The organism is Lysinibacillus mangiferihumi (genome assembly GCF_003049665.1).
Taxonomy (GTDB): domain Bacteria; phylum Bacillota; class Bacilli; order Bacillales_A; family Planococcaceae; genus Lysinibacillus; species Lysinibacillus mangiferihumi.
This window is the reverse complement of record NZ_PYWM01000011.1, coordinates 1-57,671: the sequence shown is the minus strand read 5'-3', so window position 1 is coordinate 57,671 and position 57,671 is coordinate 1. Positions and strand designations below refer to the sequence as shown.

At 35.1% G+C, this 57,671-nt stretch carries 58 protein-coding genes and 1 pseudogene; 11 read left to right on the top strand and 48 right to left on the bottom strand.

Going from position 1 to position 57,671, the window contains the following annotated elements:
- Window positions 1–38 precede the first annotated feature (38 nt).
- Window positions 39–695, top strand: coding sequence for a Type 1 glutamine amidotransferase-like domain-containing protein (locus tag C9J37_RS12080; RefSeq protein ID WP_201262164.1), 657 nt, complete (start codon window positions 39–41; stop codon window positions 693–695).
- A 196-nt stretch (window positions 696–891) separates the two neighbouring features.
- On the opposite strand, the gene C9J37_RS12075 is transcribed toward C9J37_RS12080, so the two are convergent.
- Window positions 892–1,716: a sulfite exporter TauE/SafE family protein gene (locus C9J37_RS12075; RefSeq protein ID WP_235617098.1), complete on the bottom strand. Its 825-nt coding sequence runs from the start codon at window positions 1,714–1,716 to the stop codon at window positions 892–894.
- 106 nt (window positions 1,717–1,822) lie between these two features.
- On the opposite strand from C9J37_RS12075, the gene C9J37_RS12070 reads away from it, so the two are divergent.
- The gene (locus C9J37_RS12070) at window positions 1,823–2,704 is read left to right on the top strand and encodes a LysR family transcriptional regulator (protein WP_107895548.1); all 882 of its coding nucleotides are present in this window, start codon (window positions 1,823–1,825) and stop codon (window positions 2,702–2,704) included.
- A gap of 455 nt (window positions 2,705–3,159) precedes the next feature.
- On the opposite strand, the gene C9J37_RS12065 is transcribed toward C9J37_RS12070, so the two are convergent.
- The 3 genes and pseudogenes from C9J37_RS12065 to C9J37_RS12055 form a co-directional block, all read right to left on the bottom strand.
- Window positions 3,160–3,474: a hypothetical protein gene (locus C9J37_RS12065; RefSeq protein ID WP_107895547.1), complete on the bottom strand. Its 315-nt coding sequence runs from the start codon at window positions 3,472–3,474 to the stop codon at window positions 3,160–3,162.
- Window positions 3,475–3,886: 412 nt separating this feature from the next.
- A pseudogene (locus C9J37_RS29665) lies at window positions 3,887–4,023 on the bottom strand (tyrosine-type recombinase/integrase); the annotation flags it as partial.
- A gap of 289 nt (window positions 4,024–4,312) precedes the next feature.
- Window positions 4,313–4,867 (bottom strand): GNAT family N-acetyltransferase, encoded by a 555-nt coding sequence (locus tag C9J37_RS12055; RefSeq protein ID WP_107895613.1) that lies wholly within the window; start codon window positions 4,865–4,867, stop codon window positions 4,313–4,315.
- 317 nt (window positions 4,868–5,184) lie between these two features.
- Here C9J37_RS12055 and C9J37_RS12050 point away from each other — a divergent pair, with 317 nt between their 5' ends.
- Window positions 5,185–6,090, top strand: coding sequence for a DUF4261 domain-containing protein (locus tag C9J37_RS12050; RefSeq protein WP_107895546.1), 906 nt, complete (start codon window positions 5,185–5,187; stop codon window positions 6,088–6,090).
- Window positions 6,091–6,427: 337 nt separating this feature from the next.
- Here C9J37_RS12050 and C9J37_RS12045 read toward each other — a convergent pair whose 3' ends face one another.
- The 3 genes from C9J37_RS12045 to C9J37_RS12035 form a co-directional block, all read right to left on the bottom strand.
- Window positions 6,428–6,991: a netrin-like domain-containing protein gene (locus C9J37_RS12045; RefSeq protein WP_153063489.1), complete on the bottom strand. Its 564-nt coding sequence runs from the start codon at window positions 6,989–6,991 to the stop codon at window positions 6,428–6,430.
- Between the two features lie 178 nt (window positions 6,992–7,169).
- Window positions 7,170–7,631 (bottom strand): NUDIX hydrolase, encoded by a 462-nt coding sequence (locus C9J37_RS12040; protein ID WP_107895544.1) that lies wholly within the window; start codon window positions 7,629–7,631, stop codon window positions 7,170–7,172.
- A gap of 483 nt (window positions 7,632–8,114) precedes the next feature.
- Entirely contained in the window at window positions 8,115–9,125 is a 1,011-nt protein-coding gene (locus C9J37_RS12035; protein ID WP_107895543.1) for a DUF2332 domain-containing protein, read from the bottom strand.
- A 111-nt stretch (window positions 9,126–9,236) separates the two neighbouring features.
- Here C9J37_RS12035 and C9J37_RS12030 point away from each other — a divergent pair, with 111 nt between their 5' ends.
- On the top strand, window positions 9,237–10,115 hold the full coding sequence (locus tag C9J37_RS12030) for a LysR family transcriptional regulator (protein ID WP_107895542.1): 879 nt from the start codon (window positions 9,237–9,239) through the stop codon (window positions 10,113–10,115).
- A gap of 329 nt (window positions 10,116–10,444) precedes the next feature.
- On the opposite strand, the gene C9J37_RS12025 is transcribed toward C9J37_RS12030, so the two are convergent.
- The 4 genes from C9J37_RS12025 to C9J37_RS12010 form a co-directional block, all read right to left on the bottom strand.
- On the bottom strand, window positions 10,445–10,972 hold the full coding sequence (locus tag C9J37_RS12025) for a GrpB family protein (RefSeq protein ID WP_107895541.1): 528 nt from the start codon (window positions 10,970–10,972) through the stop codon (window positions 10,445–10,447).
- Window positions 10,973–11,185: 213 nt separating this feature from the next.
- Window positions 11,186–11,845 carry a zf-HC2 domain-containing protein gene (locus tag C9J37_RS12020; RefSeq protein WP_107895540.1) on the bottom strand — a complete coding sequence of 220 codons (660 nt, stop codon included), beginning with the start codon at window positions 11,843–11,845 and terminating at the stop codon, window positions 11,186–11,188.
- Complete coding sequence (locus C9J37_RS12015; RefSeq protein WP_107895539.1) at window positions 11,832–12,326, bottom strand: RNA polymerase sigma factor; 495 nt, start codon at window positions 12,324–12,326, stop codon at window positions 11,832–11,834. The genes C9J37_RS12020 and C9J37_RS12015 overlap by 14 nt, the downstream gene beginning before the upstream one ends.
- Before the next feature lie 781 nt (window positions 12,327–13,107).
- Complete coding sequence (locus tag C9J37_RS12010; RefSeq protein WP_024362495.1) at window positions 13,108–13,350, bottom strand: IDEAL domain-containing protein; 243 nt, start codon at window positions 13,348–13,350, stop codon at window positions 13,108–13,110.
- 231 nt (window positions 13,351–13,581) lie between these two features.
- On the opposite strand from C9J37_RS12010, the gene C9J37_RS12005 reads away from it, so the two are divergent.
- Window positions 13,582–14,091 (top strand): competence protein ComK, encoded by a 510-nt coding sequence (locus tag C9J37_RS12005; protein WP_107895538.1) that lies wholly within the window; start codon window positions 13,582–13,584, stop codon window positions 14,089–14,091.
- A 92-nt stretch (window positions 14,092–14,183) separates the two neighbouring features.
- Here C9J37_RS12005 and prfB read toward each other — a convergent pair.
- The 31 genes from prfB to C9J37_RS11850 form a co-directional block, all read right to left on the bottom strand.
- A protein-coding gene (gene prfB, locus C9J37_RS12000) for a peptide chain release factor 2 (RefSeq protein WP_407656245.1) occupies window positions 14,184–15,288 on the bottom strand; the annotation gives its coding sequence in 2 pieces (ribosomal slippage) (window positions 14,184–15,212 and window positions 15,214–15,288; 1,104 coding nt in all).
- A gap of 576 nt (window positions 15,289–15,864) precedes the next feature.
- A complete protein-coding gene (locus tag C9J37_RS11995) occupies window positions 15,865–16,422 on the bottom strand; it encodes a competence protein ComK (RefSeq protein ID WP_235617097.1) in 558 nt (185 codons plus the stop codon).
- Window positions 16,423–16,773: 351 nt separating this feature from the next.
- Window positions 16,774–19,287, bottom strand: coding sequence for a preprotein translocase subunit SecA (secA, locus tag C9J37_RS11990; RefSeq protein ID WP_107895537.1), 2,514 nt, complete (start codon window positions 19,285–19,287; stop codon window positions 16,774–16,776).
- A 234-nt stretch (window positions 19,288–19,521) separates the two neighbouring features.
- Window positions 19,522–20,073 (bottom strand): ribosome hibernation-promoting factor, HPF/YfiA family, encoded by a 552-nt coding sequence (gene hpf / locus C9J37_RS11985; protein ID WP_025218652.1) that lies wholly within the window; start codon window positions 20,071–20,073, stop codon window positions 19,522–19,524.
- 90 nt (window positions 20,074–20,163) lie between these two features.
- Complete coding sequence (locus C9J37_RS11980) at window positions 20,164–20,547, bottom strand: PilZ domain-containing protein (RefSeq protein WP_107895536.1); 384 nt, start codon at window positions 20,545–20,547, stop codon at window positions 20,164–20,166.
- Window positions 20,548–20,774: 227 nt separating this feature from the next.
- A complete protein-coding gene (gene fliS, locus C9J37_RS11975; RefSeq protein WP_107895535.1) occupies window positions 20,775–21,185 on the bottom strand; it encodes a flagellar export chaperone FliS in 411 nt (136 codons plus the stop codon).
- A 76-nt stretch (window positions 21,186–21,261) separates the two neighbouring features.
- Complete coding sequence (locus tag C9J37_RS11970) at window positions 21,262–21,621, bottom strand: flagellar protein FliT (protein WP_107895534.1); 360 nt, start codon at window positions 21,619–21,621, stop codon at window positions 21,262–21,264.
- A gap of 34 nt (window positions 21,622–21,655) precedes the next feature.
- Window positions 21,656–23,941 carry a flagellar filament capping protein FliD gene (fliD, locus tag C9J37_RS11965; protein WP_107895533.1) on the bottom strand — a complete coding sequence of 762 codons (2,286 nt, stop codon included), beginning with the start codon at window positions 23,939–23,941 and terminating at the stop codon, window positions 21,656–21,658.
- A 27-nt stretch (window positions 23,942–23,968) separates the two neighbouring features.
- Window positions 23,969–24,355: a flagellar protein FlaG gene (locus tag C9J37_RS11960; protein ID WP_107895532.1), complete on the bottom strand. Its 387-nt coding sequence runs from the start codon at window positions 24,353–24,355 to the stop codon at window positions 23,969–23,971.
- A gap of 401 nt (window positions 24,356–24,756) precedes the next feature.
- Complete coding sequence (locus C9J37_RS11955; RefSeq protein WP_107895531.1) at window positions 24,757–25,422, bottom strand: class I SAM-dependent methyltransferase; 666 nt, start codon at window positions 25,420–25,422, stop codon at window positions 24,757–24,759.
- A 23-nt stretch (window positions 25,423–25,445) separates the two neighbouring features.
- A complete protein-coding gene (locus C9J37_RS11950) occupies window positions 25,446–27,419 on the bottom strand; it encodes a sulfatase-like hydrolase/transferase (protein WP_107895530.1) in 1,974 nt (657 codons plus the stop codon).
- 21 nt (window positions 27,420–27,440) lie between these two features.
- On the bottom strand, window positions 27,441–28,121 hold the full coding sequence (locus C9J37_RS11945) for an acylneuraminate cytidylyltransferase family protein (RefSeq protein ID WP_107895529.1): 681 nt from the start codon (window positions 28,119–28,121) through the stop codon (window positions 27,441–27,443).
- Window position 28,122: 1 nt separating this feature from the next.
- The gene (locus C9J37_RS11940) at window positions 28,123–29,163 is read right to left on the bottom strand and encodes a nucleotidyltransferase family protein (RefSeq protein WP_107895528.1); all 1,041 of its coding nucleotides are present in this window, start codon (window positions 29,161–29,163) and stop codon (window positions 28,123–28,125) included.
- A gap of 4 nt (window positions 29,164–29,167) precedes the next feature.
- Complete coding sequence (locus tag C9J37_RS11935; protein WP_107895527.1) at window positions 29,168–29,791, bottom strand: acetyltransferase; 624 nt, start codon at window positions 29,789–29,791, stop codon at window positions 29,168–29,170.
- On the bottom strand, window positions 29,784–30,863 hold the full coding sequence (gene neuB, locus C9J37_RS11930) for an N-acetylneuraminate synthase (protein ID WP_107895526.1): 1,080 nt from the start codon (window positions 30,861–30,863) through the stop codon (window positions 29,784–29,786). The genes C9J37_RS11935 and neuB overlap by 8 nt, the downstream gene beginning before the upstream one ends.
- Window positions 30,860–31,987: a UDP-N-acetylglucosamine 2-epimerase gene (gene neuC, locus C9J37_RS11925; protein WP_107895525.1), complete on the bottom strand. Its 1,128-nt coding sequence runs from the start codon at window positions 31,985–31,987 to the stop codon at window positions 30,860–30,862. Before neuC ends, neuB begins: the two co-directional genes overlap by 4 nt.
- A gap of 2 nt (window positions 31,988–31,989) precedes the next feature.
- On the bottom strand, window positions 31,990–33,144 hold the full coding sequence (locus C9J37_RS11920; RefSeq protein ID WP_107895524.1) for a LegC family aminotransferase: 1,155 nt from the start codon (window positions 33,142–33,144) through the stop codon (window positions 31,990–31,992).
- Window positions 33,141–34,142: an NAD-dependent 4,6-dehydratase LegB gene (locus C9J37_RS11915; protein ID WP_107895523.1), complete on the bottom strand. Its 1,002-nt coding sequence runs from the start codon at window positions 34,140–34,142 to the stop codon at window positions 33,141–33,143. The genes C9J37_RS11920 and C9J37_RS11915 overlap by 4 nt, the downstream gene beginning before the upstream one ends.
- Window positions 34,139–35,968 carry a motility associated factor glycosyltransferase family protein gene (locus tag C9J37_RS11910; protein WP_107895522.1) on the bottom strand — a complete coding sequence of 610 codons (1,830 nt, stop codon included), beginning with the start codon at window positions 35,966–35,968 and terminating at the stop codon, window positions 34,139–34,141. Before C9J37_RS11910 ends, C9J37_RS11915 begins: the two co-directional genes overlap by 4 nt.
- A gap of 17 nt (window positions 35,969–35,985) precedes the next feature.
- Window positions 35,986–36,327: a DUF8042 domain-containing protein gene (locus C9J37_RS11905; protein ID WP_107895521.1), complete on the bottom strand. Its 342-nt coding sequence runs from the start codon at window positions 36,325–36,327 to the stop codon at window positions 35,986–35,988.
- 187 nt (window positions 36,328–36,514) lie between these two features.
- On the bottom strand, window positions 36,515–37,792 hold the full coding sequence (locus C9J37_RS11900) for a flagellin N-terminal helical domain-containing protein (protein WP_107895520.1): 1,278 nt from the start codon (window positions 37,790–37,792) through the stop codon (window positions 36,515–36,517).
- 279 nt (window positions 37,793–38,071) lie between these two features.
- On the bottom strand, window positions 38,072–38,290 hold the full coding sequence (gene csrA, locus C9J37_RS11895) for a carbon storage regulator CsrA (RefSeq protein ID WP_107895519.1): 219 nt from the start codon (window positions 38,288–38,290) through the stop codon (window positions 38,072–38,074).
- Entirely contained in the window at window positions 38,290–38,733 is a 444-nt protein-coding gene (gene fliW / locus C9J37_RS11890; RefSeq protein ID WP_107895518.1) for a flagellar assembly protein FliW, read from the bottom strand. Before fliW ends, csrA begins: the two co-directional genes overlap by 1 nt.
- 16 nt (window positions 38,734–38,749) lie before the next feature.
- Window positions 38,750–39,316, bottom strand: coding sequence for a DUF6470 family protein (locus tag C9J37_RS11885; protein ID WP_107895517.1), 567 nt, complete (start codon window positions 39,314–39,316; stop codon window positions 38,750–38,752).
- Between the two features lie 125 nt (window positions 39,317–39,441).
- Window positions 39,442–40,437, bottom strand: coding sequence for a flagellar hook-associated protein FlgL (gene flgL, locus C9J37_RS11880; protein ID WP_107895516.1), 996 nt, complete (start codon window positions 40,435–40,437; stop codon window positions 39,442–39,444).
- Between the two features lie 41 nt (window positions 40,438–40,478).
- A complete protein-coding gene (gene flgK, locus C9J37_RS11875; RefSeq protein ID WP_107895515.1) occupies window positions 40,479–42,026 on the bottom strand; it encodes a flagellar hook-associated protein FlgK in 1,548 nt (515 codons plus the stop codon).
- 34 nt (window positions 42,027–42,060) lie between these two features.
- Window positions 42,061–42,561 (bottom strand): flagellar protein FlgN, encoded by a 501-nt coding sequence (locus C9J37_RS11870; protein ID WP_107895514.1) that lies wholly within the window; start codon window positions 42,559–42,561, stop codon window positions 42,061–42,063.
- 27 nt (window positions 42,562–42,588) lie between these two features.
- A complete protein-coding gene (gene flgM, locus C9J37_RS11865; RefSeq protein WP_024362470.1) occupies window positions 42,589–42,849 on the bottom strand; it encodes a flagellar biosynthesis anti-sigma factor FlgM in 261 nt (86 codons plus the stop codon).
- Window positions 42,850–43,038: 189 nt separating this feature from the next.
- Entirely contained in the window at window positions 43,039–43,452 is a 414-nt protein-coding gene (locus tag C9J37_RS11860; protein ID WP_107895513.1) for a TIGR03826 family flagellar region protein, read from the bottom strand.
- An 85-nt stretch (window positions 43,453–43,537) separates the two neighbouring features.
- Window positions 43,538–44,128, bottom strand: coding sequence for a ComF family protein (locus C9J37_RS11855; RefSeq protein ID WP_107895512.1), 591 nt, complete (start codon window positions 44,126–44,128; stop codon window positions 43,538–43,540).
- Entirely contained in the window at window positions 44,121–45,488 is a 1,368-nt protein-coding gene (locus C9J37_RS11850) for an ATP-dependent helicase ComFA (protein WP_107895511.1), read from the bottom strand. The genes C9J37_RS11855 and C9J37_RS11850 overlap by 8 nt, the downstream gene beginning before the upstream one ends.
- 49 nt (window positions 45,489–45,537) lie before the next feature.
- On the opposite strand from C9J37_RS11850, the gene C9J37_RS28005 reads away from it, so the two are divergent.
- Window positions 45,538–45,741 (top strand): hypothetical protein, encoded by a 204-nt coding sequence (locus C9J37_RS28005; protein ID WP_137067843.1) that lies wholly within the window; start codon window positions 45,538–45,540, stop codon window positions 45,739–45,741.
- Between the two features lie 13 nt (window positions 45,742–45,754).
- Here C9J37_RS28005 and C9J37_RS11845 read toward each other — a convergent pair whose 3' ends face one another.
- From C9J37_RS11845 to C9J37_RS11830, 4 genes are all read right to left on the bottom strand, one after another.
- The gene (locus C9J37_RS11845) at window positions 45,755–46,597 is read right to left on the bottom strand and encodes a fatty acid kinase binding subunit FakB (RefSeq protein ID WP_024362466.1); all 843 of its coding nucleotides are present in this window, start codon (window positions 46,595–46,597) and stop codon (window positions 45,755–45,757) included.
- A 213-nt stretch (window positions 46,598–46,810) separates the two neighbouring features.
- A complete protein-coding gene (locus C9J37_RS11840; RefSeq protein ID WP_107895510.1) occupies window positions 46,811–47,359 on the bottom strand; it encodes a nuclear transport factor 2 family protein in 549 nt (182 codons plus the stop codon).
- A gap of 195 nt (window positions 47,360–47,554) precedes the next feature.
- Window positions 47,555–48,229: a response regulator gene (locus C9J37_RS11835; protein WP_024362464.1), complete on the bottom strand. Its 675-nt coding sequence runs from the start codon at window positions 48,227–48,229 to the stop codon at window positions 47,555–47,557.
- 35 nt (window positions 48,230–48,264) lie between these two features.
- Entirely contained in the window at window positions 48,265–49,413 is a 1,149-nt protein-coding gene (locus C9J37_RS11830; RefSeq protein ID WP_107895509.1) for a sensor histidine kinase, read from the bottom strand.
- A gap of 165 nt (window positions 49,414–49,578) precedes the next feature.
- Here C9J37_RS11830 and C9J37_RS11825 point away from each other — a divergent pair, with 165 nt between their 5' ends.
- Window positions 49,579–50,214, top strand: coding sequence for a YigZ family protein (locus C9J37_RS11825; RefSeq protein ID WP_107895508.1), 636 nt, complete (start codon window positions 49,579–49,581; stop codon window positions 50,212–50,214).
- A gap of 145 nt (window positions 50,215–50,359) precedes the next feature.
- Window positions 50,360–51,418 (top strand): LCP family protein, encoded by a 1,059-nt coding sequence (locus C9J37_RS11820; RefSeq protein ID WP_107895507.1) that lies wholly within the window; start codon window positions 50,360–50,362, stop codon window positions 51,416–51,418.
- A 248-nt stretch (window positions 51,419–51,666) separates the two neighbouring features.
- Here the strand turns inward: C9J37_RS11820 and C9J37_RS11815 are convergent, their stop codons facing one another.
- Window positions 51,667–52,710 (bottom strand): glycosyltransferase family 4 protein, encoded by a 1,044-nt coding sequence (locus C9J37_RS11815; RefSeq protein WP_107895506.1) that lies wholly within the window; start codon window positions 52,708–52,710, stop codon window positions 51,667–51,669.
- A gap of 225 nt (window positions 52,711–52,935) precedes the next feature.
- On the opposite strand from C9J37_RS11815, the gene secA2 reads away from it, so the two are divergent.
- Genes secA2 through C9J37_RS28000 form a run of 3 tightly spaced genes read left to right on the top strand, consistent with a single transcriptional unit; the run spans window position 52,936 to window position 56,483 of the window.
- Window positions 52,936–55,296: an accessory Sec system translocase SecA2 gene (gene secA2 / locus C9J37_RS11810; RefSeq protein ID WP_107895505.1), complete on the top strand. Its 2,361-nt coding sequence runs from the start codon at window positions 52,936–52,938 to the stop codon at window positions 55,294–55,296.
- A gap of 2 nt (window positions 55,297–55,298) precedes the next feature.
- Window positions 55,299–56,198, top strand: a complete 900-nt coding sequence (locus C9J37_RS11805) for an accessory Sec system S-layer assembly protein (protein WP_107895504.1) — start codon at window positions 55,299–55,301, stop codon at window positions 56,196–56,198.
- A 39-nt stretch (window positions 56,199–56,237) separates the two neighbouring features.
- Window positions 56,238–56,483 (top strand): hypothetical protein, encoded by a 246-nt coding sequence (locus tag C9J37_RS28000; RefSeq protein ID WP_153063488.1) that lies wholly within the window; start codon window positions 56,238–56,240, stop codon window positions 56,481–56,483.
- Here the strand turns inward: C9J37_RS28000 and C9J37_RS11800 are convergent.
- On the bottom strand, window positions 56,448–57,347 hold the full coding sequence (locus tag C9J37_RS11800; RefSeq protein WP_107895503.1) for a C40 family peptidase: 900 nt from the start codon (window positions 57,345–57,347) through the stop codon (window positions 56,448–56,450). The two genes, C9J37_RS28000 and C9J37_RS11800, sit on opposite strands and share 36 nt — an antisense overlap.
- Window positions 57,348–57,671 lie beyond the last annotated feature (324 nt).

Genomic DNA, 57,671 nt, shown 5'->3' with positions numbered 1-57,671 from the left:
TAGGAGAGGAATTGATAAATAAAATTACGGAGGAACTTATGAAGACTCACTATTATTTAGGATGGTTCAACAACTTTTTCCCGGAAAAGCTGGGAAAAGTGTTACACAAAGATATTAATACTAGAAAATCACTTGTAATGATTAGTTCGAATCCATCAATCTATGAAGATGTTGGTGATACTGAACGTTCGTGGTTCAATCAGGCTAACATTATTTTTGATGAATATCATTTAATTAATTATCGCGTCAAGAAGGAAGATGCCCAATTATTAATTCAAAATGCCTCTGTTATTTTCTTGTTGGGTGGTAATACTGTAAAACAAAATGAGTTTTTAATAGAATACGAATTGTCTGAAATAATAAAAAAAAGCAAAGCTGTTGTAATGGGCGCAAGCGCTGGTGCAACCAATATGTCTGCTAAATGGTTATGCTCGAAAAATTTTGGCTATGACGTTGAAGAAAGCTCTGTTTACGAAGGAATTGGCCTTGATGATTTTTCCGTCCTGTCTCATTTTGATCTTGAAAATAATATGTCAATGGTTCAAAACGAACTATCGGCCTTATCCAAAGAAATTAACATTTATGCATCCAACAAAGATTGTGCTGTTCGTGTAAAGGGAAACAAAATTGACATTTTCGGCAATGTGTATTTAATTTCAAATTCCATAAAGCAAAAATTGGAAGAGACGCTCTAGTTATAGTTTTCTAAACAACGTCATTTATTTTTGAGTGGTAAATAACACCTATTGATTAAACTGTACTTTAAGTACAGTTCATTTTTGGATTTAATTCTTTTTTAGCAATTCCTACCACTTTTGAAATTGAGAAAAACAAAAACCCTCTTCAAGAGTCGCGCCCGATTGCTGAAGATCATGATTTAGTACTGCATATCTATTTAAATTGCCATGCTACTTGAACGATTAATAAAATTAGGATGGTAGTTACTAACCCTTTAGCAATTTTTAAAGGTATTTTTGAAACGATTTTTAATGCAACTTGTGTACCAATGATAGATCCCGTAGCCAAAGCAATTGCATAATCCCATTGTAAAAAACCCGTTTGATAAAAAATGATAAATGCCCCGAAACAGCTACCGAAATTTAACACTCTGCTCATTTGTGTTGCCTTTACATAAGTATTTTTAGATTTTAAAAAGTATAAAATACTGAATGTTGATGACCCAGGACCAAATCCACCATCATACATCCCAATAAAGAATGACATCACTTTAGAAGAACGATTATTATTAAGGTTTGTATTATTTGCTTGTAGTTCGCTATACCCTTTCTTACTTTTAATAGATACAATAAATGTAAATATGAGCAAACAAATTGCAATTAGATTTAGCCATTTCTCTGGAAGAATTGACGCAACTAGCGCACCAAAGCCTCCTCCGATAATCGAAGAAATAATGTAGGATTTCATTATTTTCATATTCAACTCTTTTGTCTTTAGAAGAACAAATAAACTAGATAATGATGCGATTCCTGAAGAAAATTTATTTGTTGCGATACTAAAATGAATAGGAATTCCAAGTAGTAGCATTGCAGGTAACGTAATTAAGCCCCCGCCTCCTGCAAGTGTCCCTATAAATGAACCTAACATGCCAATGCAAATAATGATACTGAGAAACGAGATGTTTGTTGTAGCATTAATTTGTAATAATAGAAAAACTCCACCTGCAAATATCATTGAAAGATTAATCAATGTTCTCATTATTTTTCCCTCAACTTTTTATACAAACCATACAACGCTATTATCAATAAATCTAATATATAATTAAGTAATATTCATAAATAATATTTATACAAGGGGGATTTTCATGAATCTACACGCTTTAAGAATATTTAAAACGGTAGCTGAATTTGAAAATGTAACAAAGGCCGCAGAGTATCTATGTTTGAGTCAGCCAGCTGTAACGATACAAATTCGCCATTTAGAAAAAGAGCTTGATGTGACATTGATCCAATCGAAAGGTAGAGGAATTCAATTAACGAAAGTAGGACGCATTCTTGCAATAGAGGCGGAAAACCTTTTTTCATTAGAAACCTCGATAGAAACAAAAATCGCGAATATAAAAAAACAAGCAGCTGAAACAATTGTCATCGCGTCGACCTATTTACCAGCTACAGCTATACTTCCACCATTCATTTCGAAGTATAAAGATGAAAATGAGCATATTCAATTTGTACTTCAAGCAGGAAACACGAAAGACATGATTCATAATTTGCTAAATTATAAGGCAGATATAGGAATTATTGTTACTGAAAATATAGATGAGTCTAATATAGTAAGTAAACATTGGAAAGATATTGAGTTTTATTTCGTTACTCACCCAAAGCATAAATTAGCAAATAAAGAGGTCACTTTAGATGAGCTTGTTCAATACTCATTTGTTATGAGAGAAGAAGGGAGTTCAACAAGAAAACTTTTTCAATCCATTTGTCATACTCAAAGTGTGCCATTTCCTAAAATAGGATTAGTTTTTAATGGATTAACGGAATCGGTTCAAGCAGTTCTTTCAGGTTATGGTATTACTTTATCTCCATCTATTGCTGTTGAAAGGTATTTAGATACTAATCAACTGCAGAGGATTTATGTGAAAAACATAGAAATTATACGCCCTGTACATGTATGCACTCGATTAAACATGCAGCCAAATACTAGTTCTGAATTGTTTTTAGATTTTCTTTTTAAAAAATAAATAATAAGTTATCAAACCGCCGTTTGGTAACTTTTCATAAAAGAATGTTATTCAACAATATGGCCCTTTAATGAAAACGAGCGCTGATTCTTGTTACAGAATTGCGCCCGATTATGGCATAAGGATATCTCTTCTTAAACTAAAGCACCCTTCGTATTATAAGGTCAGCCAGAGAAATCTGGTTGACTATTTTTTATTCAATTTATAGATTGATAGTATCCAGGGTAGAAAGGGTAGAAAGGACCTGCTCGTGGGACTAGATTCCGACAACTAACATGTTCACCCTCTACTTGTTAACACATACTTAGGCTGGTTAGTTGAATAAAAAAAGCACCCAAAGCGTCGTTTGGTTATATATCTAAAATAATTGTTATTCAATAATCTGGCCCTTTAATGAAAACAAGCGCTGATCCTTGTTACAGAATCGCGCCCGATTGTTGAACGTAGTTACAACTTTATGGCGTTTTACCGTATGGAATTACACTGTCGATTTTCCCTGTTTTAGAAAACAGCTTGTTGTACGAGTAAGAGATTTTATATTCTTTATATTTATCTAACTCTAAACTTTGTAGTAAATCTTCGCTGATTTTTAATTTTCGGCTTTCGACTTCTAAGACTATATAGTTTTGTCCGTCTTCTTCTACTATTTGCTCTTCTGTGATTTCTTGAGTTGTAATAACGTCCACTTGGCTGAACATATAAGTAAAACTTAGCACAAATATAACTAATAATGCGATAAATGCTGTTTTATATACTTGTAGTTGAGTCATTTTACCACCTCCCTCTATAAATATTGATATATCAACGGTTTGACCCGTTTTTAAAGTGGTGAAAATATTTTTTTACCACTCCTTTAATTTGTTTGATAAAAAGTGATTAAGCAAACATAAACAGCCTAACTATTAATCAGCGAAAATATCCTGTCTTAACGAGCCGTCCTGCTTACCTTGCTGAGCTAAAGTTAATAAAATATTGGCTAATTTGCTTCGTGCAATAATTCCCTCTTTTAATCATACAGAATTGAACGAAAATTTTAAACATTTCAACCAAACTAAAAAAACTCTTTGTATAAAACACCATTTCTTTGTTTATCGTTATGAATCTGCAGAAATCTGACTAGACTCCGTATTCCACAATCTGGCCCCATAACAAAAAAACACCCATTTCTACATGTGTCTGGGGTTACCCCTGTCTTAGCTTTCCGCTTAGTTGAGCGTATATCTTTGTGGTCTCACTCTTTTCATGACCCAGTAAACTTTGAATGACATCAATTGGCGACCGTTATGAATCATATGCGTTGCATAGCTGTGTCCCGATTGCGGAAGATTGTTTTTCAATTAAAGGCCCTTTAATTGAAGTATAGGAACGATATAAAATGCAGTTTTAAAGCGTCAGATATACAGGTTTTATTCAGATAACACACGCTGTATAATCTTGAAAAGTACTATCGTAGCCCTGTATATATATTTGAATAAAAAGCTGTATAAACAATATTCAAAGGAAAATCCAAGAAATGTCGGATTAACAGCATTTCTTGGATTTCGGTCACTTTCCAAACTTCGATTTGGGAACGTTTATTAAATTTATTTTTGTATACTGTATAAATCTTTATTGCTCGTTTCTATTAATTAATGCCCACCTTGTATGGTCTTCCCATTTTCCATTTACTTTTATATATTTTTTAGAAAGACCTTCATTTTCAAATCCTAATTTGCTTACAACCTTTATAGAAGCCATATTAATCGGCATAATAGGTGCCTCTATTCTATGTATTTTTAACTCATCAAAAACCACTATAATGGCTTTTTTAATTCCTTCTGTTATTAAACCTTTATTGAGTTCCTCTTTGTCTAATTTATAACCTAAAATACAAGATTGAAGAACACCACGTACAATCAAGTTAAACGTTATACACCCTATAATCTTTTGTTCATCATTTTTATTAGTAATCCATAACCTAAATATTGTTCCATTTTCATTAGACTTGAAATCTTCTTGAAGAAATTTCTTCTGAAAATCAAGAGTATAAAATTCTTCTGGACGTTGAGGTTCCCATTCAGATAAAAAAAATCGATTCCTATTGTAATATTGAAGAACTTCCTCTGCCCAACTTTCATCAATCTGTCTTAATATTAACCTTTGTGTTTCATAAATTTTCAAAATACACACTTCTTTCTTCTAATTTATCCCATTATAACTATTCTACTCCACTTGCTGAAGAAAAAATATTCCCAAAGCGTCGTAATATATCTGATCGTTTGTCAAATTAAGTGCAACAGTTCTTCCCGAAACGCCTCGTATGCTGTTTTCCAACCAGTTTCGAAAAATTGATTCATGTAAAACATATAGACACTCATAATTGGCAATGATAGGGAAAAAGTATGATGGGCGGTTGGTAATCTTTCGTGTATTCTTGATGAAGTTGATGAACACATCAATATATGATTAAGAAAACAATACAGAATGAAGGAGAGTGCCTAATGAATGAAATCATAGAGCAGGAGAAAGACTTTGGATTTGCTAGAGTTTATGCTATTGAACTGCTGTTTAAAGAAAAGCCAGTAGTGGACCGCGAACTACTCTACAGCAAGATAGAACAATACATGGGGAAAACAGATCGACCACAAAATGAAAAGAGTGGGCCGCTGGCAGTATGGGAGCCCTATGAGCAACATGAGAAAGGCGAAATGCTTCACTTCTTTCATTTGAATTATATGGTGAAATATGCAGAAGGAGAATTGCCTGCACAAACAACGCTTACTGGCATAAATGTAGGTCCGATATCTGATTACGAAGCAGCTTTGCAGCAAAGTTGGCATTGGAATGAAGCAGGCCAAACGTTGCAAGAGTGTAGTCACGCGTTGTTACTTGTCGATATGATGGCATCTGGACTGGAGCCCAAAAAAAGATTGGAGCTACATACGAATGTTCTTCGTGCAATAGTGGAAACGGTCCCTTGCGCTGCGATTTATTTTAGAGAAAGCAATAAGTTGGTCGAGCCATCCGTGTTTTTGGCTGCTATTGATGAGGGCGAAATGTTGTATGGAGCATTGAACATTCGATTCTACAATGTTGAGGGTACTGGTAGTGAACGCCGGGAAGGTCTCATGGATTCCATTGGCCTTGCTGCACTAGGCATTCCTGATGTGCAATGCCACTTCTATGATATGGATACCAATGAGGTTGCAGACTGCTTGACTAACTTTGCTTATTATTTGTTTAATCAAGGTGATATTATTACAGATGGAGAAACGATAGGTTTTACAGAGGAGATGCGTTGGCGCTGCGAGCATCAATATGCATTGGCTGTTCCGCACCGCATAGTCATTGATCTTGATCCCGGTGAGGGCAACTATGCAGGTCACCAGGGTGGGCCTAAAGAATAGTTGCTCCTTTAGGTATATAGTGGTGTAGGTCCATTCAAACAACCAAAAGTGCGGACTTCAACAGTTTTAATCCATGAGTACTAGTTTTATCAAAATTTGTTTCTAATGCTTAGTCTTTATTAATGGGCCCCTTAGATAATCGTGGTTATCATACGTTATCAAGGTCTAAATCGTAAAAAATCAGGATGCTACATATTATACATGGCTAATATGTACATCCCTTTTATTTTATGTTTCAATCGCGCCCGATTCTTGAATAACCCCATACTTCAATTGAAATTGGAGCAATCATTATTTATTCAAGTCGATTTTTATTGACTCTAATTCTACCGGATCATTAATCCAACCTTTTTCTTTTATTTAAAATGAAAAACACAACAATGCCAATGATTACTGCCACTGTAGCCCAAATATATAGTTGATTTCTATTATGTTTACCACTTAAATTAACTTCTTCAATCGGGGGCTGTCCTTCTCCAAGCACCTCCAAATCCTCTTGTGAAGAACTCAACATATCAGTACGATCACAAATGACTGATACAAGTGATTTTCCCCCGTACATAATTGATTCGTCAGCATAAACCAAATATTCTTCTCCCTTTATAAAATTATATCCACAATCTCCACCACCTTGACCAGTGGTAATGATAATTTGTGATTGTTCAACACCCTTCCAGGTGTTCGTTACCTCAAAAAGAACTGATTTAGATTGATATCCTTTTAAACTTTGTTTTTCTTTTATATCAACAACTTTCCCACTAAATACGGCTTTTGACCGTTCAAATTCTTCTTCTACACTTGGTAAATTTGCACACGAACAAGCACTTGTAATCGAGGGAAAAGAGCCTATTATAAAAATACCAAGAAAAATGCAGGCCAGAAGTGTCATTGCTTTCTTCAAATAGATCATCTCAATCTCTCCCACTATAACCATTGTTTAGTATTTTTATAACCTAATACTAACATTAACATAAAAAAACTAGCTTTGTTTGTAAACTTATTCAATTAAATGGCCCTTTAACGGAATAACTAAAATAGGATTTCACCCCCAATCAATTATTTCTTATTGAACATACTCGCTACTTTAAGTACATATTTTTACAATCTAAATATTGTTCAATAAAACCTCTATACTCATCAGTTAATTCATTTGGCAAATTATTTATTGAAAAATACTGCATTTTTTCAGATTCGCTATAGTCAATCTTCATATCCCCACTTACATCTCTAGTATAATAAACTGCTGTTACTGAATATAATTCGTCACCGTTTGGAACTTTTAAATAATATTTAGAACCAGAGAATACATTAAGTAATTTTAAGTTTTCGACTACTAATCCTGTTTCTTCAAAAACCTCTCTTTTAGCTACTTCTTCAAAACTTTCTCCTAAATCCATTAAACCACCTGGTAATCCCCAATATCCATCGTGTCGTTTTTGCAATAACACTTCATTTTGTTCATTTAAAATGATAACTACAGAACCTGGTAAAATAATTGGTCTATGACCTACATATTGCCTAAGATATTTATAGTATTCCATTTATAATTACTCTCATTCCTATTTATATACTCCTCAAAAAAGATGATCAAATTTTGCACTCCTTTATTAAGGGCGAATTAAGCTTAATATACCATAATTAACCCGTTAATTATTTCCAAAAATAAAACTCTCTTATTTCATAAAATGGACCTTTAATAAAAAAAGTAATTTCCTTATTTAAAAATATTCCAATTTTCGGAGATTTTTTTTTGAATAAAAGCTTCTGTTAGTTGAAGTTTAGGAACGAATAAAAATGCTGATTTATAGGGCTAATAAATTCTCTCTATATACTAATACTTATTGCGACGAATTTGGCTATAAGCTTCATATGGTTTCATTGTTTGATGTCGAACATGGGAATTTTTCTATAAGTTGCCGATGTTTCCTTTTGTAGATTTTTCCAAAATAGCATTTAAACGTAACCAACCTGTTTTTTGCAAAGTTCTTAACAACTTTAATTCCCCCTTTGTTTAATTCACTCACTTACTCCCAATAAAAATAATTTCCATGACCATCTGTATTTTTCAATGTTCTGGTAGATGTTGTAATACTGTTTTCTATCAAATCCACGTGTAAATTGGCATCAAACATATTATTGTAAACATGATAGATAGATTGTTTCGTGCTTATCTGGTTAAGCAATTGCATTAAATCATCCTTTAATTGGATTGAAAATTGATTGGCAACATGCGTATGAAAAATAACAATTTGACTATCTTTGTACATGTCGTTTTTTAAGACACTTGGAAGTATTTCTCTGAAATCACCAGCTAGTAATTTCTTTGGACATTGTTGATGTATTTGACGTACTATTTCTAAATTTGTTTTTCGGTGTTTTAGCTCAGGCCAAATAAGGCATTTTAACCATTGATATTGTTCTTCATCTTCTAGGTCTATAATGTTTAAATCAATACCCATTCGCATTTGAATAATCGGTTTTTCTAATTTGAAAAGGGGCTGACCTAAATTTTCAGCTTGTAGTGTTAATGGACTGTTTGCATTCCCAAAATAAATAGATGGATTTTGCTTAACTTCATAATGATAGTAATCTAAATTTAACAATAGACCAGCACTTGTCCCAATTTCAATAAGAGTCAATGGCTTATTAACTGCTGATGCAATTTCTGAAAAAATAGGATAAAGATAGCTTGCACGCTGCACTTCGTTTGTTTGAACGAGTTTAGTTTGAAACAATTCGATTAGTTCTTGTTGATGCTCCATACAAAATCGAACAAGTAATTGAAAGCTTTTTTCAAAATCGACATGTTCAGGTTCCTCAAAAACGACTGATAATAGACAGGGATTTTTCATACTTAAATACTGAACAGATGCAAAAAATAGATTGGGCTTTGGCTGCGATGTTGGAATGTTTTTGATTAAATTTAATAATGGTTCATGAGAAATAATTTTATTGCACCAATACTCATAAAGGGGGCTTTTTCCTTTTGCTTCATAGTGAGCAAAACGTTGAAATGTTAAAATTAATTTTTCCATCAATACACCTCATCTCATTTGATGATTTTATTGTATAATTGTACAAAAATTAAATAAATTAATAAAAATTAATAATATTGATTAAAAATAGTAATCAAAAGAGGGTCAGATATGGATTTGAAATGGGTTAAAACCTTTATAACTGTCTATGAAGAAGGTAGTTTTCGTGCTGCAGCAGAAAAATTATTTATTTCGCAGCCTAGCATTACTGTACATATAAAAGCTTTAGAAAAAGAGCTACAAGTCCAGTTATTTAAACGTGAACATACTAAAATAACAATGACTGAAATTGGAAAACAGTACTATATGATGGGTAAGAAATTATTGGCACAAGTGGAGGAAGATAGAAGAATGATTAAATCCTTCTCTAATAATAAGAAGGTACGAGTAGTAATAGCTCTTTCCTCATCTTTAACTTCTTCAAATATATTAAAAGTTGTGCATAATTTTATGTATGCAAACCCACAATATGAAATTGAAATTAGGATGCAGGAAACAAACCATTTAGATGAGTTACTAAAAAATGAACAAGTAGATATAGCGATTAGTTTAAACCGAACAAAATCAAAAGGGCTACATTCGGAGCAAATTTTAAGCGAACCCGCAAAGCTTATTTATTCATCAAATACACAATTAGTTGGGGCTACATTTGATCAACAATTAAAGAACATATTTGATTCCTATCCTTTATATATTGGTTATCTAGATGAACATGTACCTATTATGGAATGGTTAGGGAAAGAATATAGAATTAAGCAATTCAAACATGTGAAAGATAGTATTTTTGCAATAAGATTGATTAAAGAAAATATTGGGATAGGAATATTGCCAGAATTTCAGGTATCTTCAGAAATTGCAGAAGAACAATTGAACGTGTTAGATATTGGAGTCATAGCCTCACTTTATAAAATAAATATTTATATAAGTTATAAAAGTAATCAAGAACACATACAACCATTTTTAATCTATATACGAAATCACTTTCAATAATACTGTAAAAAATGAATTCTCCTCTTAAGTTTAAGTGCCTTTTGACAGGGGATGTATAAAGCGTCTTAACTTTCATTCACTGTTGGAAGGAGTTATACTGAAAAAAGTAGATTAATTTAATTTTGTCGTTTTGAATAAATTTTGCTTAGAAAAACTTCACCAACCACTATTCCCAGATAAATTAAAAGACTCTCTTCTAAAAAGGTCATCATAGGAGAGTCTTTTTAAGTCATTTCTATGTTGTTCCACAATCGCGCCCGATTGTTGAATATTAAGTAAGTGACCTTTTACTTGTTAATGTAAAAGCATCCCGTAAGCTCAATAAGAAATTATTTTCTTTTCTCATAGATCTCTTTTACGAATTGTTCCTTATAGTCTGTGTATTCATTTATTCCACCATTTTTCTCTTCAAGAAATTTCATTTTTAGTTCTCTATACTGTTCCCTTGCTGTTTCGTTTGAGTTTAAGTAGTTCCTAAAGAAGATTAAATTTTTCCAGATTTCTTTGTCATATTCTACTAAGTGAATAAAGTGTGTCTTTTCCTCGTAAGTATCATCAGTAAACTTAGCAAGCACAATTTCATTCGGACGTTCCACTTTGAGTTTTAAAAAACCAGCTTCCTTTAACCCTTGAAAAAATGATTTATCAACATTTTCAATATCGTCAACACCAACGACTAAATCTAATATTGGCTTAGCAACAATATTCTTAATGGCTGTACTACCAATGTGTTCAATTCTATTTTCTTGAATGGATGTTAAATTTAGAATTTCCTTTTTCACCCTAAGAAATTCTTTTCCCCAATCATCATAATGTGCTTCTAACCTGACCTCATCTCGTTTTAATCCTAAACTCATTTAGTCACCTCATTTTCAATATAGTTAACTAATTCTTTCTATTATTTCATTATCCTTCTTAATTAAACTGCTACGACAGTTTAATTACATTACTTCACAATATAACCAGATTATTAAAATGAGATCCACCGTATATCTTTAACGACGTTTATTCAATTAAATGGTCCTTTAATGAAAAAAGCGCTTTCCTTTTTCCAGGAAAGCGCCTTATTATTACTTCTCCCAAATCAATACAGCTCGTTTTAAGATTGAATTCCATGAATCTTTTCCATCAGTGATTTTTTCTACATCAAAATCCACATAATACACCATGTCAATTTTCTCACTTTCAGGAAGTTCAAAGATATATTCTTGTTCATTAAGACTTTTTTTATTATTAATAAGGTTGCTTGAAGGAGAATCAACAACGGTTTTTGTATAAAAAATAAAACTCACATTCTTCTTCTCTCCATCAATCTCAAGTGGCATAGGATGCGTCCCATTAAAACCAGCATAGCTTTCACCAAAATAATGAGAAACCAATTGATTATCATCTTGTCTTTCAATTTTAATTAAATCCTCCGAATAAGGAATAACCGTTTCATAATAAAAAACATACAAAAATACCCCTATTAAAATAATTGCCGTCACTAAAATGGAAATAATTGATACTATTACTTTTTTCTTACGCCATTTTTTACTTATATTATTAAAAAGAGAGTCTTTATTTTCTACTGGAATATAAAGATCTTGTTTCATGGACTCATATTCCTTTTGACACTTATCACAAGACTGTAAATGTTCGTCTACCATTTCTTTTGTATCTTGACTAACTACTTCGTCAATATAAAGGGGTAAAACATCTTGAATGATTGTGCATTTAATCTTTTTCATGGTTCATTCCCTCCATATACTCCATAATTTGCTTTCTCGCTCTGTAAAAGGTCACCCTTGCCCACCCTGCGCTTTTTCCAAAGAGCCTCCCTATTTTCTCAAATGGTAATTCGCCAAAAGTGCGAAGTGAAAAGACTTCCTTATATGGCTCGCCCATCAAGTGAAGAAACTGATGAACAGCAAAGGCATCTTCTTCATTCATCAAATGATTTATAAGTTGAACTCCTGTACTTGGTTCTTCTATAACATCTAAATCTATTTGCATCTTTTTTCCTTTGTAATGAGAGAAATATGTATTTTTGGCAATTGTAAAAAGCCACGCTCTAATATCTTTAGAACCATCAAATTTTTCAATTGATTTTAACGCTTTAAAAAATGCCTCTTGCGTAATTTCTTCAGCTATACACTCATCTCGACTTAATGATTTAATAAACAAATAAACTTCTTTAAAGTACTCGCTATAGATTTCCTCAAAGTCCATCTCTTTCCCCCCTTCACTTATATAACTCCTAGAATTTAATTACGTTACAAAAAATATTTAAATTAAATGCCTCTACGATTAAAAAATACGAACAATGCGTTATAAAAATAACTATAATAATATATCGTTCGTTTTATTTGATTTTAATCAGGAACTGAAACTCATTAATGGGAAATTGAATTATGGAATTGATTCACTTAGATAAATTTTTTCTTAATACCAATAAGATTCAGGATCAACATAATATTTAATTTTCCTCAAAAAATAAGCATATTCGAATATATAACTATACCTCATCCTTCTTGAATGCTTCTATAGTTTAAATACTCTTTCACAAATACCATTACCATCAGTACTCAATTGTTCCTTTGATTCTACTTCCATCAAATATAAATGAGTATGCTAGCTTCGTTTGGCTAATCCAGCACTTTTTAGCTGGATTCTTGGCGCAACTAATCATGCCGATTGAGAGGCTTTCATGTCAAGTAACCTGTCCGTCCCTTATGCTTTAAAGGACCCCTTAAAAAGTTGGTCAAAAGTGTTACTATTCCATTTTCACGATAAAACACTCCTTTAGATAAAGGGGTATCCAAAGAGAACGGAACCTCGCAACATTTTTATATACGTCGTGACTTTGTTAAAAACATCGCATCTTTTTTACAAACATCGCGACTTTATTTTAAATCCACATTATTAAGCCCTATTAATGCAATAAGGCACTTTCTATTTCATTGCAGACAAAAAAATCCGCTCCCCCGTAACGGAGAGCGGTCTTATCGTATTATTCACTTGCTATTTTGTGTAATGCCTCTAGTTCAGCCGCGTATAGATGAAACGCCTTTTCATCTCGTTCATCGAGTGTTCTATCTATCAGAACCATTAGCTGTTCCTCACGATGCATACGCTGGATATGATTTAAAAATAAATCTAAATAAATCTCGTTCAATAATTTCTCTGCCTCATCAACTTTTTTTGACTGACCAACGGCTTTTAGAAAATCTGTGTACGAATAATATTTATCCAACGATCTCCACCTCGATCCTTTTCTAAATTATAAGAAAATTCAGACCAAATTGCAACGCTAAACAAAATAAAATCAACTATCATTTATTAGAATTATAGCGTATTTTTAAGCAAATTTCTAAAGAAATAGTATCGATTTCTAGATATTTTCGTTTTTTATCTATATTTTCAGTATTCGTCTTTGTCATTTACACTACAAATAAATATTCCCTTAAGGAGGCGTTACATATATATGTCCACAAATTATGTAAATGGTTATTTAATGTCTTTTAATACTTATTTATTACAACCTATTCAACATGAATCTAAAATTTTCACTAGGGTCATCGACAAGCATAATGAGCTAATTGTGACACGCAAGCCTTTGCATGTTTTACGAAAGTCATGCATTTCATTGGGCACAACGTATGAAGCAGCAAAAATTTCTGCGAAACGTTTTTTTGGCAATCAACATAAACTGCCAATTGTTGTTGCTTATGATTATGGCTTTCCTTGCATTTTTTTGCCGACCTACTCCCCAAACTCTATACATAATATTTGGATTGGACTCCATGCCATTTCAAATATTTCACCAAGCAATGATGGTTGTATTATTACGTTGAAAAATGGTATGAAAATCGAGCTCCCTATTAAATATGGCTCGATTAGTAAACAATTTGTTAATGCTTCTATGCTCTATAAACATTATATGGAAGAACGCAAGCAACTTAGCCATGATGCCCCCTATCACCCTCCATTTTGAGTGCCTGACACCTAGAAAATTCAGAATTGTTTGAGTGACTGGCACCTCAAAATAAAACCTCAGAAGCTTGTTGCCTCTGAGGTTTTCATTCATTATCCGATTTTAGAACGTAAATAGGCATTGATGAATGGATCTATGTCTCCATCCATTACTGCTCCTACATTCCCTGTTTCTTCACTTGTACGATGATCTTTGACCATTGAGTATGGATGGAACACGTATGAACGAATTTGAGAGCCCCAGCCAATTTCCTTTTGCTCTCCACGAATTTCATCAAGTTGTGCTTGTTGCTTGTCAATTTCCAATTGGTACAACTTACCTTTTAACATCGTCATGGCTTTTTCACGGTTTTTAATTTGTGAACGTTCTGCTTGGCATTGCACAACAGTACCTGTTGGTATATGTGTAATACGGACAGCTGAATCTGTTGTATTAATATGCTGACCACCCGCACCTGTTGCACGATACGTATCAATTTTTAAATCCTCGGTACGAATGTCCACTTCAATATTGTCATCAAATTCAGGCATAACATCACATGATACGAATGATGTATGACGACGACCCGATGAATCAAACGGTGAAATACGTACTAAACGGTGTACGCCTTTTTCAGCATGTAAATAACCGTACGCATTATGTCCTTTAATAGATAATGTTACGGATTTAATACCTGCTTCATCACCTGGAAGATAATCGACTGTTTCTACTTTAAAGCCACGTTTTTCAGCCCAACGCGTATACATACGAAGCAACATCGAACCCCAGTCTTGAGACTCAGTACCACCAGCACCAGGATGCAGCTCTAAAATTGCATTGTTATGATCGTATGGACCACTTAATAGTAATTGCAGCTCAAAATCATTCATTTTTTGTTGGAATTCCGCTAGCTCATTGCCTAGCTCCTCCTGCAATTCCTCATCAGGCTCTTCACGCAATAACTCAAGTGTCATATCTAAGTTTTCATGTGTATCGACTAACTCTTTATATTCATTAACGATGGCCTTCAAGCCGTTCCCTTCATTAATGATTACTTGTGCTCCTTGTTGATCGTCCCAGAAACCAGGCTCTAACATCATTTCATCTAATTCCTGAATACGTGCCTCTTTGTTTTCTAAGTCAAAGAGACCCCCTAAAGTCCGCCAATTTAGTGGCTGTAGTGTCTAACACATTACGTACATCTGCTAATTCAATCATTGTTAAATCCTCCGAACATTTTTAATGGATATTATAAGTAAAATCCGTATCTTTTTATTATAGCGTTTTTGAGGCAGAAAACATACTATTTTCAATATCTCCATAGGTTGCGCTTAAAAATGGCAAAGCCTGAACAAAAAAATAGTAGCACAAACTAGCTTAGCTTGTGCTACTACTTTCTTTGTTCAATTTCACTAATTTAATTTTGCAAGTAAACTTTTACGCGCTTCCGCATGAATCTTTTGATCACAATGTTCGCATGTCAAACGTCGATTTCGATTCACCTTATAAAGTTGATATTTCCTTGTTCCTTCTAAAAGCTTAAACAGTTTCTTACAACAAATACAAGTCGTTTCGTAATAAATCATCCATTTCCACCCTTTCGTATAAGCAAATAGTATTCATTTGTATCCAAATGTAGCCCGTGAACTAGAAAGTCTACTTGTAAATTCCTGCAATTGTTAATGGTTATTTGTTTGCATTTGAAACAGCATGAAGAAAAATAAAGCTGCAATGAATTCATTCTTGGTACTTACCATCAGTGATTTATCATGGAGTAATATGCGTGGTTAATTTCTAGCTCTCATCTTGCTTTGGTTCATCCTCCAACTTGGAATGGATGGCCATTCGTCGAAAAACTTTGACTCGATCAAATTGTACAAGTAAATGCTTTGTACGCTTCTCAAGCTTATATTTTAATAAGAACGCCCTTTGAATACGGTATTCGAATGCTTTTGGGCTAACATCCACAATAATTTCTTGGCCGTTCATAAAGACCACCTTTGTTTGCTTTTTATTAACCGCGATATAGTCGTCGATATGATGAACGGCAAACCAAATACATTCAGGATGTAAGGGCGACTTACTAGGAAACCATAAAATATTAAAACGCTCGTGGACAACAATAGGATTTTTATTCAGCTTACCTAATATCATCTTGGAGCCATCAAAGGCCCCTCGTAGGCTAGACCCAAAATAACGAAGATTAAAATCCATTAATCTCGTAGGTGATAATTTGGATATATATTGAAAGTCCCTTTCAATTACGCGTGTACATAAATTTCCAAAGGCATCATACTCAGGCATATACAACATAGTTTCACTACTCATAATGTCTCCACAATTATAATGCAATGATTACTCCTCCTTTAAATATCATGTCTATCATCTGAATTAAAAAGGAATGTACATGTATCTTGTTGTAACTTATGTACTTCCTCGAGCATACCCTCGAGAATTTTGTCTACTTGAAGATCAATTCACCTCCCTTTTAGTCAAAAAAGAAAGTTCATGTGGACTTAATGAAATCATTCAGCAATCTGCTATACTATTGACTTTCATTGTACTAAATACCTATTGTTACAATTATTGTATACCCTTAATCATCTATTGTCTATTAATTCTGACTTTTAACTCCATATTTTCTAGGAATAGATAAAAAAAGATCAACTCAACTATCCGTTGAATTGATCTTTTACTATTAATTTATTGACCTGCACCATGACAGTTTTTAAATTTCTTGCCACTACCACATGGGCATAAATCATTTCGACCAATATTTTCGGCCTTACGTACAGGTTGTTTTTTCGGTGCTGGAGAACCATCTTCTTTTGGATTCACAGCCTGACCTTTGGCAACCTCTTCACGTTCTAAGTTACTGCGAATTTCGGCTTTCATCGCATATTTCGCTACATCTTCACGAATGGAAGCGACCATATCCTCAAACATAGCAAAGCCTTCTTGTTGATATTCGCGTAATGGATCATTTTGACCATAAGCACGTAAGTGTATCCCTTGTCGTAATTGATCCATTGCGTCAATATGGTCAATCCACTTCGTATCAATCGAACGCAATAAGATAACTTTTTCAAACTCACGCATACGCTCTGGAGTAAGCTCTGCTTCTTTTTCATCATAGCGTTGATGCACAGCGTCAGAAATAAGTGCGATAATGTCTTCAGCAGATTTGCCTTGGAAATCAGCTACTTTTAATGTACCTTCTTCTAATAGATTTGCGGACACATAATCCTCAATCGCTTTTAAGTTCCAATCGTTCTGCTGCTCTCCTTGTGTATAAAGGCTAACAACATTATCGATTGATTCCTGAATCATGGACTCTACAAGTACACGCATATTCTCTGTTTCTAAAACATCATAACGTTCTTTGTAAATAATCTCACGTTGCTGACGTAAAACATCATCATATTGTAATAAACGTTTACGTGCATCGAAGTTATTCCCTTCAACACGTTTCTGTGCTGATTCTACAGCTCTTGATACGACTTTCGATTGTAATGGTTGTGAATCATCCATTCCTAATCGCATCATCATCGACTTCATATTGTCAGAGCCAAAGCGACGCATTAAATCATCTTCCAGCGACAAGTAGAATTGCGTAACCCCTGGATTCCCTTGACGTCCAGAACGACCACGTAGCTGATTATCGATACGACGTGATTCGTGACGTTCTGTACCGATGACTGCTAAACCACCAATTTCTAATACCCCTTCACCAGGTTTAATATCAGTACCACGACCAGCCATATTCGTTGCGATTGTAACGGCACCTTTTAAACCAGCATTGGCGATAATTTCCGCTTCACGCTCATGGTTTTTCGCATTCAATACGTTATGTGGAATTTTATGTTTATTAAGCAATTGCGAAATAATTTCTGATGTCTCAATCGCAACTGTACCCACAAGTACAGGTTGTCCTGCCTTATGGCGTTCAGCAATGTCAGCCGCCACCGCTTTATATTTCCCTTCCATCGAAGCAAAAATTAAATCTGGACGGTCATCACGCGCGATAGGCTTATTCGTCGGAATCGCAATAACACTCATATTGTAAATATTACGGAACTCTTCTTCTTCTGTTTTCGCTGTACCTGTCATACCCGCAAGTTTCTGGTACATACGGAAATAGTTTTGGAATGTAATTGTAGCCATTGTCATCGATTCATTTTGAATCTCAACGCCCTCTTTAGCTTCAATTGCTTGATGGAGGCCATCCGAATAGCGACGTCCTTTCATTAAACGTCCAGTAAAGCCGTCAACAATGACGATTTCGCCATCTTGGACAACATAGTCAACATCATTATGCATACTCACATGTGCCTTTAGTGATTGGTTAATAGCATGATTTAATCGTACATGTGTTAAATCAAATAAATTGTCGATACCAAATGCTTTTTCCGCTTTTTCCACACCGGCATCCGTTAACGTAACACCTTTTGTCGACTCTTCATATGTGTAATCTGTATCTGCACTTAACATGCGGACAAATGCATTCGACTGCTTGTACAATTGTGCTGATTTCCCAGCCTGACCCGAGATAATTAATGGCGTACGTGCTTCATCAATTAAAATCGAGTCAACCTCATCGATAACAGCATAGTGTAACGGACGTTGCACACGTTCTTCTTTATAAAGCACCATATTGTCACGTAAATAGTCGAACCCTAACTCATTGTTTGTACTATACGTAATATCCGCTTCATATGCAGCGCGCTTCTCTTCTTTTGACAAACTGTTTAAATTTAAACCTACAGTAAGACCTAAGAAATTATACAGTTGGCCCATCTCAGCAGCGTCACGACTAGCCAAATATTCATTGACTGTCACAACATGCACGCCTTTGCCAGTAATAGCATTTAAATAAACCGCCATCGTCGCTGTTAACGTTTTACCTTCACCGGTTTTCATCTCTGAAATATTACCTTCATCAAGTGAAGCAGCACCCATGATTTGCACGCGGAAAGGATACATGCCTAATACACGTTTCGACGCCTCACGACTCACCGCAAAAGCTTCAGCACGAATAGAATCTAATTTTTCGCCATCTGCATAACGCTTTTTAAATTCTTCTGTCTTCGCTTGTAGTTGTTCATCTGAAAGCTGTTCCATTTGAGAAGCGAATCCCTCAACCTGGTCAGCGATTTTTTCTAATTTTTTTAACTCACGTTTATTGAAATCAAATAATTTATTTAATAGGTTTGCCATGAATATTTTTCACTTCCTATACGAGTCTCAAATTTCATTTTACCATTGTGTAACAGTTTCATGCAAACAGTGTCCTTAAAGTGCTAACTGAAACGGCGCAAAATAAGTTTAGTTCACGATTTTTTCAACCTTTTATGTAATACGCGTGTTGTATCTGTCGAAATTTTGCTACGAGCACATGTGGCACTCAAAAAAGCCTCCCGCAAAAACGAGAGGCCCCCATCAATATATAATTTAAGTTGTTTCGATTAAGCCGTACTTGCCATCTTTACGTTTGTAAACAATGTTTGTACCGTTTGATTCAGCATCAGTGAAAATATAGAAATCATGTCCTAACATATTCATCTGTAACACCGCTTCTTCTTGATCCATCGGTTTTAAATCAAATTGTTTTGTACGTACAATAGAATACTCGTCATCCTCTGTTACTGTATCAGCTACAGCTTGTGTTGTAGCAAAATAAAGTCCTGCACCTTCACGCTCACGGAATTTACGGTTTACTTTCGTTTTATGTTTGCGAATTTGTCGTTCTAATTTATCGACAATTAAATCGATCGCAGCATACATATCGTTATGACGTTCTTCTGCACGAAGTGTTAAGTTTTTCATTGGAATTGTAACTTCCACTTTTGTTTGTTTGTCATTGTAAACCTTTAAATTTACGTTAGCATTGGCGTTAACATCTTCGTTAAAATAACGTTCAACTTTTTCGATTTTATTTTCAACATACTCTCGAATAGCTGGAGTTACCTCAATATTTTCACCGCGAATGTTAAAGTTTAACATGTAAACTCCTCCTTTATAACTGCTATACTATATATTTCTACACAAGTGTGTGAAATTCCTCTAAAATAATTCTTTTTTTCACAAGAAATTTTAAGAATTGATTTTTTTCATCTTAGCTTCAGCTGCCTCTTTTTTACTGCGGGCTTTTAGCTCATCAACAATCAAATCCTCAACAGCACCCTGATTATTGAAAAACACACCATATTGTTTCCCATTGCCATAAGGGCGGCTCCAAATAACCTCTCCGTATACACGAATTTCTCTTGTATCCAAAACAAAACGCAAATCAAGTGGTGCAGGACGTAAACCTAAATCGACCTCGGTAAACATCTTTAATCCCCTCGGACTAATATCTAACAAATCAGCGATTGCCGTTTGTGCATGATTCACTTTGCCATTTTCATATACCGCAAAAGTCATATTAACTGGCTCGTCAAATTTAAACCGGAAGCCTTCTTGACGTTTAAATTTCATTTTCCCCACCCCAATACTTTTCAAACATATCATTAGCTTGATTATGACATGAATGAATGATTTTCATCTAGAGGGAATTAGTAACATATTTGACCATTTAATGACCTAATTTATAACTAGATGGACTATTTCCCTTGTCGAATTTTGTATAAACGTAACAACTTGCAATTTCGCAATCTATTACAAAGAAAAGAGACCATCATCTTGCGATGGTCTCTAATTTTTTATTAAACTTGTGCATTATTCCCATTACCGAATTGTTGTTGTCGATTAATGCGAATTACTTCTTTCCATGTATCACGGAATTCCGTCACGAACCCTTCAACTTCTTCAATGATACTAACATCATTTTGGATATTTGCTTCTACTAAACGCCGATTCATATATTCATAGAGTGCTAACATATTTTTCGACACTTCAATGTCCATATTAAGTGTTGCCATTAGCTCACTAATAATCGCTTGTGCTTTTATTAAATTTGTATTTTTGTCTTGAATATTCTTATCTTGAATCGCAAGTTTAGCTTTACTTAAGAACTTTAAACACCCATTATAAAGCATTAATGTAAGCTCTCCAGGTGAAGCCGTTGTGACACTATTTTGCTTATACGCGTTTTGTGCTGTTAAATTTGCTGCCAAGAATGGACAACTCCTTTTAGATGTTACTTATTTACTATTTTAAACCATTTAACGAAGAAAAGCTAATCGGAAAATCTTAATTCTTTTTGTCATAATACATCCCATCCATAACACGAACATTTGAATATGGATTGAAATATTGCGCTTCACTTTTTTTCGTTTTTTGAAGGTTTGCCATATCTTGCTTTACTGCGCTCATTACAGCAGCCAATCGTTCTTTAATGCCATTATCTAATTTAAGTAAAGTAAGATGCACACGATCTTGTTCATTAAAATGAAAACCTTCTTGTTTTAAATCATTGATAAGTATACCACGCTTGTCCAACATATTATTAATCGTATCTACATAGTCATCACGATCTTCGCCATTAGGGATATCACCTAATAATTTATAGAGATTCGCAGATGTCTGCAATAGTTGATTTATTAGTTGCATACACTTCTCCTACCTTGCTTAGTTAAAACCTTGATCATCCTTGAGAGAACAAGCTTGATTGAGAATTCGCTTTATTGATTGCTTTTTCCATTGCTGTGAATTGTCTCCAATATCTACTTTCAATATCTTTTAGCTTATCTTGCCATGTAGAAATGCGCTTTTCAGTATCAATTATATTTTTACCTATAGTATACTGTTGATCTGTCAACGTAGCACGACCAGCTTTTTGCTCAATCGAAACTTTAAATTCATCCATTGTTCCACGTAGTCGCGCAAGATATCCACGTGTTTCAACAACTTTACCATCTACTATATCTTTTGCTTTTCCACCATCATTTTTAAAGATACGTGTTACTGCATCTGGATCTTCCTCTAACGCTTTACGCAATTTATCCTCATTAATTTCTAACGTACCACCATCGTTGTAACTTTTTGTTGATGTAATACCAATGCTAAATAATGAATTGAATTTTGAATCTTCGAGACCTGGCACTGATTCATAAACAAGTGAACGCATATTAGAAAGCCCATCACGAAGTAGTGAATCACTACGAAGCAATCCGCTTTTCGCTTTTTCTTCCCAAAGTTTAATTTCGCCTTCCTTCATATCTTTCTTCTGCTCTTCCGTAAGAGGAGCATAATCTCGATATTTTGCTTGTTTCGTTTGAGCATTCAAGTCTTTAATAAGTCCATTATATGTGTCTACAAATTCTCTAATTTTCTTCATTATGTCATCAACATTTGTCGTCGATGAAAGGGTAACTGCTGGAACAGTAACAGATGAAGGATCGTTAGGAATCGCATCGTTCGCAGCCTTCGCATCTTCTAATCCCTTTTGTGCCTTCTGAAGTTCATTATCTGCATTCGTTAAGTTCACTTGATGTGATTGTGCCTTAACTAATTCACTCAGGGTATTTGAATATACTTTTGTTTTGGCATCTACATCAACTAATGCAGTAAACTCATCATTTGATAGATTCTTTAAAAGATCTCTATCCTTATCAGATAGGTCTGGATTATCTAAAATATCCGTTAAAGAGGTTCCACTACTTATTGCAGATCGTGTAGTTTCTGATAATGCATTGTATACTGTGCCTGCAGTCTTAGTTACATCTGCTTTTGTTAATGCGTTTAGCTCATTTTTGCCATCCTCTGATAAAGCATTAAATTTATCCAACTGCTCTGTTGACAAATTAAGAGTAGTTAAATCTAAATCGGTTGCTGATAAATCCATTTCAGATAATGCAATACGTTGCTCTTTAGTTAATGAGTCAAAGAAGTTTTGAGCATCAGCATTTTGCAATTTCAATGCAATTTCAGTACCACTTGCTGTTTCTAACTGTGCTTTCGCGTTATCTACTGAAGTTTGGTTTGCAGAAATTACTTGTGTTAATTTTGCATTTACGGCATTTAGTTGATCCGAAAGATTTGTAATACCATTTAAATCTACACTATATTCCAGTGCAGCCTTATTGATTAAATCTTGTAACTTAGTTGTCGCTGTATTTACACTTTGCTGAGCAATATCTACAACACCTTGACTTGCTGCTTTGCCATTAAAAGTAGATTTTAATGTAATACTATAGCCATTGATGGTAAATGAATTGGAGTTACGCTCTGTTGCAATACCATTCACTTGAAAAATGGCATTTTTACCTGAATTTTTGATAGCACCGTTGCCACCTTCTAGTTTTAAATCACTGATATTAGTATTGGCGCCAGAACCATCAATACCTTTAATTTCAATGTCACCTTTACCAGTATTTTTTGCAGTAAATGAAAAATGACCATTTTCAAATACAGCTGAAACACCAGCATTACTTTCATTCACTTTTGATACAAAGTCATCCACCGACATATCTGATGTAATCGCAATCTGTATACCTTCTGGCTTTGATCCGTCAGCTTTAGGTGCTTTAAATTCAATAAATTTCGTATCGCTTCCAACTAAATCACTCATTTTTGTAGAATTAGTACCATTAATTTGTCCACTAGTAATACGAGCTGCCTCTGCTAGTTGCGAAACCCCTTCAATTGACAAGGTTCCTGTTGCCTTACCAGTAGCAACGACTGATACTAAATCTGAATTCGAACTACTTGCTGCTTTTGAATTTAAGTTTTTTAATACTAAGTTATCTGCAATGTACGTATCGAAAGTTTTTAATTTTGTATTAACATCCCGATAAGCATCACGTTGCCATTCGTATTTTTGTTTATTTTGTAAAAGTTTATTTAATGGTGCTTTCTCTGCTTTCATTAATTTTTCTACTAAAGCATCAATATCCATTCCTGATGCTAAACCGCCGACTCTCATTGCCATAAGTATTCCTCCATTTTATAAATCATCTTATATTTTTTCATCTATAATCATGCCAAATAGTTTTTGCATTTCATAAAAGGCATCTAATAGTCTCTTCGGTGGGATTTCTTTTATAACTTCATCCGTTTCACGGTCTACTACAGTTACATAATATCGGTCAAGCCCCTCGTGATATTTAAATTTTGCTGCGTTGTGATTGACCTCTAGCATCTGATTCATTTTATCAACTGCTTCTTGTAATTTTACTTTTGTATCATCATTATTATCTTGTATTTGTTCAACAACTGGTGCTGTATTATTTTCTATAGTGTCGCCTCCTTGTGACACTATTGCCTTGTCAATATCTTGAGTGTTTGTCGAAACTTGTTTGCTCGCAGTTATTGCACTTACATCTGCATTACTTGTAATACGCATTTTTCCATCCTCCTTGACTGTCTTACAAATATTATTAGTAATATCGGTCAAAAAAAAGGGAATTTCAGTTTTTTGAGAAACAATGTGGATATATAGAAAGAACATTTATTGTAAAGGTCCAAAACGCTAGTATTATAAAATATTTGAAGTAAATTAGGATAAAAAAGTATTTCAAAAGACCAACAAAAGAATAAAGTCAAAGAACCTCACTTCAAAGTAAAGAAACAAGTTTGATATTCTAAAAGCATTTAAAAAGTCGATTTATATCAAAATTAATGATATAAATCGACCTTGACATCAGAATGAAAGCTTTATTCCTTCACTAATATAATTCTCATTATTAGATATAAAATAAATAAGTATGTTTATTTATTAATACTCTTAGTATTTCTTAGCTTTGCTCAAATTTTCGCACTCTTTAAGTCTAAATTATATCTCAACGATACTCTTGCAAGAAAAGGATCTTCATCTTTAAATGGGGATAACCCACGTGCTTTTTCAAATTTTTCTACTTCAAAGCCTTCATTTATGAATTTTTCTAAAAATAAATTAGTATCTACATATCGTCTATAATGATTATTAAAGACTTTGTATAGTTTTTCATCTTCTTTCACACGAAATTCACTGACAAAGCTTGTAGGTACTTTCGAATTTACTTTTATAGCTGAAAGTAATATATCTTCTACACTCTCTGAAATCGAATGCAAGAAAAATCTTGTGTAAATTAATATATTTTTTTGACCTCTTAAAGCTTTCTCATTGACATAATATAATAAATTTTTCACCTCCTTCTCATCGCTTAAATTTTTACAGAAGAACTCGACGAAATTATTTTCTAGTGCTTTGTTTTTTGTAATAGCAGTTTCAGATCCATCTATAGCTATTACTTCAAAACATTTATTAGCTAAATAAAAACTGTCGGCCCCAGCCCCACAACCTAACTCTAATATTAAATATTCTTCTGCATTGTATTTACTTAAATAATCAGATTTGATAAATTCCGATGCATTTTTTAATTCTTTATTATTAAGATAAAAATTATTCCAATATCCCTCATTTTTATACATTTAAATACTCCATTATTCTATTATTATCGTTGTAATATAGCTGCTCTTTCTATTATATAATCTAAACATTTATTATCTTTATTTTCCATTATTTGTCCGCTATATCTATCAATAGCCCAAAAATCAAAGTGCTCTAAGTCTACACGGCAATTTCCATCCACATTATCAATGGTCTTAAAACGATATTCAACATCCTCTGTTTTTAAAGTTACTAAATATGGCTGGTTTGGATGAATCGTTTCTGTTATTACATATTTCCGTCCTTCTCCATCAAAATCTTTAAGTACTTTCCCTTCATTTCCATCATTCCCAATACCTAATATTTGCAATAAAGTAGGGAAGATATCAACTATACTACAGAGTTCATTACTTGTTTTCTGAGGTACATTTTTACCTACAGCCATAAATGGAATGTTTGTTCGATACTCATGTAACAAGAACTCTTCTTCCGAAAAGTATGTTTGTCCATGATCTGAAAATAACATCAATACTATCTCATCTAGTCTGTAATTTGTATTTAAATAATTATAGAGCATTGATAAATGCAGATCTAAACGCTTCATTTCTTGAATATAGCGTTCAATTTTATTTTCATCATATTTTGATTGAACAGATGTAACTCCCTTTTTTTTCTCTTGGAAGTATTGGGAATGAGTATTAGCTTGACTCATAAAGTTATCATTGATTTCATCTGCAACATCATGTAAATCTGTTAAACTTATCCATAAGTATTGTGAAGCATTTTTAAATGTTTCGATATGTTCAATAGCCTCACTTAACACTTCACCTGCAGCAAATCCACCTAAGAAGTTTTGATATACTAATCGATCCATTCCTTCAGAATAGCCATATGTAGGTGTCATACGCCAATTATTATTAAATTGTCCTGTGATATATCCGTTTTCTCTTATATCTTCAAAGAAAATACGATTATATTTTGTAAAGTCGAAAAAGTTCGTAGGGTGATGCCTAGCATGGTTTAAAGTAGTTTTTCCTGTTAATAAACTTGATACTGATGGATATGTCCAATCCCCCGTTGTATAACAGTTAGTATTAATAAAACCTTTCTTAAAGTATTCAGCTGTACGAGGCATATACTCTTCCATATGTTCTTTCAAAAAAGCACCCGATAAACCATCAATAAAAATATTAATTGCTAATTTAACTTTTTGTGGCTCATTTTCTAATGAAAGTACGTTTCCTACAAAAATAGGGGTATCAGTAACTATTTTATATTGTCCTGGCTCATCAAAACGTAAATAATGATAATGATTTTTATCTAAAGTTCCAATATTATACTTGAATTGATTTGTTGGAGTATTAACAATAACTTTTGAAACTCCATCGATAAAGCTAATTGGCACAATAGAGGGTTTCTCTATTTTAAATACCTGCTCTTTAGTAGATTGCCCTTTAAATAGCTCTGTTTTAAAGAAAAATCGACTAGTTTCATCAATATTTTCAATCGTATTAAAAGTACGGTATAGATTTACTAATTCACCATTATCTACTTTACGAATTATACTATCATTATTTCGAGTAAGGGGGAATATTCTATCATCAAATTCATTTATTATAAGTTGAGCATTATGTGCAACTTTTTGTAATTCGCTTTTACTATTTTTTATATCTAGCTCTAGTACCTGTAAAAGATCGTTTATTTTAGTCAATGCCTCATCTTTATCTTCCTTATTACTAGCTAATTTTACTGCTCTAGCATAAGTTAATATTGCATCATTATATTGCTCTTTAGCTGCAAAGAGTGTTGCTAAATTAAAATGGATTTCAAAGGAATTGCTAAATTTTTGTAAACTCTCTTGCAAAACCTCAATTCCTTTATTAATTTCTCCTTTACAATAATTATAATTTGCTCTTGCTATATAATAAAATTCATTTTTTATAGGGTAGCTTTTTAACAATTTCTTCAAGTTTTCATAATCATTTTGATTAAAAGCTAATTCTATTCTTTTTTTTAATTGCTTAACTTCTTTTATCATTTTTTCTCCTTTTCAATCAGTTTATGGAAGTTTTTTTATAAAATTTTCGCAAATAATAAAATCATCCAAGCTATCTATATCGTAAGATTTACTAATGGGCATCTCATAAGCTTTTGTTTCATTTGTAATAAATGATTTCGCTGCTTTAATTTTTTCTATATCTCCAAGATAGATAGACCCATTTAATATAAAAACTTTTGGTATATCTTGTCTTCTAGTAATTAATTTATCTTGTTTAATCAATGGAACTAAATAATCATCTTCTCTTTTATACATCCAATAAGGTGATTGCGAAGCTTCTGAGACCGACACACATAACTTGGCATTTTCTCTCATTGTATATTCAATACACTGGTCTATATCCTCGACTGTGCGTAAAGGAGAAGTCGGTTGGAGAATCATAACAAAATCATAACCTGGACAATGTTCAATTGCATGAAGAACTGTTTCTATTCCTGGAGTATCGTCCTGAGCAAGTTCTTTTGGACGTTTAAAAGGAACATCACACCCGTACTCTTTTGCAACTTCAATAATTTCATCATCATCAGATGATAATACTAATCGATTAATATATTTTGATTTTTTTGCTTCTTCGATGGTCCACGCAATTAAGGGCTTTCCAGCAAGGTTCCGGATATTTTTACGCGGAACACCTTTTGATCCCCCACGCGCAGGGATAATTGCTAAAATTTTTAAATTCACTTTAAAACTCCTTCAATTCATCATTTGCTCTATTGTAATCATCCATTTGGCCTATATCTAACCAATATTCATGAATAGGGAAAGCTAATGTTTTCTTTCCCTGTTCTATTAATTGTTCAAATAAAGCTGGCATATCATAAAATTGATTCTCTGGAATATAATCAAAAACCTCTGGATCTAATACATAAATACCTGCATTGATAAAGCTTCGATGAATTGGCTTTTCTTTAATCATTTTTAAATCAGCACCACTCGTTTCAATAACTCCGTATGGAATTTGAAACTCATACTCTCTTACACACATTGTTCCAATAGAGTTATGCTCATTATGGAATTGCATTAATTGGTCAAAATTAATTTGTGTTAGCAAATCTCCATTCATCACAAAAAATGGTTTCGTCGGTCTATTTTTTAATAAGGAAAGCGCTCCTGCAGTTCCCATTTTTTTGTCTTCCTCAATATATTCAATCGTTACATCAAAAGCTTCTCCATTTTGAAAATAGTCTTGGATAATCTCTTTTTTGTAATTTACAGAAAAAATAAAATTAGTATAGCCATATTGCTTAAAACCTTCTATTATTGTTTCTAAAATTGGTTTATTTCCAACTCTAAGCATTGGTTTTGGTGTATCGTTCGTTAATGGTCGCAACCTTGTACCTAACCCACCGAGCATTAACACAACCGTATTTTTATTTAATGAAGTTTCAATATTATCAGCAAATAGTATATTAATTATTTTATTATTATCATCCACAATAGGTAATTGCTTAAGCATTTTCGATTTCATTAGTTGCTTATATTTGTGATAATTTTGACCGCTTCTTGCACTTATTGGATTTGAGTTCATAATGGATGTAATTGTTACATCAAGACCCTCACCTCGCAAAATACCCCGGCGAATATCTCCATCTGTGACAGTCCCAAGCAAATGTTGTTCTTCATCTACAACTACTGCAAATTGCAAAGAAGAATCATCAATAATTTTCATTGTATCTAGTAAAGTATGATTTTGATTAACTAGTGTTTTTTGCCATTGTTTCATATAGTTACACTTCCTTAGCAGGTACGCCAACTGCTTTTATGCCATTTGCAAAATTACTAACCACAACAGCCCCTGCACCAATTAAACAATTTGATCCTATATGAATGCCTTGGATAATTGTTGCACCTGTTCCGACATGTGTTCCTTTTTCTATATGGACACTGCCTGATATTTTTGTGCCTGGCGCAATATGTATATGGGAACCTATTTGACAATCATGATCAATCAGCGCACCAGTGTTTATAATACTATTATCGGCAACTGTTGTATTCGTTTGAATAATAGTACCAGCCATTATTTGAACACCTTGACCTAATTGAACGGAAGGGGCAATAATGGCTGAAGGATGGATGACAGATTTAAAATGATACGTTTTTTGCGTAAATATATTGAAGATTTTTTCTCGTAATGGGGACGGTTTAATTGTCCCTATAGCAAGTACTAGTTCAATGTCAGATGGATTATATTCTTCTATTACCTCATCAGATCCTAAATAAGTTAAACCAAAAGCATTTTCTTCTAAAGTGGGTGCAGTAAATCCGATAATTGTTTCCTTCTGTGCTAATAAAATTTCAGTTAGTACCGAGGCATGTCCACCATTCCCAATCATAATAATCGGCTTATTCATCAATTAGCTCATCCTCTTCATATGATTTTGAGGCAATTTCACCGATAAGAGACCAGTATTTAGAAGGTTGCATACCATCTCCAGGTCTTTTTACAGTTAAATTGCTAACAGAGAATTTTTCACCTGCTTGTATCATTTGTTTAGCAACTATGCTTTTCCGTGCTGGAATCCGATTTTGAAGTTCTATAGATGTTGGACTTTTTATGCCATTTCCTAATGCCTGCTCTACTTCTCTAATTCCTTTTATCATGGACTTAAGTTCATCAGGATTTAAAGATGCCACATGATCTGGTCCTTCTAACGTTTTATCTAACGTAAAATGTTTCTCTATTACCGTTGCACCCATACCTATTGCTACTAGTGGAATATGGATTCCTTCTGAATGGTCTGATAAACCAATCGGTAATTGAAAGATTCTTTCCATTTCAATCATAGATTTTAAATTAATAGAATCCACTGGCGCTGGATACTGCGTTGTACAATGTAACAATGTTAAATATTTTTTTAACGCTTCTTTAGCTTCTTGAGAAGCATAAAAATCGTTGACGCGCTCTATCGTAACAGGTTCCTTCGATTTCACTAAACCATAAGCTATAAATGCTAATGCCTCATGAATTTCCTCAATAGTTGCCATTCCAGTAGATAAAATTATTGGTTTTTGTTTTGTCGCTATATAATGAATAAATGGTGCGTTCGTTAATTCGCCTGAAGGAATTTTAGCTGTGGCAATTGCAATTTCATCTAGTAAAAAATCGACACTTTCAAAGTCAAAAGGTGTCGATAGAAATTCTATTTGCTTTGATTGACAAAATGATTGCAATTCAATAAATTCATCATAAGTTAATTCTAGTTTTTTCAACATCGCAAATTGAGAAGAAGCCTCACCTAAATTTTCAACTTGATATGCTGCTTGCTGTGCTTTCTTTGTAACTAGATTTTCAGCTTTAAAGGTTTGAAATTTTACCGCGTCTGCCCCTGCTTTTTTTGCAACCATCACAAGCTCTTTTGCCATTTCTAATGACCCATTATGATTGACACCTGCTTCAGCAATGATATATGTTTTATTTTTCATAGATCATAAAACCCCTTTTGAATAGAAAATGAAGGCAAACTACGTAATACTGATATTATTTTTTCAGATACTATTCCATCGCCAAATATATGTTCATACTTATCGCTAAACGTTCTTGCCTTTTCAATGGAAATAAGTATATTTTCAGCATCCAAATTTGTATCAAATACTGAATTGGGATGCTCACGCCCTTCCTGACGACTTCCACAATTAACAGTAGGTGTTTCTAAATAAGGTACTTCAATTAATCCACTTGAAGAATTCCCAATGACAACATCAGCATGCTTCACTGTACTTAAATACTTTAACTGACCGAGTGAATCAAATATTTTGGCATTGCTATGTTTTAAAGTAAATTGTTGAATTGCCTCATTAATAAACCTTCCACCATTATCAGCATTGGATTTCGTAAACACTAAATTAATATCAGGGTAATTTTCTAGTGTCTTTAACAATTCGTATACTCCATTATTATGACCATTCGTTTCAGGATGATAGGTTATTAAAAACATAGGTCGTTGCTCATCTAGTTGCAGTGTTTGAAATAGTTCCTGACGTGTCAGTAGAGTTAAATTCACAATATTTTCTATACCCATAGCTCCAACATTAAAGACACGTTCCGGAGATTCACCTAATTGAATAACACGTTTTCTATGGGATTCTGTACTTGTAAAATGCCATGTTGCCATTTTTGTAATAGAATGACGAATAGCATCATCATACGCACCAAACGTACACTCACCTCCATGTATATGAGCAATAGGAATTCGCATAATAAGCGCAGTTTGAGCGACCGCTAACATTTCAAATCGATCACCTAAAATGATGAGTAAATCTGGTTGTAAACGATTAAATGCGTCTGCAAAACTAATTGTAGCAAGTCCCATTGATTTCACAATGCTGGTTGGAGAATCAGCAGATAAAAGAATTTCTATCTTTTCATTGATAAAAAAGCCATCATTTTCTATTTCTTTATAAGTGCTTCCAAACTCTGGAGATAAATGCATGCCTGTAACAACCATTTGTAAATCAAATTCTTGATCTTCTCGAAGTTTTTTTGCAAGATTTGATAGTAGACCGTACTCCGCTCTAGTACCAGTTACAATACAAATTTTACGTTTCATCATTATCCCTCACTTTTGGGTGTGCTAGGAATATTAACAACACTTTTATTTAACTGTTCTGTTACACGTAAGTCTGATTTCGGACAGTTTTGATAGATTGCTAAGTGGTGCATCGGTGTCCAAATAGGTCGACTCATGACACCTTGCTCATTTAAAAACGCCAACACCTCATCTCGATTAAACTGCTCATCGAGTAGAATAGTTTGTAGCCAATAATTACTTCTAGTATTTGCAGGCTCTTCAAATAATTGGACACCCTCTATATCAGCTAACCATTGCTCATAGTGCTTTGTTAACTCACGTTTTTGTTGGATAAATAAGGGCATTTTTTCTAATTGCGCACAGCCTAACGCTGCGTTTATATTCGGCATACGGTAATTAAATCCGATTTCATCGTGCTCATATGCCCAACGATGTGGTATTTTAGCAGTTGTTGTTAAATGTTTTGCATAGTCAGCTAGTGCATCGTCATCTGTCACAATTGCACCGCCACCGCCAGTTGTCATTATTTTATTGCCGTTAAAGCTCAATGCGCTAACTTTTCCGAAGCTACCTGTATGTTTTCCTTTATAATAAGTACCCAATGATTCTGCTGCATCTTCAACAAGCGTCACATTATACATATCACATACTTTAAGTAAACCTTCTATATCAACCGCATGACCGAATGTGTGCATTGGTACAAGCGCAGAAATACGTCTTCCTGTTTCTCTATTATAAAGCTGATTGTTTTGTAGTTTTCCAATTTGTTCTAAGTAGATTTTTAATTTATCTGCATCAACACCTAATGTATTAATGGAAACATCTATAAAATGGGGAACTGCACCTAAATATGACACAGCATTGGCTGTTGCAATAAACGTAAGTGAAGGCATTAACACTTCATCTTCCGCTTTTACACCTGCAACCTTTAATGCAATATGCAGCGCAGCCGTACCATTTACTACAGCAACGGCACGTTTAACACCGACAAATTTCGCCAAATCTTCCTCAAACCGATTTACATAGGCTCCAACTGAGGAAACCCAACCTGTTTTAACACAATCCGTGACATATTCAACTTCTCTGTCATTAAATGTAGGCTCATGTAACGGCACAAAATCTTTTCCGTAAAATTGCTTTACATTATCTGTGAATTCCAACCATTGAGTATTCATATATTATAAACATCTGCCTTATATTGAGATAAATTTTTAGGATTTGTAAACCATTCTATCGTTTCTTCAAGACCTCTACGGAAGCCTTCTTTGCCACCATATTGTGGCTCCCAACCAAGTAGTTCCTTTGCCTTTTTGTTCTCAGCCCAAAGACGTTCGACTTCACTTTTTTCAGGACGTAAACGTTGTTCATCCGTTTCAATCGTTAAATCTACACCCATAATATCTGCAATCATTTGTGCAGTTTCACCAATAGAAACCTCATAATTTGATCCGATATTAATGACTTCACCGATTGAACTAGTAGCATTCATAACAGATATAAAACCGTTAACGGTATCCTTTACATAGTTAAAATCGCGTGTAGGGCTTACAGCTCCAAGCTTAATATTTGTTTTGCCACTTGCTAGCTGACTAATGATTGTCGGTATAACGGCTCGAGCAGATTGGCGTGGTCCATATGTATTAAACGGACGAATAATTGACACAGGTGTATCAAATGAGCGATAAAATGACAAAGCCATTTGATCAGCACCTATTTTTGAAGCAGAATAAGGTGATTGTCCTTGTAATGGATGTTCTTCATCAATTGGTACATACAACGCTGTTCCATATACTTCACTTGTAGAAGTGTGAACTACCTTTTCTACACATAATTCTTTCGCAGCTTGTACAACATTTAAAGTCCCTGTCACATTGGTATCAACATAAGTTGCTGGAGAATGATAGGAATATGGAATTGCAATTAAAGCTGCTAAATTAAGGACATGCGTGCACCCCTTCATCGCTTCTTTTACACCATAAGGATCACGAATATCTCCTGAAAATACATCTAATGATGATTTGATTTCCGCCGAAGACTGATCTAACCAGCCCCATGAATTAAATGAATTATAATAAACAAATGCACGAACATCATAACCTTGTCGTACTAATGTTTCTGTTAAATGGGAGCCTATGAAGCCATCTGCTCCAGTTACTAAAATCTTCTTTTTCATTTAAATACCTCTTTATAAGTTATTGAATTTTTTAGTTGCCCAAAAATGTCTTGCACCTGGATAAGTGTTACATACATAGCTCTTAAGTATGGAGTATAAACTTCGATAAATTTATCAATCTTTTTACGGGGTACTTTTTCATAATTCACTTCATATGATCGAGCAACTAGCTCTTTATATTGAGCACGTGTAATGGGTGCAATTACTCTTAAGAAAAATACGGATTGTTCTACCTTAGAAAAATTATTATCAAATTGTACAAATAGATTTTCACTTTTTGAAATAATACCCTTTTCAAAAGAGTTCACTATTTCAGCATGAATTTTTAATAGCTTTTCAAATGTACTATACAGCACATCAAAACTATTTTCTAATTCAGAATACCTCTCTTTTACTTCATCGATTTTATAACCTGTTTTACCTGAAAAAATATCATTTGCTACAACATCAGTCTTTGTCAGAATTGTTTCCATAACATCTGATAGAGTAATATATTCAGTATTATTAATATGGGCTCCGCCAAATGTTGTATTTATTACTTTCGATGGGTAGTAAGCGATTATCCCTTCCATAGCTTCTTTCATTTGCATAAAACCATTTGTAGTTAGCATTGTATTCCCTAACACGTCTGATGTTTCTATATAGCTACTACTGTCTGTAGTATCAACCGATTGAGTAGCATATTCTATGCCACTAGAATAAACCATTCTATTGACAAGTCCTAAATTTTGTCCCACTAAAATTATATGTCGTACGTCCATTTGACATAGTATATTTAAAGTAACTGCTGCTACGGATGGTGCATCTGCTACTATGTTTGATTGTTCACTTGATACGATATTTGTGGAAATCGAATCTTGATTCATAAAAAAGTGTACTTTCGGTCCAGGATAATTTTGTAACACTTCATAACCAATACTACTTCCGAAGATTAGTGGTATAGGCAATTGAAGTTCTTTAATTTTTTGCACTACATTTGCATTTTTTTCAGTGGGATCATAGCTAAATAAAGCATCTGGCATAATTTCATTTGCAATTAATGTATTTACAGCAGATCCAACAGCAAATATATAAGCAGATCTGTCTTTTTTTATCTTCTTTAAATTTTCAATTTCTAAATCTAAAGATGGACCTGCAGACACTAAAATAACAGATGCACCCTTTAAATAGCTTACTGCTTTAGTATGTAAAAATAAATTTGGTGTTTGTACTACCTCAGCTAAATTCAAAATGGAGTTTTGTGTCCATCTCATTTGAAAAGTAACATCTGTCAACAAATTAAATTTTTTATCATTTAATTGATCTTTAATATAAAAGATTACTTGTTCAATTTTTTCTTTATCCATCCGAAGAGCTGTTGGGAATATAGCCATTGTAGAACTTTTTATAACTAGACGTAATAGTTTTTCTATATTAACAATATCTTCAAGAGAATGAAAAACATTTATTAAATTTTTTTCTTTGATTTCAGATAAATCAAAGAAATTTAAAAATGCATGGAGAACTTGTAAATTAGGCTCAAAAATAGAAAATTGCATATTTGGATATTTCCTCAATATCCCCTTAATATGATACCCAAGTCCCACGCCTATTAGCAAAACATGATTTACATTATTTAACTCATTAATTGACTCAATAAACTTTTCTGCTTCGTCTATTGGATTATATCGACTATGGTAGCTAATCATCTTCTCATTTTGATTAATTACTAACGTTGGTTCGCCTGATTTTGATGGAATAATTTTATAATGCGGTTCAACACTCGATACAGATGTATAAGTTTTACTAAATCGTTTTTTCAATATTTTAATATTATTTGCTAACATAATGCCCTCCAAAGATGCTATTTTTTTTCAAATGTCCATTCAGAACAACTTACAAAGAGTGGTAAAATTTCATATTCAAATATATCTGCAACTAATGTAATATCCTCTTGTTCAATTGCTTCATTTACCTGAAGAAAAATCTCTGTTGCTTCTGTAATACGGCTATTTATCTTATAGCTTTCACTCATCAAGGCTTGCTCAATTTTAATTAATGCTTCTATACCTTCAGAAAAATTAAAAATATCTGCAAAAGCAGCTTCTAAATCGTTTGAACGTAATTTTAATACAATACTGTTTATACCTGGAGCAATTCTTTGAGTATATTCATAATATAAATCTTTCAGTTCTTTAATATTCATTTTTTTCATCCTTTATATAATTTATTCATTATCCCACTATTTTATATCGACAAATTAAAGAGCAAATTTATAAATTCAATTTAAAAACGCTCATATTAGCTATTAATAAAAATGAAGCCGAAAGCCGAAAGAAAACTTTCGACCCCGACTTCATAAATCATTAATTTAGATTATTAATTTACATCAATTAACCTAATAATTGAAGAACGCCTTGAGGCTGTTGGTTAGCTTGAGCTAACATTGATTGTGCAGCTTGCATTAAGATGTTATTCTTCGTGAATTCCATCATTTCTTTCGCCATATCTGTATCTCGGATACGAGATTCAGCAGCTGTTAAGTTTTCTGAAGCAGCACCTAAATTGTTAATTGTGTGCTCTAAACGGTTTTGAACTGCACCTAATTTTGAACGTTGTTCTGATACTGATTTGATTGCTGTGTCAATTGTTGTAATTGTTCCAGCAGCTTGCTCACGTGTTGATACTTCAACGCCATTAACATTAAATTTGCTAATATCGTTAGCACCTGTACCACCACTTAAAGTACCTGATAATCCTAAATCTGTGGCAGTAAATGTAAGTGTTTTATCGCCTACTGCGATAGATGCATTACCTGCACCATCAACTGAACCAACCTCAGTTTTATCTTTATAAATTTTAGAGCCTACGATTTCATAGCTACCTGCCGCTAATTCTTTAGCACCACCAGCTAAATCAGTTTTTAATGTTGCAGCGCCATCTTTTTTAACTGTAATAACAGAACCATTAGCTACTGATGTTTTTGCAGCTGTAAACTCATATGATTCAGTAGTATTACCATTAATATGGATTTTTTGACCGCTTACTTTACCTACTTTATTGCTGTTAGCATCGAATACGCTACCGCCTGAAACTTTGTAGCTACCCTCTTTTAATGCTCCACCACCAGCAGCTGCAACATCAGCTTGAACAGTAGAAGTTGCTGATAAACCTAATGCAGAAGCATCCATACGATTGATGCCCATTTCCATTGTTTGGCCTTCATTAGCACCAATTTGGAAAGTACCATTGAAACCACCATCTAATAGTTTTTGCGTATTAAATTCAGTTGTGTTAGCAATACGATCGATTTCTTTTGTTAATTGCTCAATTTCTTGTTGTAACGCTTCACGGTCAGTGTTAACGTTTGTGTCGTTCGCAGATTGTACAGATAATTCACGCATACGTTGTAAAATTGAGTGTGTTTCGTTAAGAGCACCCTCAGCTGTTTGAATTAAAGAGATTGAGTCTTGAGAGTTTTTAGTTGCCATGTCAAGACCACGGATTTGTCCGCGCATTTTTTCAGAGATTGCTAAACCTGCAGCGTCATCGCCAGCACGGTTGATTTTGTAACCTGAAGATAATTTCTCAAGGTTTTTAGAAGCTTGAGTGTTGTTTGCACCTAAGTTACGGTGTGCGTTTAATGCTGAAATGTTGTGTTGAATTCTCATTTGGAATTCCTCCTTGAATGTTTGTTTTGGTCATTCCACGTCCGTGTGGAATGTTGTCGGCTTAGGTCGTATTTTGTACTTGCTATGCCTTACACTATCTATATCGTATCGAGTTTTGAATGTTTAATAGTTTATTGAAAATTTTTTTATATTTATTTAAGGCTGTGATAAATTTGTGAACGAAGCGACTACCGTTGGATTGGTAAAAATTAAAAGCACCTAACTGCTAGATGCCTATCTAACAATTAGGTGCTTAAAAGTTGTTGATATTAATATTTTCTATTTCTTTTTCAGTTGCTCAAGGAAGTTTGGTGTTACGACTAACGCCTCTTTGTTTTGCGCTTGAATGGCACCGAATACTTCAGCCCGGTGTACAATAACTGACTTTGGTGCGACGATGCCAATCTTTACTTGTTCGCCTTCGACAGCAAGAATTTTAATTTCTATTTGGTCGCCAATCATAATCGATTGGTCTTTTTTTCGTGAAAGCACTAGCATTATTTTGCACTTCCTTCCATTGTCTGCAACGGGTAGCGCAATGGATAAGCCTTATTATCTTGCAAAACAATTTGCTTGCCACATTTTTTTTGGCCGTTGATAATTACTGGTGCTAGCAGGTTAAGTGTGGAGTCTTGGAAATTTTCCTTGACTGTAACAATTGAATAGGCAAGAACATCCTCTTCTTTTTCAATTTGTAGCTCCTCACGATCTTCTTGGCTAATTTCAAAGCTATAATCCTTTTTAAAGGCAAACGGATAGGCTAAGATAAATCCGATTTCTACGTGTTTTAATGACTGTAAAAGTGCCATTGGTGTATCAGTATCTATAGGTAGTAACACAAATTGTTTTTCATCTTCTAAGCCAAGTAAGCCTTGCTCAAAGGTAAGAATATCTTGTTCTGCAATTTCTACTTCACCTAAAAATTTTGTATTAAGTTTCATCTATTATTTGCGCCCCTTATCCAATAACATCGATTTCTACATCTGGTCTTTGTACCATTGTACCAGTTACTTTTCCAGGTGTGTATTCATAGATTGGTTTGTTAACCTTTACGTCAATAATTGGCTCTCTACGTTCAATATTAATGTCAGTTGTCCCTGGTGTATAGTCAATTTTCACAGACCCGATAGATGGCACAAACTTGATATTATAGGGTCCTGGTCGATGTGGTCCTGTATTTTGCTTTGCAATATTTTGGATTGTCGATCGCCCTTGTCCTTTTCCAGCGGATATCATCATTTGTCTTCCTTCTTGAGCGCGTCGTGCAGCACCACTTAAGGCTGCTTGTTTGCCTTCCTGTGCAGCATTTTTGGTCGCTTCAATAGGTCCAATCAACCCCAAATCACGTCTTGCTTGTGATGAATCGATTTCTAATTTACCTCTCGTCGTATTGATTTCTAAAATGGCTGCAGGTTGTTCAATCGTTTGCGTAGCCCTCGGTTGTTCTATAGACTGTTGTGGTTTGCTAATTTGAAGGTCTAACTTGGCATCTGTTGTACGAATTTGAATTTGCGGGAGTCTCATGATTATCTCTCCTTTAAGAAAAGCGTCTGGATCAAATTGTCCAAACGCTTTTTATAAATTAATTAGTAGCTAATGCAATACTATTGATTCTGTTACAACGCTTTTTCAGAGTCATATAAATTTTCTTATCTAATAAAATCTACTAATGTTTGTTGAATTATTTTAGCCCCTACGGATAATGCAGCTTGGTGAATTGATTCTGAAGTTACCATTTCTGTAATAGCTTTTGAATAGTCTACATCTTCATTAATAGACATCTGTTTCGTCACACCTAATTCACGAATAGATAAACGATTTTCCATTAATTCAACTCGGTTTTGTCGAGCACCCACTTCAGCTTGAGCTTCCAATATTTTGTTGTGTATATTCGTAATATCATCCGACTTACTATCCGTTTTAAATCCACCTAAAGCTTCACTTATTTCCGACCCTGTTGCTGGACCCGGCAATCTTGCAGGATCTAAAAGATTAGAAATTTTACCCATTAAAGCATCCACATTCCCAAACAAGTCTGCCCCATTAGTATTTACCTTTAGTTGAATTCCATTATATACTTCGATTTGCACATTACCATCTGGAGCATTGAGTTTATCAGCTGAGGCTGACGGGACAGCCGTACCATCGTAAAGCGTATAATCAGCATTAATTATTTTAGTGCCGTCTGCATTAGGTGGAGTCGCATCTGAAAATAAAGGTTTCCCTGTATTTGTTCCACTAAATATATATCGATCTCCAATTTTTGTATTAGCCACATCTTGAAGTTGTTGTCGAATTTGATCGATTTCAGTTTTAATTTTCGCTCGTTCATCTGGTGTATTTGTATCATTAGCCGCTTGAATTACGAGCTCACGCACTCGCTTCATCTGTTCACCTACTTGATTTAGTGATTCGTCAGATGAATCTAGCCAGTTGTTCACTTCATTCATATTACGTGAATATTGTTCAACTTCACCCAAATCCCGTCGATAACCCATCCCTTTTACTGCTATAACCGGGTCGTCTGATGGTCTCGTTATTTTTGATCCAGAGTTAAGTTGGTCTTGTAGCTTCGACATTTTTCCGTAACTATTATTTAAGTTCAGAAGCATGTTATTCGATAACATAGATTGTGTTACGCGCATGTTTGTAAAAGCTCCTTCCTTTTTGTAAAACTCAATTTAGTTTAGATTCCTACACGGCCCATGCCGTTAATAATTTTGTCTAATGTTTCATCGATAACGGTAATCATACGTGCATTGGCGTTATATGCCTGTTGGAATGTAATCATATTCGTCATTTCTTCATCAAGCGATACTGAAGTGATTGAAGCACGATTATTGCCGATTGTGACAAGAAGTGTTTGAGAAGTTTTGTTTAAACGCCCTGCTTCTTCTCCATCGACACCAAGCTTCCCAATAATTCCTTGATAGAATGACTTAAATGTTGCGCCGTCTAAATTCGCTTGAACCTTTGACTGGATATTCGACAGTTCAAGTGCCCATTTACCGTTTCCTTCTTCGTTTGCCCCTTTAGATGCAGCCAACTTTGAAGAATCTTTCAAAAGCGCATCATTTACTTTAATATTGCCTGCTGACAATGGTTTTGTATTATCTATAGGTTCAAAGAAATCGATTGTACTTTGAGCACCAGTGAAATCGAATCCTTGCTTATGCATTGCATTAAAGACATTGGCAAATTCGGAAGCAAGTTTGTCGATTCTTACCATTGTTTCAGGGTAATAGCCTTTAGGACCTGTTGCACTTTCATAACCGTATGAATCAATTACAGATAATAATTTGCCTTTCCCCGGCTCAAGCTGGTCATATGTAATCGTGCCTGAATCTGCTTTTCCTGTGCCGTTTACTTTAATGCTTGTAAAAAGATTCGCTAAATTTGTGCCATCAATTTGTGTAGTGCCACTGTTGACTTCAATATTCGCAGCATCTTTACCATTAACTAGTTTTATTTCTGTATTTGTGCCATATGGCTTGAATGTAATTGTTACGCTACCCTCTGCTACACTAGATGCAAGTCCTCCTGAAGGAACGCGTTCAACTGAAACTGGGATGTAACTATTTAATTCATCGATTAACACATCGCGTGCATCATATAAATCATTTGGTACATGACCATTCGGCTCAACCTCTTGCACTTGCTTATTAATAGAAGCAATTTGCTTTAGTAATGAATTAATGCGGTCTGTCGAAACACTAATTTCGTTACCTAAGTTGCCTTGAATCGTCTTTAGTTGCGTATCCATATAATTAAATGATTGTGCTAAATGATTAGCACGCTCAATCGCCACTGTACGTGATGAGGCATTTTCTGGCGTAGCACTTACATCTTGCAAACCTTTCCAAAACTGTTCCAATGCTGCGTTTAAACCAAATTTAGATGGTTCATCCATAATATCTTCCATTTGAGAAATTGCACTTGAGCGTGATTCCCAATACCCTAGCTTGTTCGTTTCTTGACGGAATTGTCGATCGATAAACTCATGGCGAATGCGTTGAATGGAACCAGCTTCTACCCCTGTTCCCATATGCCCAGGATAATTTGGTGTATTTAAACCCGCTGTTGGAAATCCTGGTGTAGCTTGCATGTTTACTCGTTGACGTGAGTAGCCAAGTGTATTGGCATTCGAAATATTATGACCTGTTGTATATAGAGCCGATTGCTGTGTAAATAAACCGCTTCTACTTGTTTCTAAGCCCATAAATGTTGAGCGCATTCTTGTTCCTCCCCTTAATCACGTTTTAATAAAATTATGCTTGAGAATCGAAGTACGATTTTTTTGCCCTTGTATTCGTACCGCGCACTTCACGCCCCGAATAATTCATTTGCTCTGGACGCGGACGTAGCGCATCTAATGTAAGATTGACGAATTGCAATGATTGAAATACTAATTTTTGATTGAGTTCATTTTGTTTGCGTAAATCCTTAATAATTGACATGAGTCGATTGCGAACAGCTGATAGTGTGTCTTTTTCAGCATCTTGTTCAGCAGCTTCGATGACATCAGCGACAGTCATTTTGTCAGTGGATGCAACTCCTTTTGCTCCCAGGTATTGTGTTACCTGTATCTGACGCTGTTGCTCGAGCTTATCGATAGCCGCTACATGCGCCTGCTCATCCTTGAGCATTTGGTCAAGTGCTTTCATATCGCCAGTTTTTATGATTTCTGTTTTTTTATAGGCTAGTTCGAGCAAGCTTTTATGCATTCTTTCTAGCTTTGTTAATGTAGAACAAATCGTCTCTACAGACATTTTGCTAAACACCCTTTCTGTTATTTCTTAGAAACGATAGTATTTCAGCATATCTTCAGCAACTTTACGAGCATTGACCTTATATTCTCCAGAATCAATATCAGCCTTTAGCTGTTGTACACGCTCTGCACGTTCTGCACTGTAAGTAGTAACACCTTGCATGTTCTGAGCGGCTTTTGAAATTTCAATTTTGTCAGCAAATGACGCTTTATTTGTGTCAGATTTCACATTGCGTACTTGATTTTTATAGGCATTTACTGCATTAACACCATAAGATGTGATTTTCATGTTCATCCCCCTATCTTAAAAGCTTATCTTACTATTATTTCGGATTGTCTCCAACAATGTTAAGTTTTCTAATATAAAAAAGTGTGCTAATTTTGTTTAAAATTAACACACTTTCGCTTATCAACCATCTTGTAAGGTGTATAATTTACCTTCGTTGCCCATTTCACGAACATTTACGTGATGTCAACATTATTTTTTGCGTTCAGCATGATAAGTTACTTTATCATGTTGTTCCACGCTTTCACGAAACTCCTTCGCTGCCTCAAATGTGCGAAGCTCTGCCTTTAATTCATCTTGGCATTTTGTACATAATTTCCCCGTTGTCGTTAAATGGCCGCAGTTATCACATGGATAACCTAAGTTTGGAAACATTGCCGGCTGTAAACGACCTTTGCGCACCCATTTATATAATAACTCTTCTTCAGCTCCAGTTGCCTCTACAATTCGTTCTACTGTCGCAGCACGGTTTTCACGCTTGCGTAAAAATCGATAAACAATTTGATATAATTCCTCTTCCGATTGTGCACATTTATGACATACTTCTCTGACCCCTGTATAATTAAAAAACTCATTACATTTTGGACAATTTCGAACCTCAGCCATCTTTTCTTCCTCCTCTTGCCATAATCACTATCTAATTGTACGAATCCTAAATTCGTAATCTATTATACATGATGTTTTAGCATTTTCATCCATTAATTAAAGTGAAGGTTCGAACATTTCGGGCCCCTGCTTCTAGTAAAACTTGTTTGGCATGCCGTAGTGTTGTCCCTGTAGTTTTAATATCGTCAAAAAGAAGGTAATCTTTATGCTGAACTTGGGCTTCTGGCATTAGACGAAAAAGCGGCGCTGATTGGATACGCTGCTCTCTATTTTTTGAACTTTGTGTTTCTACTGTTACTTTTTCTAGAAGTTGAGTAAAGGAGATATTAGCTGCTTTTAGAAGCTCCTCGGTATGGGAAAAGGTACGCTCTTTTTGTTTCATAGGATGCATAGGAATCGGTATAATTATTGCCTTTTCCTGTTTGAATTGTGCATGTAACTCCTGGCGAAATACTTTAGCAAGTGCAACATCTTGTAGAAATTTATATTGATGCAAATATGCTTTCATCGCATCATTATATTGATAAAGTGCCGTTGCTGAAGTGGAACGTACAAATTGCCCTTTACACTTTTCACAAATACATGGTGGAAAGCATCTTAATAAAAGCGTTTGCCAAGAAGGCGCAAAATGCAATGGCTGTGCGCATAACAAACAAAACTTATCTGTTTTATTCATCGTTTGAACCCTCTTTATTGTTAGCTAAAATGTTCTGTCGTGCTTCATCCATTGCTAAAGTCACTCCATGATGAAATAAAACAACTTCCCCATTCGTATAAGAGGCATGCCTTCCTACGCGTCCCGCAATTTGAATAAGTGCGCTTGCTGTAAAGATTGTAGACTCCGCCCCAACAACAGCAACTTGTACATTTTTTATCGTAATACCTCGTTCTAAAATGGTTGTCGTTAGTAATCCTGGAATTTTTTCATCGCGTAACTGTAGTACTTTGTGTTTCCTCTCTGGATCTGTAGCATGTACTGCTAATATATTTGCATGTATCCTCTGAAACAGTGGTATTGCCAGATTTAGCAGTTCTACGGTCGGGAAAAATATAAGAAATGGCTCATTTTTTGCAAGTCGTTCTTCTGTCCATGCTTTGAGCTTTCGAGGAAGTTTCCCTCGCTTTATACTTTTTTCATAGCCCCATAGAGAACAAAAATATGGCACTGGCAATGGCTTGTGATGGTATCTATTTGGGATAAATGAATAACTGTCTTTATATTGATTGATCAATGTTTGAGAAGGTGTAGCTGTAATAAAGTATATTGGTGCGTCACTTGTTTTGGCTTTTTGCACCGCTCTTTCTAATGTTGCATCAAATGAATAAGGAAATGCATCCGCTTCATCAACCATCATGACATCAAATGCCTGTTCGAAACGATATAGTTGATGAGTCGTTGCTAGGATTAGTTGTGCATAACCATGCTGCTTCGGCGCTCCACTATAGTACGCATGGATAAGTGTTTGTGGAAAAGCTTTTTGAAAGCGGGGGAATAACTCCAATACTACATCTGCACGCGGTGCGGCAATGCACACTCGTAACCCTTTTTCTAACGCATAATGGACAGACTGAAAGAGCAACTCTGTCTTACCAGCTCCACATACTGCATTCAATAAATGAGATTTTCCTGCTATTACACTCTCTAGTAGCTCGTTGGCTGCTCGTTGTTGTTGTGCTGTCAATTGCCCTGTCCATTGAAGTGGATGCTGCTTGATTCGACATGCTTTCGGTCCTTTCCATATGAGCAATGGTGTGCAAGTGCTCACTCTGCCCATCTTCAGGCAATGCCTGCAATAGACACACTTTTGTAGACATTTCGAGCAATCATACTCAGTAAAGTCGTGTAGATTGTCATTATAGCAACGATTACATCTTACGCGAGGTATTTTTTGAATACCGTCTATTATATAAAAGTATTTTCTATTAATAGCCTGCTCAATATCATATTTAGCAAATGGTGTATGCTCCTTTAACCAAATTCGTCCCTCATGAAAGTCTCGTAATGCGGGAGGCAACAGCCATCCTTTATAGTTCATGTATCTTGCTCCTTTCTTTTTGTAATGTTGATTTTAATTAGTGGGTGCTGTGATTTTTGCCTGGTTAGTGGCGATTCTCCCTAGTTTAGTGGCGATTTGCATGATTTTTGTGGCGATTCTTCATAATTTAGTGGCGATTTACCCTAGTTTAGTGGCGATTCGCATGATTTTAGTGGCGATTCTACCGATTTTAGTGGCGATTCTCCCTACACGCGATCGAGCACATAAAAAAAGTCCCTACAACAAGTTGTAGAGACTTTTACCTATTATTTTTTTGTCCAGCCAAGACCCATTGCACCTTCACCTAAGTGTGTGCCAATAACAGGTCCGAAATAGCTTAATTTAAAGTTTACGTTCGGGTAAGTCGTAGCAAGTTGTGCTAACCATTCCTCGGCTTCTTTTTGGCAATTACCGTGAATAACTACAGCATCCATCTTGTCATACTTGTTTGCATCTTCAGCCAATAACTCTTCTGCACGCTTTAGTGCTTTCTTACGTGTACGAATTTTTTCAAATGGCACAATGACCTTGTCCACAAAATGTAAGACAGGCTTTACTTGTAATAAGCCACCGATTAATGCAGCTGCTGAAGACAAACGCCCTCCCCGTTGTAAGTGCGCTAAGTCATCTACAATGAAGTAAGCACGAATATACTGCTGCATGTCCGCTAATGCTGCTAGTATTTCTTGTGCTGAACAACCTTCCGCAGCCATTTCAGCCGCTCGTAGCACATAAAACCCTTGAACAGCGCAAGAAATCTCGCTGTCAAATGGGTACACATCAATACCTTCCACCATTTCTCCTGCTTGGACCGCACCTTGATATGTACCACTTATACCACTCGATAAATGAATGGAAATTACTTCGTCATAATCATTTGCCAACTCTTCAAAGAGTGAGGCAAACTCACCAATAGGTGGTTGAGTTGTTTTGGGGAATTCTTTTGCACCCCGTACTTTATCATAAAACTCAGATGCAGTAATGTCTACTTCCTCTGCGAATAACTCACCTGAAATGTTTACACTTAACGGAATCATACGAATGTTTAAGCGCGCGCGTTCTTCTGGCGTAATGTATGCAGTACTGTCTGTTACGATTGCCGTCCTCATTCATTTCCACTCTCCTATGTTCCAAGTTTACCTCAAAAAGAAATGAATGTGAATTGAATTACGAAATCTCGTAATGACGTCAGGATTTGACTTTTTCACTACAAGTTCAGTCCGTAACATACACTAGATTTCAACTTTACTTTGCCATAAGGCTCAAATCTAGCGTTCATTTCACATTCATCTTCTATGTATAGTAAAGGGGATAATTTCCCCTTATTGATTGCCCGTGCTAGATTTAGTATCATCTCCAATATAAAAGACGCTCGTTACCTTCCACTCTCCATCTTCTTTGACAAATACCGTTACTTGGCGCCCAGCACTTTCATGTTCGACGTTTGTCTCCACTTGAAGAGAGTGCGTTGTCATATTGGCAAATACTTGCGCTTCATCCTCATTATACTTTGCAATGGTCACATTTGTTACATCACGTTTCGCATCAAATTGATCAAATACTTCCTCTGCCAATTTTTTATCTTCATCATAATTAAAGCCTTTTGGATCCTTAGATATCGTGTTCATATAACGCTCAATGTCTTTATCATTGAATGAAGCAATATATTCATCAAACGCCGCTAAAATTGCTTTTTCCTCATTAGCTGGTACATTCGTCGCTTTTTGGACTTCTCCGCCCATCATTTCATAGCCTGCTGTTCCATCCTCAATCACTTTTTCTCGCTCTTCTGTCGTTAAATCATCTTCTTTATTACTACATGCAGCCAACACTAATAAGGTCAAAACTGCTAGAATACTTTTCTTTAACATCATAAAACCTCCCGCGCAATATTGTAGCATATAAAAGCTTAAGTAGGAATTTTGTTGCGCATTTTCAACTTTTAGGTGCTTATTTCATTAAAAGACGTCTTTCCAATAAAAATGTTGCACAATAAAAAACTGCCTTAAAAACTACTTTATCTTTTAAAGTAGCTTTTAAAAACAGCCTTCATTACTACTATGCAATTATCGTACTTCAACCCAACCATTTTTAATGGCTGTTACAACAGCTTGTGTACGGTCGTTTACGTTCATTTTTTGTAAAATGCTTGAAACATGGTTTTTTACCGTTTTTTCTGAAATAAACAGTGTCTCACCAATTGTACGGTTAGATTGTCCATCTGTTAATAGTTGTAAAACTTCACATTCGCGTTTTGTTAGTAAATGGAATGGACGGCGAATTTCTGTTTGATGGAAGTTGCCTTTGTTTTCATGCTCAGACAGGCGACGGAATTCTGCTACTAAATTTTTAGTTACTTTAGGATGTAAGTAAGAACCGCCATTTGCCACTACTTTAATCGCTTCCACGATTTCATCTGCATCCATCTCTTTTAGCATATAGCCAAGAGCGCCTGATTTTAGTGCATGAGTTACGTATGTTTCATCATCATGAATGGATAACATGATGACTTTAGCATCTGGAAATTCTGTAATTAAATCTGCTGTTGCCTCTACACCATTTTTACCCGGCATATTTATATCCATTAAAACAACATCTGGTTGATTTTCCGCATATAAATTTACTACATCTGTGCCATCGTCACCTTCTGCAATTACATCAAACGTATCTTCAAAGTCTAAGATGCGTTTCACTCCTTCTCGGAATAGCTGGTGATCGTCTACAATAATAATCTTCGTCATTAGTCTTTACCCCCTAAAATTCTGCAACACATTTCTTACTCTACTTCTAACGGAATTTTAAATAATACCGTAGTGCCTCGATTTATCTCACTTTCAATTGAGATTGTACCATTTAATATTTCAATTCGTTCTCGCATTCCTAAAATACCAAAGGAATGATCTTTCACAACTTTTTGATCGAACCCCACGCCATCATCTTTCACGACAACATTTACCGCATTGTTCAACCATTCAATTTTTACCCAAATATCCTTGCATTTCCCATGCTTCATAGCGTTTGTTACACATTCTTGCACTAAGCGAAAAATGGATACTTCGTAATTTGAAGGAATACGTTGTTCTGTGCTTCTTGACTGAAAATGAATTTCTACTCCTGGATTATATTCAGTCACAGTCGACAAATATTTCTTTAATGTCGGCACAATGCCCAAATCATCCAGCGCCATAGGTCGTAAATCATAAATGATTCGTCGCACCTCTGACAGTGCATTACGCACAGTTTTCTTCAAATCAGCAATTTCAGCCAAAGCGTATTCAATGCCCTTCTCTCGATACGTTCTTTCTATTAAGTCCGTACGCATTAAGACATTGGCCATCATTTGAGCAGGTCCATCATGAATTTCTCTTGATAAACGTTTTCGCTCTTCTTCTTGTGCAGCGATGATTCGAATACCAAAATCTTGCTTCATTTTCGCTTGTTCAAGCGCTAAACCAACATTTTTTAAATCAGACGTTAAATAATTTAAAATAACATTTACTTGATTGACAATATGATCAGCACGTTCAATTGTATCGAGTAAGCCTCTTAAACGTCGCTCTAAATCATCTCTTTTGTCGCGAAGTTGCTTTTCTTGTGTTTTAATGACGGAGAGCTTCAATTGAAAATCATGTGCCGTTTCATATGCATCTCTAACTTGTTCTTCGGTATAATTATCAAAAGCTTTACTCACTAACACAAGTCTTTGCTTAGCAAGCTGCGTGCTTTTTTCTAAAGCATCGCCTTCATCGATGACAGTTGAAATTTGTTTTCGAACAATTTCTAGCTCTTGTTGCATATCTTCAAAGCTTCTTCGGCTTTGTTCACTTATAATGAAAATATCATCTTTAGAGCTCATGATTGTTTCTAACATTCGATTGAACACGTCATCAAGCGACTTTAAATCGAAGGTATCATTTGAAAACATTGTGTACTCCCCAGTCTAATGTCCTTATTATCACATAGTATTTTGAAAGACCAATTTCATAGAATCTAAGTCTAAACCTATTATAGCATCACAATGCTAAAAATTAATGCTTTTTCTTTATGAAATTTATAGCATACAACCCTATTTTAAAGGAGAATGACACTTATGAGAGAGAACTATTTAACTGTAAAAGGCTACGGAGAAAGCGAAATTATAATATCTAAATCTCGCTTTCTTACTTATATAGAACGCGCTGAAACCGAAGAGGATGCAATGACTTTTATAGAGCGCATAAAAAAAATGCATCATAATGCGACACATAATTGCTCTGCCTATATTATCGGCGAGCATGATCATATTCAAAAAGCGAATGATGATGGGGAACCTAGTGGCACAGCTGGCGTCCCTATGTTAGAAGTATTAAAAAAGCAAGGCTTAAAGGATACGGTCGTTGTCGTCACACGCTACTTTGGTGGCATTAAATTAGGTGGCGGCGGTCTTATTCGTGCTTACGGTAAAGCAACAACAGAGGGATTACTCGCTGCACAAGTTGTCGAACGAAAACTTCATCACCTTATGAAAATCGCAATAGACTACACTTGGCTTGGAAAAGTGGAAAATGAGATTCGCAACTCTGGATATTCTTTAGAAGAAATAAACTACTTGGAAGGTGTCGAAATGATAGTTTCGGTGTTAAAAGAGGAAGAAGATCAGTTTCGTCATTGGGTGACAGAACTGACGAATGGGCAAGCAACAATCACTTTTGAGCACGCCCAATTTATCGAATTTATTGTGAAATAAATAGTTTTAATTGTCTAATCCTGAAGGTCCATAGTATAATTTTAATATTGAGCTCACTTAATCAATTACGCCCATGTGCTAATTTGAATAAATTTTAGCTCAATTGCATAATTATTCCCAAAATCAAGAGGAGAATATACCATATATGAAAAGAACGAATGTAAAAAAGAAGAAGAGGTCTTCTAAAGCTTCTTTGATTATAAAAGTAGCATTACTTCTAGTTGCTAGTTTACTAATTTGCGTTACAGCCTATGGTGTTTATATTACAAAGCAAGCTGAACACGCAGCCAACTCAGCACATGAAGTATTAGAAGGTCGAGATGTCTCTGCTTTACGAGAAGAAAAAGTAGAACCGGTTAATGATAATGTGTCGATTTTATTTGTCGGTGTCGATGATAGTGAAAATCGTGGGCAAGGTTCTGAAAACTCACGCTCAGATGCACTGATTCTTGCAACTTTAAACAATACTACGAAAACTATTAAAATGTTAAGTATCCCTCGTGATTCTTACGTTTATATCCCTTCAGTAGGCTATAAAGATAAAATTACTCATGCCCATGCGTTAGGTGGTACGCTTTCGACAATTGAAACGGTTGAAAAACTTTTTGATGTTCCGATTGATTACTATGTCCGCATGAACTTCAATGCGTTTATTGATGTCGTGGATGCTTTAGGTGGTATCGAAGCAGAAGTACCATATGCTCTACATGAAAAAGATGAATTTGATCGTAATACAATAAACCTCAAGCCAGGTTTACAGCATTTAAACGGTAGTCAAGCACTTGCCCTTGCACGTACACGTAAGCAAGATAACGATATCCAACGCGGTATACGCCAACAAGAAATTTTAACTGCTATTACAAATAAAGTAGCATCTGTTGACTCTATTACAAAGTATGACGATGTTATTAAAGCAATCGGCGATAACATGAAGACAAATATGACATTTAGTGAAATGAAATCATTCCTGTCTTATTTAACAAAAGGTAAGCCACGTATTGATTCATTAACATTAGAAGGTAACGACGATATGTCTACAGGTGTTTATTATTATCAATTAGACCAACAATCAGTTGATGATATATCTGAAATTCTTAACAACCACCTTGCAAGAAAAAAATCGTCTTCTGCTTTAACAAATAGTAATACTGATAAAGACAATGCGGCTGGCGATGACAGTTCATCAAACGAGTCAGCGCAATAAAAATAAAAAGCCTTTCCACTATCGAAATTTGATAGCGGAAAGGCTTTTTTAAGTATCGGGTTATTTACCCGCGATTCATGAGGTTTTACCCGCGAAATCTGGTGTTTTACCCGCGTTTCACGAGATTTTACCCGCGAAATCTGGTGTTTTACCCGCGATTCACGAGGTTTTACCCGCGAAAACCATCTTTTACTGAAAAAAAACTGCAGACGAACTCAAATTCGAGTTTGTCTACAGCAGTTCTTTTGTTATTTATTGAATATCCGCATGAAATTTAATAGCGGTTTATAGTTTTTACCAGCAAGTCCAATGACTTCAACAAAAATTTCGATAGCAATTAAGATCACCGTAATTAGTAAAATGGCTCCCCATAACTTTGCCATTGAGAAGATAATGGCAGCTAAACCAAACATCATTGCAATGCCATAAATAATAAGTACCGTTTGTCGATGTGTAAAGCCCATATCCAATAATCGATGGTGTAAATGGGATTTATCAGGATCAGACCATTTCTTCTTCATGCGTAAACGACGAACAATTGCAAAGAATGTATCAGAAATCGGTACACCTAACATAATAATTGGGATAATTAACGAAATGATTGTAAAGTTTTTATATCCTAATAAAGCCAATACAGAAATCATAAAGCCTAAAAATAATGCCCCAGTATCACCCATGAAGATTTTAGCTGGATGGAAATTATAAAATAAGAAACCAATTGTAGCTGCTGCTAAAATTGCTGCAAAGGCTAATACGAACATATCGTCCATTATAAAAGCCAGACCAGATAAAGTAATAAGTGCAGTTGAAGAAACGCCTGCAGCTAATCCGTCTAAGCCATCAATTAAGTTAATCGCATTTGTAATACCAACAATCCACAATATAGTGAATGGAATACTTAGAAAACCAAAATCTAATTGCCCACCAAATGGCAAGTTAATGAAATCAATTTGAATACCACCCACAAAAATAACGATGAGTGCAGCAACTATTTGACCAAGCATCTTTGCCTTTGCTGATATTTCACGCATATCATCAATGACACCTGTTGCTACAATAATACAAGCTCCGATAATAATCGCTAAACTATATTGACTTTGTGGCTGTAAGACCGCCACACCTATTAAAAACGCAAAGAAAATTGCCAGACCACCGAGCCTTGGCATGATACGTGCATGTACTTTTCGATAGTTTGGCGTGTCAACGGCACCTATTCTAAACGCTAAACGTTTAACTAGTGGAGTTAACAAAATGGAAGCAACGAATGCTGCTATTAAAGACACGTAAAGCATGTCTCTCCTCCTCAAAAAAATAATCTACATTTGAATCCAATTTGATTATAGCACGAACATGCTCTGAAATATACTTTTTCTAATCATTTTCCGCTATTTCACATTTTCCATTTTTCTCTATTATTCTACCTTTATTACTTAATGTCAAATGTAGTCATCATTCGTAAAATTTGATAGAATAATGATGTGTCTAGCATTTAGACAACTTTAAAGGAGCGTAAATTCATGTTCTCAATTTTCAAACGCAACAATGAGCAAACAAGTGCTCGTCAATTAAAACGCTACTATAAAATAGTAGAACAAATTAATAATCTTGAAGAAAAATACGTCAATAAGTCAGATGCTGAGTTAAGAGAAATGACTTTTATTTTCAAGGATCGCTTAGATCAAGGTGAACCAATTACATCCATCATTCCAGACGCATTTGCAGTTGTACGCGAAGCCTCAAAACGTGTATTAGGAATGCGTCATTTTGATGTACAGCTAATTGGTGGGCTCGTATTAACTGAAGGCAATATTGCTGAAATGCCTACAGGTGAAGGGAAAACGCTTGTTGCTTCACTTCCCTCTTATGTACGGGCATTAGAAGGCAAAGGTGTTCATGTCATTACAGTAAACGATTATCTTGCGAAACGTGACTATGAGCTTGTTGGACAAATTCATCGTTTCCTCGGTTTAACAGTCGGCTTAAATGTACCGATGATGGAACCAAATGACAAAAAAGACGCTTATAACGCGGATATTACGTACGGTGTCGGTACCGAATTCGGTTTCGACTATTTACGTGACAATATGGCACATAGCTTAGCTGATAAAGTACAACGCGCTTATCATTTCGCGATTATTGATGAAGTTGATAGTGTACTTATTGACGAAGCGAAAACGCCATTAATAATTGCCGGTAAAATGCCTGCAAACGATGAATTACATCGCATTGCAGCTATGTTAGCAAAACGCTTTAAAGCAGAAGAAGACTACGACTTTGATGATGAAACGAAGGCTACTTCTTTAACGGATAAAGGCATTGAAAAGGTTGAGGCTGCCTTCAATGTTGACAATTTATACGATTTAGAGCATCAAACACTTTATCACTATGTGATCCAAGCGGTTCGTGCACATGTCATGTTCAAGCGTGACGTTGATTATATCGTGAAAGATGACAAAATCGAGCTTGTTGATATGTTCACAGGACGTATTTTAGAAGGTCGTTCTCTTTCAGATGGCTTACATCAAGCAATCGAGGCAAAAGAAGGCGTAACGATTACTGAAGAAAATAAAGCTCAGGCACAAATTACAATTCAAAACTATTTCCGTATGTATCCGAAGCTTTCGGGAATGACAGGAACTGCGAAAACACAGGAAAAGGAAATCCGTGAAGTGTACGGTATGGAAGTTATTCAAATCCCTACAAACCGCCCACGTCAACGTGTAGACCAACCGGATATTATTTTTAAAACACAAGCAGCGAAATATAAATTTGTAGCTGCCGAAGCAAAACGACGCCATGAAAAAGGGCAACCTGTTTTAATCGGTACTACTTCCATTTTGCAATCTGAAACCGTTGCAGACCATTTAAAAAAGGAAGGCTTAAAATTCCAATTACTGAATGCCAAAACAGTTGAGCAAGAAGTAGAGCTTATTTCGCAAGCTGGTCAAAAAGGTCGTATTACGGTTGCAACTAATATGGCTGGTCGTGGTACAGATATCGTGTTAGGTGACGATGTCCATGCCCTTGGTGGTCTTTACGTAATAGGTACAGAAAAACATGAAAGCCGCCGCGTGGATAATCAGCTACGCGGACGTTCTGGTCGTCAAGGTGACGTAGGTGAAAGTCGCTTCATTCTCTCTATTGAAGATGATATGTTCCGCCGTTATGCAAAAGAAGAAGTTGAAAAATTTACAGCAAAAATGATTGTAGATGAAAATGAAGTCATTCAAAACAAAGATGTTCAGGAGCTTATCAACCGTACACAACGTATTGTAGAAGGCTCACAATATGGCATGCGCGAATACAATTTAAAATTAGACGATGTCATTAATGATCAACGTACTGTTATTTATGGCTTACGTGACAAAATTTTAGCTGGTGAAGATGTTATGGGAGAGCTGCAAAAAATGCTACGTGAAACGGTCGATTTTGCAGTGCGCGATGCTGCACCTGAAGAGCTCCCTTCTGTAGAATGGGATTATGACCAAATGGAAAGTGCACTGAATTCATTATTCATTACTCCGGTTACAATTGATCGTGAAGTTGGCAAAGTAAAACAGATTCTAGCGGATATACAGCCTTCTGAACAAGAACTGCTTAATCATATGGAGAAATTTGCAGAAAATGATGAAGTCATGACGGTTATTCCACAAGTGATGTTGAGCTATATAGATAGTGGCTGGGTGAAGCATTTAGAAGCAATGGCTCATTTAAAAGAAGGTATCGGCTTACGTCACTATCAACAAGAAGATCCAATGCGCATTTATCAACGAGAAGGACTCGAATTATTCGGGAAGAATTTCCAAGAATTGCGCCGTTCTATTATTATCGAAATTACAGGCTTCATGAAAATGGTTGAAGGACAACAGGAGGTTTAATAATGGGTTTATTTTCATTCTTTAAAAAATCAGATAAAATCGTGCAAGAAAACACAATTGACTCAAAAGATTTACTAGGAAATGCGTCTACAAATAAAGGGGACAATCGTGATGTTGTAACGAAGCTGTCATTCCATCCTGATTGGAATGTACCACAAGAACAAAAGTATATTTTTAACTTCCTTGCAAATGAGCTAGAGCCATTGAAACCAAATCAATTATCGCTATCTTCTATTAGTATTGAAGATGAGCCACGCACAGGGAAATGGCTTGTTCGTGCATTTTTCCGCTCATCATTAGCTGAAGCAATTGAGTTAGGTGAAATTGAATTATTCATTATGGATAAAAACGATGAGCTTGTAGCATCTAAAAAATTCGATTTTAAAGCGCTAGGCACAATTCCAGCTGAAAGTGCTCGTCCATGGGTTTTTGAATTTGAAAAATCAACTATTAAAGTAGACGAAGTGCCAGAAGATGGTTGGAAAATCGCATTTAACCTTGTATCTTTACGCGGTCACCAACTAGAATTAGATCCGTCATGGGAACAACAATTACCAGCAGCACAAAAAGAAGAGCTTGCAAAAATCGTTAATACTTTACCCAAATTAGGTGAAACAGAAGTTAACTTTACTGGTCTCCAAGCAAAACTTGCTGATAATGGTAACCTGAATGTTTCAATCTTTATCCGTAACGGTCACAATAAAGCAATTAATCTAGAACAATTACCGCTAGAAATTATCGACGCAACAGGTAAACAAATTGCCAAAGGATCATTTAAAATGGATCCAATCCTAACTGTCCAACCAAACTCAACAAAACCTTGGACATTCATCTTCCCAGCTGAACTAGTTGATGCACAACAAGCAGACTTATCTCGCTGGACAGCACGTGTAACACAATAATAATAACTGAAATCCTTCTTTCTACGGAAAGAAGGATTTTTGATTTCCTACATGTACGGAGCGATTTGCCCTGGTTTACTGGCGATTCTCACGGTCTTTGTGGCGATTCGTTCCGGTTTTGTGGCGATTCTCCGCCCTTTTGTGGCGATTCGTTCCGGTTTTGTGGCGATTCTCACGTTGTTTGTGGCGATTGACGCATTCAATCAAATAAAAAGCGATTTTTGCCCTAATGCAAAAATCGCCTGTTCATTATTTTACTGTATCGAATCGTTTATACCCTACTAATCTAGTTGACCAGTAAGAGTACGTCACATCCGATAGTTCCACACCATCTGTACCCGCGTGGATAAATTTATTGTTGCCAAGGTAAATACCCATATGAGAAATGCCCTCTTTATAAGTATTTTCAAAGAATACTAAGTCCCCTGGCACTGGATTTTTCACATGTGTTGTATTGCCATTAAAGTAGCCTTCGCTGCTATCTCTCGCTATTTTCACACCACTTTGATTGAATGCATAATAAATAAACCCACTGCAATCAAGACCTTCTGGCGTATTACCGCCATAAAGGTAAGGTGTTCCGATCAATGTATTCGCCACTTCCACGGTTTTTTTGTAAATAGCTTGTCCATTTGCTGTCGGATCTTTTGTTGTTACTTTTGATGGGGTCCCCGTATCTGTAGTTACATTATTATGTACTGTATCATCCTCGGGTACGACAGCTACTGGAGAAATTTTCAATACTTGTCCAATATAAATCGTGTCGTTCTCTATGCCATTCCACTCTTTAATTTCCTTTATTGTCACATTATATTGCTTGGCGATTTTTGATAATGTATCACCTTTCGCAACTGTATGAACAGCAGTTGAAGGTTTTGAAGGTGTAGTAGTTGTCGGTTTAGAAGGTTTTCCTGTTTCAGCTGTTGCCTGCTTTGTAATTTCTAACTTTTGTGCTACATAAATCGTATCCTTCGATAGATTATTCCATTTTTTTATATCTTGTATCGTCACCTGATGATTTTGAGCGATTTTGGATAACGTATCGCCTTTTTGTACGGTATATGTTGCAGCTTCAGCATTTTGTATCGCAAAAAATGAAGTAGCAATAGTGCTTAAAGCGAGAATTCTCAATTTTTTTGATTTAAGCATATCCAATAACCTCCGTTCATGTTAGAATATTTCCTTGTGTGTCTATCATACTAAAGAATTGTCAAAACAAAAATCGGAAATACTGACTATTTTTCAAACAATTTATCAATCCTATATAATACTACAGAATCCGACTGTTTAGCATTACAGTAATAATTGCAAGTTTAATAGTCCTATGATAACATACATTTCTGTATTTGAGTTAATTTCACAATTCTAACCCCTTGTCTCCCAAGGGTTTTCAAACAATAAAAAATGGGCACCTCCCAAAATGGTATAATTTAAGTGACCAAACCAAAATTATCCACGAGGTGAATGCCCTAT

Coding starts and splice junctions, on each gene's coding strand:
- C9J37_RS12080 (WP_201262164.1), top strand. CDS start 39: ATGAAGACTCACTATTATTTAGGATGGTTCAACAACTTTTTCCCGGAA.
- C9J37_RS12075 (WP_235617098.1), bottom strand. CDS start 1,716: ATGAGAACATTGATTAATCTTTCAATGATATTTGCAGGTGGAGTTTTT.
- C9J37_RS12070 (WP_107895548.1), top strand. CDS start 1,823: ATGAATCTACACGCTTTAAGAATATTTAAAACGGTAGCTGAATTTGAA.
- C9J37_RS12065 (WP_107895547.1), bottom strand. CDS start 3,474: ATGACTCAACTACAAGTATATAAAACAGCATTTATCGCATTATTAGTT.
- C9J37_RS12050 (WP_107895546.1), top strand. CDS start 5,185: ATGAATGAAATCATAGAGCAGGAGAAAGACTTTGGATTTGCTAGAGTT.
- C9J37_RS12040 (WP_107895544.1), bottom strand. CDS start 7,631: ATGGAATACTATAAATATCTTAGGCAATATGTAGGTCATAGACCAATT.
- C9J37_RS12035 (WP_107895543.1), bottom strand. CDS start 9,125: ATGGAAAAATTAATTTTAACATTTCAACGTTTTGCTCACTATGAAGCA.
- C9J37_RS12030 (WP_107895542.1), top strand. CDS start 9,237: ATGGATTTGAAATGGGTTAAAACCTTTATAACTGTCTATGAAGAAGGT.
- C9J37_RS12025 (WP_107895541.1), bottom strand. CDS start 10,972: ATGAGTTTAGGATTAAAACGAGATGAGGTCAGGTTAGAAGCACATTAT.
- C9J37_RS12020 (WP_107895540.1), bottom strand. CDS start 11,845: ATGAAAAAGATTAAATGCACAATCATTCAAGATGTTTTACCCCTTTAT.
- C9J37_RS12015 (WP_107895539.1), bottom strand. CDS start 12,326: ATGGACTTTGAGGAAATCTATAGCGAGTACTTTAAAGAAGTTTATTTG.
- C9J37_RS12005 (WP_107895538.1), top strand. CDS start 13,582: ATGTCCACAAATTATGTAAATGGTTATTTAATGTCTTTTAATACTTAT.
- secA (WP_107895537.1), bottom strand. CDS start 19,287: ATGGCAAACCTATTAAATAAATTATTTGATTTCAATAAACGTGAGTTA.
- hpf (WP_025218652.1), bottom strand. CDS start 20,073: ATGTTAAACTTTAACATTCGCGGTGAAAATATTGAGGTAACTCCAGCT.
- C9J37_RS11980 (WP_107895536.1), bottom strand. CDS start 20,547: ATGAAATTTAAACGTCAAGAAGGCTTCCGGTTTAAATTTGACGAGCCA.
- C9J37_RS11970 (WP_107895534.1), bottom strand. CDS start 21,621: ATGCAACTAATAAATCAACTATTGCAGACATCTGCGAATCTCTATAAA.
- fliD (WP_107895533.1), bottom strand. CDS start 23,941: ATGGCAATGAGAGTCGGCGGTTTAGCATCAGGAATGGATATTGATGCT.
- C9J37_RS11960 (WP_107895532.1), bottom strand. CDS start 24,355: ATGCGTATTACAAGTAATGCAGATGTAAGTGCAATAACTGCGAGCAAA.
- C9J37_RS11955 (WP_107895531.1), bottom strand. CDS start 25,422: ATGTATAAAAATGAGGGATATTGGAATAATTTTTATCTTAATAATAAA.
- C9J37_RS11950 (WP_107895530.1), bottom strand. CDS start 27,419: ATGATAAAAGAAGTTAAGCAATTAAAAAAAAGAATAGAATTAGCTTTT.
- C9J37_RS11940 (WP_107895528.1), bottom strand. CDS start 29,163: ATGAAACAATGGCAAAAAACACTAGTTAATCAAAATCATACTTTACTA.
- C9J37_RS11935 (WP_107895527.1), bottom strand. CDS start 29,791: ATGAATAAGCCGATTATTATGATTGGGAATGGTGGACATGCCTCGGTA.
- neuB (WP_107895526.1), bottom strand. CDS start 30,863: ATGAAAAATAAAACATATATCATTGCTGAAGCAGGTGTCAATCATAAT.
- neuC (WP_107895525.1), bottom strand. CDS start 31,987: ATGAAACGTAAAATTTGTATTGTAACTGGTACTAGAGCGGAGTACGGT.
- C9J37_RS11920 (WP_107895524.1), bottom strand. CDS start 33,144: ATGAATACTCAATGGTTGGAATTCACAGATAATGTAAAGCAATTTTAC.
- C9J37_RS11915 (WP_107895523.1), bottom strand. CDS start 34,142: ATGAAAAAGAAGATTTTAGTAACTGGAGCAGATGGCTTCATAGGCTCC.
- C9J37_RS11910 (WP_107895522.1), bottom strand. CDS start 35,968: ATGTTAGCAAATAATATTAAAATATTGAAAAAACGATTTAGTAAAACT.
- C9J37_RS11905 (WP_107895521.1), bottom strand. CDS start 36,327: ATGAATATTAAAGAACTGAAAGATTTATATTATGAATATACTCAAAGA.
- C9J37_RS11900 (WP_107895520.1), bottom strand. CDS start 37,792: ATGAGAATTCAACACAACATTTCAGCATTAAACGCACACCGTAACTTA.
- csrA (WP_107895519.1), bottom strand. CDS start 38,290: ATGCTAGTGCTTTCACGAAAAAAAGACCAATCGATTATGATTGGCGAC.
- fliW (WP_107895518.1), bottom strand. CDS start 38,733: ATGAAACTTAATACAAAATTTTTAGGTGAAGTAGAAATTGCAGAACAA.
- C9J37_RS11885 (WP_107895517.1), bottom strand. CDS start 39,316: ATGAGACTCCCGCAAATTCAAATTCGTACAACAGATGCCAAGTTAGAC.
- flgL (WP_107895516.1), bottom strand. CDS start 40,437: ATGCGCGTAACACAATCTATGTTATCGAATAACATGCTTCTGAACTTA.
- flgK (WP_107895515.1), bottom strand. CDS start 42,026: ATGCGCTCAACATTTATGGGCTTAGAAACAAGTAGAAGCGGTTTATTT.
- C9J37_RS11870 (WP_107895514.1), bottom strand. CDS start 42,561: ATGTCTGTAGAGACGATTTGTTCTACATTAACAAAGCTAGAAAGAATG.
- flgM (WP_024362470.1), bottom strand. CDS start 42,849: ATGAAAATCACATCTTATGGTGTTAATGCAGTAAATGCCTATAAAAAT.
- C9J37_RS11860 (WP_107895513.1), bottom strand. CDS start 43,452: ATGGCTGAGGTTCGAAATTGTCCAAAATGTAATGAGTTTTTTAATTAT.
- C9J37_RS11855 (WP_107895512.1), bottom strand. CDS start 44,128: ATGAATAAAACAGATAAGTTTTGTTTGTTATGCGCACAGCCATTGCAT.
- C9J37_RS11850 (WP_107895511.1), bottom strand. CDS start 45,488: ATGAACTATAAAGGATGGCTGTTGCCTCCCGCATTACGAGACTTTCAT.
- C9J37_RS11845 (WP_024362466.1), bottom strand. CDS start 46,597: ATGAGGACGGCAATCGTAACAGACAGTACTGCATACATTACGCCAGAA.
- C9J37_RS11840 (WP_107895510.1), bottom strand. CDS start 47,359: ATGTTAAAGAAAAGTATTCTAGCAGTTTTGACCTTATTAGTGTTGGCT.
- C9J37_RS11835 (WP_024362464.1), bottom strand. CDS start 48,229: ATGACGAAGATTATTATTGTAGACGATCACCAGCTATTCCGAGAAGGA.
- C9J37_RS11830 (WP_107895509.1), bottom strand. CDS start 49,413: ATGTTTTCAAATGATACCTTCGATTTAAAGTCGCTTGATGACGTGTTC.
- C9J37_RS11825 (WP_107895508.1), top strand. CDS start 49,579: ATGAGAGAGAACTATTTAACTGTAAAAGGCTACGGAGAAAGCGAAATT.
- C9J37_RS11820 (WP_107895507.1), top strand. CDS start 50,360: ATGAAAAGAACGAATGTAAAAAAGAAGAAGAGGTCTTCTAAAGCTTCT.
- C9J37_RS11815 (WP_107895506.1), bottom strand. CDS start 52,710: ATGCTTTACGTGTCTTTAATAGCAGCATTCGTTGCTTCCATTTTGTTA.
- secA2 (WP_107895505.1), top strand. CDS start 52,936: ATGTTCTCAATTTTCAAACGCAACAATGAGCAAACAAGTGCTCGTCAA.
- C9J37_RS11805 (WP_107895504.1), top strand. CDS start 55,299: ATGGGTTTATTTTCATTCTTTAAAAAATCAGATAAAATCGTGCAAGAA.
- C9J37_RS11800 (WP_107895503.1), bottom strand. CDS start 57,347: ATGCTTAAATCAAAAAAATTGAGAATTCTCGCTTTAAGCACTATTGCT.